The sequence below is a fragment of the Bacillus sp. BS3(2021) genome, assembly GCF_021043345.1.
GTDB classification, from domain to species: Bacteria; Bacillota; Bacilli; order Bacillales; family Bacillaceae; genus Bacillus; species Bacillus paralicheniformis.
Window position 1 is genome coordinate 55715 of the sequence record NZ_JAJNDM010000005.1, and the last position, 56835, is coordinate 112549.

Sequence of the window (56835 nt, forward strand, 5' to 3'; positions counted from 1 at the left end):
CCAGCTTTTGTCCGTCTTTGGACAGCTGAGCTCTTGTCACAATGATTTCCAATCCCTTATCAAGGGCCTGCACTTGAATCCAAAGGGGGCCTTCAACGGCAAACTCTTCTTCTTCGTGCACTTCGTCCATCATTTCCCAAAAAAGCTCTTCACTGCGTTCTCGATTGTACCAAATTTCTTCTCTGTCAAACCCGCGGTCTTCGATATCACCGTAGGAAATATAAAACTTAACCGTATGTTCGTTTATTCTTTCGATTTCCATTTGCCAACCTTCCCTTCTTTGTAAGATGTTGAAGGGATAACTAAGCTCCCAATTAATTGTACTTTACTACACTTTACCCATTACGTCCACTTCTTAACCTTATCCATAATCAATCTTTATTTTCTATTTTATGATAAAAAAGGCGGAAAAGAAATAAAAACGCCTTCAAAGCCAAGCTAACATATTTTCCGGCCTGCTTCATATATTAGTTGTACAAGCAGCAGCTGTAGATGCGGGTGCCTTTTAGGCAAGTCCCGATGCAAAGGCAAAGCGAGGTGCCAGTTGATGGAACACGATGTACTGATGTCGTTCCTTGTGATCATCGGAATCGATCTCATACTTGGCGGCGACAACGCTGTTGTGATTGCAATGGCAAGCCGTCATTTGCCTCCACGGCAAAGACAAAAAGCGATCATCATCGGCACATTGATCGCCATCATGATGAGAATCGCGCTAACAATGGCAGCAGTGTACCTGCTCGCGGTTCCTTATCTGCAATTTATCGGAGGAATCTTCCTGTTGTACTTAGGATATCAGCTTTTGATTGAGAAAAAAGATGCCCAGCATGTCAAAGGCGGGACATCTTTATTTAAGGCGATCCGTATCATCGTGATTGCCGATTTGTTCATGTCGCTCGATAATGTGATTGCGGTCGCTGGAGCTTCGCACGGACGCCTGATGCTAGTCGTTGTCGGCTTGATGGTCTCCGTCCCGGTCATCATTTGGGGCAGCAGGCTGATTCAAGCGGCCCTTGCAAAGTTTCCGCTCTTCATATACGCGGGAAGCGGACTGCTCGCTTATACCGGCGGCGAAATGATCGTCAGGGAGCAGGAATTGTCTTCCTTTATGGCGCAGCACAGCACCCTCGAAATGCTGCTGCCCGTCCTGACGGTGATTTTTGTGATTTTAGCCAGTATTTATTATGAACAGGCGAGTGAAAAGCATTAAAAAAAGAAGGCTGAAAAATTCAGCCTTCTTTTAGTTTGCGAGACGCTGCGCTTCACGAAGCTGGAATGTGCGCACTTTGCGCGGCAGGAAGCGGCGGATTTCGTCTTCGTTGTATCCAACCTGCAGGCGCTTTTCGTCAATGATGATCGGACGGCGCAAAAGGCCCGGATGTTCATTGATGAGCTGGTACAGCTCTTGAAGCGGCATTGTTTCAAGGTTGACGTTCAGTTTTTGGAACACTTTGGAACGAGTTGAAATAATTTCGTCTGTTCCGTCCTCCGTCATTCGTAAAATCTCTTTTATTTCATCAATTGATAAAGGCTCTGAAAAAATATTTCTTTCCGTATACGGAATATCATGTTCTTCTAACCATGCGCGCGCCTTTCTGCAAGACGTGCAGCTTGGGGATGTATATAATGTAACCATATTGCTTCACTCCTTAAAAAGTAGAATGAAATTAGCGTATTCTTAAATTGAAATAAATCTAAAAAAGTAATCTTTATTGAGTATTATACTATAAAAAAGTAAGTGTGAACAGTCTGTAACAGAAATTTTTTGACAATCCAGCGACTTTTGCTTTTTTATGCCATCTGTTATTCTCATTTAGCTCAATTCATCGAAAATGTTCTTTTGTTTATGATCGTCAACAATCGTAAGGACGTCATTCACATCTTCATAAGATTCTCCATACCACTTCTCATCTTTGTATGTATGGATTTTTTCGTACGTTTCTTTCATCGCGTCAAACACTTCTTTCTCTGTGTTTGATTTTGGAGACCAATACAAAATCTCCATTTTGTTCACTTTGCCGGTTGCGAGTGACCGGCGACGGTAACCAATCGACTCAGCGTGTTTAAAGTTTTCCTTTTGATAAAATTTAAGACGTTTCGCCGTATCGGCATCATCTTCATCCACGGGCTCGACTTCGAGGAGGATCGGTTTGTTTTTCTTTTTCAGCTTCTCAATCAGCTTGGAACCAAGTCCCTGTCCTCGCGCGTCTTTAGAAACGAATAAATAGTCGATGAAAATAAAAGAGTCGAATTCGGCGTACATCAACACATGATGACGGCCTTCTTCTTTATGGTAAATATCGTTTTGTTCCTTTAACAATGCTTCCATGTGCTCTTTTGATTTCATTTCTTCAATTGGGAAATACTCGCTAAGCTTCTCATACCAGTTCATTGATTTGCTCCTTATGGATGTTCTAATTTCACACTTTAGATATACCCGCTTTCTTTTTAGTTTAAACAAAATCTTTTTAGAAAGGAGCTTCAGTGAAGCTGAGCATGTTACCTACATATACTAAGACGGTTGTCTCCCGCGAAGGTTTCAAATTTTTTCTCAAAAAATTGCCGGCGGTTGTTCAGCATAAAAAAAAGACAGCCTTGTGACGGCTGTCTTCCTGCTTCGTTTATTTGGATTGATAGGCTTTAAATTCTTCCTCTGTACACATGACGAAATGGCCGGGCTTTACTTCACGAAGCTCCATCTGTTCGTCGCCTTTCAGCTGGTGGACGCTTGGATCATACGTCTTCCGCACGCGCGTGCGCTCATAATCCGGATCAGGGAGCGGAATGGCGGAAAGCAATGATTTCGTATACGGATGAAGCGGATTTTCATACAGTTCATCTGCCGGCGCCAATTCAACAAGCTTCCCAAAATACATGACGCCGATCCTGTCGCTGATATATTTGACCATCGACAGATCGTGAGCGATGAAAAGGTATGTAAGCCCTCTTTCCTTTTGCAAATCCTTCATTAAATTGACGACTTGCGCCTGAATGGACACGTCCAGAGCGGAGATCGGTTCATCGGCAATGATGAATTCCGGCTCGACAGCAAGCGCCCTTGCGATTCCGATCCGCTGGCGCTGTCCGCCGGAGAATTCGTGCGGATAGCGGTTCGCGTGCTCTTTATTTAAGCCGACGAGTTTGAGGAGTTCATGAACGCGCTCAAGCCGCTCTTTTTTCGTTTTGGCCAAACCGTGGATGTCAATTCCTTCTGCGATGATGTCGGCAACCGTCATCCGCGGGTTCAAGGAAGCATACGGGTCCTGAAAAATCATCTGCATCTTCCGGTTGAATTCGAGAAGGTCCTTGGCAGACTTTTTGTCGTGGACATTCTTTCCCTTAAACAAGACTTCTCCGGAAGTCGCTTGATACAAACGAATGATCGAACGGCCGGTCGTCGACTTTCCGCAGCCGGATTCACCGACAAGACCGAGCGTCTCTCCTTTGAAAATGTCAAAAGAGATTCCGTCAACAGCTTTCACAATCCCTTTCGGCGTTGAAAAGTGCTGTTTTAAATTCTTGATTTCGAGCAGTTTTTCTGCCACATCATTCACCTTCTTTCACTTCAACCGGTTTTTCATACTGATTTTTAAACTCCTTCATCTTGCTTTTGACAGCCGCCGGCGGCTCGACTTTTGGAGCGTCCGGGTGCAAAAGCCATGACTTCACATAGTGTGTATCAGATATTTTAAACATCGGCGGTTCTTGTTCAAAATCGATTTTCATTGCGTAAGGGCTTCTTAATGCAAAAGCATCGCCCTTCGGCGGATTGGTCAAATCAGGCGGAGACCCCGGTATCGCCATTAATTCTTCATCACCGTCGTTGTCAAGGCTCGGCATTGATGCCAACAGCCCCCATGTATACGGATGCTTCGGGTTGTAGAAAATCTCGTCGACCGTACCGATCTCCACAATTTGTCCCGCGTACATGACGGCGACTCTGTCTGCGACATTCGCGACAACGCCGAGATCGTGCGTAATAAAAATGATGGATGTCTCGATCTTTTTCTGCAATTCTTTCATCAGCTCTAAAATCTGCGCCTGAATCGTCACATCAAGAGCTGTCGTCGGTTCGTCCGCGATTAAAAGCTTTGGATTGGCCGCAAGCGCCATCGCGATAACGACGCGCTGCCGCATCCCGCCGCTGAATTCGTGCGGATACTGGTTGACGCGGCGTTCAGGCATCGGAATTCCGACCAGGCTGAGAAGCTCTACCGCCCGCTTATTGGCCTCTTCTTTTGAGATCTTTTCATGCTTAAACAGCACTTCTGTGATTTGACGGCCGACTTTCATCGTCGGGTTCAAAGAAGTCATCGGATCCTGAAAGATCATGCCGATCTCTTTTCCCCTGATTGACTGCATTTGTTTTTCCGTTTTCGGAACCAGATCTTGTCCGTCAAATAAAATTTGTCCGTTTTTAAAATAGCCCGGCGGCATCGGAATCAGTTTCATAATCGCCTGCGAAGTGACGCTTTTGCCTGATCCGGATTCTCCGACGATCGCAAGCGTCTCTCCTTTGTCAACATGAAAGTTGACGCCGCGGATCGCCTGTACTTCTCCGGCGTATGTTTTAAAAGAAATGGCTAAATCTTTCACTTCAAGTAAGTGTTTCATCTTTCTCACTCCTTTATTTACGCAGCTTCGGATCTAAAGCGTCGCGCAGTCCGTCGCCGATAACGTTGAATGCAAACATGGTCAGACAGATAAAAGTAGCCGGGAAGAACAGGCGCCATGGGTAATATTCCAATCCCTGCACACCGTCTGTAGCCATCGTTCCCCAGCTTGCAAGCGGCTGCGGAACCCCGAGGCCGAGGTAGCTTAAAAACGCTTCATAGAAAATAGCCGTAGGCACGGTTAATGTCATGGTGACCAAGATCGGGCTCATGATGTTGGGCAGCAAGTGCTTTCTGATGATGCGCGAGTTTTTCGCTCCCAAAGTTCTTGAGGCGAGCACAAACTCCTGATTTTTGAGCTGGAGTACTTGTCCACGGACGATTCTCGCCATGTTGATCCATCCCGTAATAACCATCGCGACGATCATCGTGACCAAGCCTTTTCCCATCACTACGAGCAGCAGGATCGTCATTAATAAGGAAGGAATCGCCCATAAAACATCTGCAATTCTCATCATAATTTCGTCAGTACGTCCGCCTCTGATGCCTGATATCGCACCCCATATCACACCGATCAAAACGTCGATCAGCGCGGCAGCCAGTCCGATTGTCAGCGAGATGCGTGCGCCGACCCATGTACGGACGAATACGTCCCTTCCAAGGTCATCTGTTCCAAACCAGTGCTCGCCGCTCGGCGGCTGGTTCGCATTCGTTAAATCCGTTTCTTCATATTGAAAGCTTGAGAATACCGGCGCGAAGATAGCCATCAGAGCGATCAGGATCAGAACCACCAGTCCAAACAGCGCCAGCTTGTTTTCTTTAAATCTCAAGAATACGTCTGTCCAAAATGAAAGGTTTTTCTTTGAGATCTTTTCGGCTTCGCTATGGTCAACAGCTGCAGGTTCAAACATGTCTTTTGGTATTTGCTGCATCCTATTACTCCCCTTTCTTAGCGCCAAACAGTTTAATGCGCGGATCAATTAAGCCGTATAAAAGATCGACAATCAAGACGCAAAGCAGCAAGATTGCCCCGAAGAAGACGGTAACACCCATGATCACCGTGTAGTCTCGGTTCGTAATGCTGGTGACAAAGTGCATGCCGAGTCCCGGTATACCGAATACTTTTTCGACGACAAACGTTCCTGTCAAAATGGACGCCGCCATTGGCCCCATATATGTAACAACCGGCATGATGGCATTTCGTATCGCATGCTTAAACGTAACGGCCGGTGTGCTCAAACCTTTTGCACGTGCCGTGCGGATATAGTCGCTGCTCAGCACTTCAAGCATGCTCGAACGCGTCAAACGGGCGATAAACGCCATCGGCATCGAGGCGACTGCGATGGCAGGAAGCACAGTATGTCCCCATGACTCCCATTGTGCGACAGGGAACATGCCCAGCTTCATTGCCAGCACGTATTGAAGAAGTGCAGCCATGATGAAGTTCGGAACAGAGATCCCGACAACCGCAATGATCATCGCTGTGTAGTCCTGCCACTTGTTTCGCTTCAGCGCGGCGATCACGCCGAACAATACGCCGAAAGCGAGCGCAAGGCAAATCGCTTCCAATCCAAGTGTAAAAGAAATCGGAAAACCTGAGCTGATCAAGTCGTTCACAGTTTGTCCCTTATATTTAAATGACGGCCCGAAATCCCACTTTGCTACCGATACTAAATAATCGAGATATTGTTTAAAAAGAGGCTGGTCTAAACCATAGTAGGAATTGAGACTGGCTTCAATTGCAGGGGGAAGTTTCCTCTCGCCTGAAAAGGGTCCGCCCGGTATCGCTCTCATCAGGAAGAAGGTAGCTGTGACGATAACCCAGAGAGAAATTAACATATAAACAAGACGACGGCCTAAAAATTTAATCAATTTTACACACCTCCGAATATTCAGTCTATTAACTTCTTTTCATAAATAAAAGTATATGGGGGGAAGTCTAAACCCCATATACTTTCATGCAATTTTATTCAAAATGCGCGGTTTTGAAATAGATCTCACCAGTACCAGTTAGAACAAAGTCTTTTAAGCTTTCATCATGAAGATACGGCATTGTGTAGAAGTAGATCGGTGCAACCGGCAGCTCATCCATGATGATGCTTTCTGCTTCTTTCATCAGCTCGATGCGTTTCGCTGAATCAGTTTCTCTCGATGCTTTATTCAGCAGCTCTTTATACTTTGCGTTTTCCCAGTTCGTATCATTGTTTCCGCCTTCTTTGTCGCGGTATGTTTCAAGGAAGTTCATTCCGTCGTTAAAGTCGGCGGTCCAGCCTAAACGGCCGATTTGATAGTTTCCTGCATGGAGCTTATCGATGTATACGTTCCATTCTTCATTGCCTAATTCGACATCTAAGCCCAGTTCCTTGTTCCACATTTCCTGAACGGCTTGAGCGATTTTTTGGTGTGCTTCATCCGTGTTGAAGGAAAGCGTGATTTTCGGAAGGTCTGACGCTTTTTTCAAACCGAGCTCTTTCAAGCCTTTTTCCAAGTATTCTTTCGCCTTATCAACATCATGGTCTTTGAAATAGCCTTTATTTGACTCAAAGCCGTGGACTGCCGGCGGCACTAATCCCATCGCAGGCAGCTGTTCCGCTTGCGTGATGTTTTTGACGATCGCTTCGCGGTTGATCGCGTATGTCAGCGCCTTACGGATGTTGACATTGTTCAGCGGAGCCGCTTCAGTGTTGAATTTGTACAGGTAAACCGATGCGAACGGATCAATGTTCAGGCCTTCTTTTTTCAGGCTTGGAATCGCATCCGTTGAAATCTGGTCAAGCGGCTGTCCTACAAAGTCTAGCTCGCCTTTTTTGTACATGTTCAGACCAGTGTTCGGATCGTTGACCATCGCCATATTGATTTTCTTCAGCTTAACAGCGTCTTTATCCCAGTACTGGTCGTTTTTCTCCAGTACGATGTTTCCGCTGTGCTTCCATTTCGCCATTTTGAAAGGTCCGTTAGATACGTAGTTCTCATCTGCGTTTGTGTACCATTTCGCATTCTTCTCTGCTACCTTTTTATTGACTGGCATATATGTGTAGAATGCTGTCAGTTCAGTAAAATACGGTGTCGGTTTTTCAAGCTCGACTTTTAAAGTCTTATCATTAACAGCTTTAACGCCGACATCTTCAATTTTCCCTTTGCCGGTGTTCGCTGCTTCTCCGCCTTTTAAGTAGTAAAGCTGATACGCATATTGCGATTCGTTTTTAGGGTCGAGCGCCCATTTCCATGCGTATTCAAAATCCTCTGCTGTTACAGGATCTCCATTTGACCATTTCGCGTCGCGGAGCGTGAATGTGTATGTTTTCTGGTCGTCGCTGACTTCGATTTTTTCGGCTGCCGCTTCAACCGGCTTTCCATCTTTACCGATTGTCGTCAATCCTTCAAAAGTCTGACGAAGCACGTTTGCAGACACCGAATCGTTTGCGAGTCCCGGATGTAGTGAAAACGGTTCTGTTTTAATGTTGACATTTAATGTGTCTTTCCCTTTGCTGTCTTTTTTACCGCCGTCACCGGAGCTTGAGCCGAAGCCGCAGGCGCTGAGGACGAGTGTGAAAATGAGCATTAAACTGATAAATGACAAACGCTTCTTCAAAGAGAAACCCCCCCAATTTCTTGTTTTTTTAGTTCCTTACTCCTGAACATTCAGATTTATCATAAAAAAGTAATAGGCCCACTTGCCATACTTTTTCCTCTGTTTCGTCTTTTCTGAATATTTGTTATGTAAGAAACCTGTAACACCGAGGTGAACAAATTCATTATAATTAATAGAATAATTTATTGCAATATTAATTTTCAATTATTTTTTTATTCAAACTATTTATGATTGTCAGGTTTTCTGCCAAATGTACAAATACACTTCTCTGTTTTAAAGCGTAACCACATTAAAAGGAAAGTTTATGTTTTACAGGTTAAAACGTTTTACACGTATAACATTAACCATTCTTTATATCGAACCAGATGCCGCCGCGCCAACTTTATTCAGCCCGGTATTCGTTTTCTTTTCCCCAAGGCTGTCGACTTTCATTTAAAATTTATATATAATAAAATTATGAATAACATGCGATGAAGAAGAAGAGTACACATTTCTTCCCATTTAAAGAGAGTCCGCGGTGCTGGGAGCGGATAATGGCGAATGTGGAATGGGCTTCGGAGCAGCTGACCGAACACGGATAAGTAGGCTCAGCCGGAGAAGACTCCGTTACAAACGTCTAGAGCGATTTCATTTTGACCATAATGAAATAATCAGGGTGGCACCACGGTTCATTCGTCCCTTTTCTTTTAAGGGAAGAATGGGCCTTTTTATTTTGAAATGGAAAGAGGGATTCACATGAAAAAAACGATTTTTTCCGGTATCCAGCCGAGCGGCTCTGTCACCCTCGGCAACTATATCGGAGCGATGAAGCAGTTTGTCGACTTGCAGGATGACTACAACTGTTACTTCTGCATCGTCGATCAGCACGCGATCACAGTCCCGCAGGACCGGCTCGCGCTGAGAAAGAACATCCGGAACCTTGCCGCGCTGTATTTGGCGATCGGCCTCGATCCGAAAAAAGCGACGCTGTTTATCCAATCGGAAGTGCCTGCACACGCCCAGGCGGGATGGATGCTCCAGTGTGTCGCCTACATCGGCGAGCTTGAGCGCATGACGCAGTACAAAGATAAATCAGCCGGAAAAGAAGCCGTCGTCTCCGGGCTTTTGACATATCCTCCATTAATGGCGGCGGACATTCTGCTTTATGGAACAGACGTCGTCCCTGTCGGAGAAGATCAGAAGCAGCATCTTGAATTAACCCGGAACTTGGCGGAGCGTTTCAATAAGAAATACAATGACATTTTTACGGTTCCGGAGGTTAAAATACCGAAGGTCGGCGCCCGCATTATGTCGCTTGCCGACCCGCTCAAAAAGATGAGCAAATCCGATCCGAACCAAAAAGCGTTCATCACCCTGCTCGACGAACCAAAACAGCTTGAGAAAAAAATCAAAAGCGCTGTCACGGATTCCGACGGAATCGTCAAATATGATAAAGAAAACAAACCCGGTGTATCCAACCTTCTGACGATCTATTCAATTCTCGGACAAGTCTCAATCGAAGAGCTTGAAGCGAAATACGAAGGCAAAGGCTACGGCGAATTTAAATCAGACCTTGCCGAAGTCGTTATCGGCGCGCTGAAACCGATTCAAGACCGTTACCACGAATTGATCGAATCTGAAGAGCTGGACCGGATTTTAGACGAAGGCGCCGAACGCGCAAATCAAACAGCAAACAAGATGCTGAAAAAAATGGAAAACGCGATGGGACTCGGCCGAAAAAGACGCTGATCCAAAAACACCTTCCGATTGTACGATAATCGGAAGGTGTTTTTCATAGAGAACAGCCGCAGCTCCGCATTCACTTGCCTCCGGATCACGATATTTCTATAATAAATGATTCAAAACACATGTCTCCAGTCCTTCATTGACCGCTTTGTCAGAAAGACAGCTCATATTTTTTATTTTTCAATATAGAATTTTCGCTTTTACAAATAAAAAGACCGCCGCACTTCCGGCAGTCTTGATTCTTAATTTAGTTGACTTTAGACTCATTCTCAATTTCCCAAAGCTTTTCAAAAAACGGCTGTCCTTTAATCAAATTTTCACAAAAGTCCCTGTGTTTGTCTGACCATCCGTCGATCGTCTCATTGAAAAGCATGTCCCAGATTTCTTCAAATGTCATGCGCTTGATCTGTTCATACATATACGGATTCCATTCGGTGTACCAATAAGCGATCTCGGCCCGATTTTGGAGCCCTTTGAGCTGATCGAGCGCCATGAACAGCAGCTGTTTGAGCTGGCGTTCTTTTCTCGTTAATCCTCTGACATGCTCCGGTGATAAAGATAAAATGTGGTATTCTTTGGAAGATTGCAGCTTCTCTGGTGCAAACTCGTAAGTTTCCGCTTCAACGTCCTTCACCATTTCATAAACGAGCTGCTCCTGTCTCGGAATGAGGCGGCTTTTTCTTACCGGTATTGTGTAACCGGCCGTATCGACCGCGAGAATACCAATGCCATCCGTTACGACAAAACAATGATCAAGCTGTGTCCGCTCATGATTTTTACGAATATACGCTTTTTGATGAACCTCGTTCAATAATTCGGCCGGAAGCTCTGACAAATCATTTTCTATGTAGTGAAACAAAACGGACGACACCCTTAACAAAGGCACCTGGTCAAGCAATTCAACACTGTCTTCCTTCCGCCATTCATGAAAGTGGCAGACGTTGTAGCCATTTTCTTCTCCCTCAAACCAATTCACCCACACATCATGAAGAAACAACATTTCTAACCCCTCACTTTTAATAAAAACTGTTGTCCACAGTATAGGCAAGGGGGCAGGAATTTATTCCAAGCGGATGAGATTATGGCAATCGCTATCAAAAAAAGCCAAGGGCTTACATCCCTCAGCTTTTTATTTAATATTCTTCGGATCAAGCGCATCGCGGAGTCCGTCGCCTAAGAAGTTAAAGCACAGCACAGTGAGCAGGATCATCAGGCCCGGGAACAGCGGATACCACCACGCCTGGATCATGATCGTAAAGTTCTGTGCATCCTGAAGCATGTTTCCCCAGCTTGCCATCGGCGGCTGAACCCCGAATCCAAGATAGCTTAATGCCGATTCCGCAAGGATCACGGTACCGACTGAAAGCGTCGCGGCAACGATAATCGGCCCCATCGCATTCGGAAGAATATGGGAAAAGATGATTTTGTAATTTCTTGTGCCGATCGTTTTCGCCGCCAAGACGAACTCCCTCGACCTCAAGGACAAAAACTCGCTCCGGACAAGGCGCGCCGTCGTCGTCCATCTCGTCAAGGCGAATATTAAAATCAGTTTATCTATGCCCGGCTGGAAGATGGTGACCAGCGTGATTAACAGAAAGATGTCGGGTATGGATAAGATAATATCAACAATTCTCATTAAAATGGCATCAATGATTCCGCCGAAATAGCCGGCGATCGCTCCGACAACGGTTCCGATGGTGATCGAACCGAGGACAGACGCGAAACCGACGAGCAGCGAGATTTGTGCGCCGTACAACAGGCGGCTGAAAATATCCCGGCCGAATTTATCCGTTCCCATCAAATGCTCCGCGCTCGGCGCTTTTAATTTGTTCATCAGATTTTGCTGTTCCGGCGGGTATGGAGCAATCAGCGGTGCAAACAAGGCCGACAGTACAATGATAAGCAAGAGAATTCCGCCGATGACAGCGAGCTTGTTTTTGAAAAACTTCTCGAAAAAGATTTTTGTCATCGTTTCCGGTTTTTGCGAAACGTTTTCTTGAAGCCCGATCTCCGCTGAAGGCACTTGTGGATTTGGCTGTGTCATGATTTACTCCCCTCTTTCTTAATACTCAATCCGCGGATCGATGATCGCATACAGAATGTCCGCTATTAGATTGCCGATGACAACCAGTACAGCGGATATGACGGTCATCGCCATAATCACGGGATAGTCTCTTTGAAACGCGGAATCAATAAACAGCTTCCCGAGTCCAGGCCAGCTGAAGATCTGTTCGGTCACCACCGCACCGCCGATAAAGGAAGGAATCATCAGTCCGAAAATCGTCACAACCGGGAGCAGCCCGTTCCGCAGTCCATGCTTGTACACGACCCGATTTTCTTTAAAACCTTTCGCTCTTGCCGTCCGGATAAAATCCTGGCGCAGCACATCCAGCATGCTTGACCTTGTATATCTCGTAAGCCCGGCCATATCTGCGGTGGCGAGTACGAAAGCAGGCAAAATTAAATGATGAATCCGATCCCACAAGCTAAAACCCGAATTCAGCGTCATAACGCCCCCGGTCGGAAACCAGCCTAAATTCACGGATAACACCATAATTAAAATTAAACCGAACCAAAAGTTTGGAACAGCAAGTCCGATAAAAGACGTAAACGTAATACCGTAATCAAGCTTTGAATAGGGCCGCCTCGCCGAGAGCACGCCGAGCGGGATCGAAATCAGAAGCGCCAGAATCGTTGATACAAGCATTAATAAAAGCGTATTCGGAAGCCTGGCAAGAATCAAATCGATAACAGGCGTTCCTTTCCTGACGATCGAAGTGCCAAAGTCCCCTTGCATCATATTGCCGAGCCATTTCAAATATTGAATATGTTCGGGCTCATTCAGTCCGTATTTTTCGATGAACTTCTCGCGGTCAGCCTGTTTAATGGACGGATCGACCATCAGTGACACCGGATCACCGGGAGCCGCTTTCATGATCGCGAAAGAAAGAATGGTAATCCCAAACAGGATCGGAATAGACATCAGCGTTCTCCGAATAATGTATGTAACCATCTTCTATTCCCCTTTTATCATGGATTTTAAAAACCAGGGAGAGGAACATCCCCTCTCCCTTTAGAGAATATTAGATTATTTTTTCAGCCACCATTTGTTCACTTCATAGAAATCGTTTTTCGGATGAAATTCGAAGCCTTTCAGGTTTTTAGGGATCGCCCGGTGGTAGTTATAATAGAACAGGAATGTATACGGCTGATCTTCGGCAATCATTTTGTAAATTTTCTCGTAAGCTTTCGAATATTCTTTCCGATCCTTCAGTTTTTTCGCGTCGACGAGAAGCTTATCGACTTCTTCGTTTTTGTACCATATGTTATTTAAGCCCGCTTTCGACTGGCTGGAGTGGAAGATATCATATTGATCAGGGAAGGTCGCCAAGCTCCAACCGAGCAGGAGTGCGTCATAATTCCAGTTTGGCGCGCTCGTTTGTTCAATTAAAGCACTGAACTCGACGATTTGCGGCTTCGCTTCGATTCCGACTTCTTTCAGCTGCTGCTGGATGACAACCGCGGCATCTTCGCGTACTTTATTTCCCTGGTTCGTTTTAATGGTAAAGGAGAACTTTTTACCGTCTTTGTCTAAAATGCCGTCACCGTCTGTATCTTCCCAACCCGCTTCTTTGAGCATTTTCTTCGCTTTTGCCGGATCGTATTCAAAGACCGGGATATCAATGTCTTTCGGATAGTTCCATGATAAAGGGCTTTCCGGAATATTCGCGACTTCCCCATCGCCGTCCAGCACATTTTGAACGATCGATTCGCGGTCAATCGCATGGGTTAAGGCCTGGCGGACTTTTTTATCTTTAAACAGCTCATTTTTTTCGTTCCAGCCGAGGTATGAATAGTTCAGGCCTAGATCAGACTCAAGCTTGACATGATCGAATTTTTCGACCGTCTTCACATCCGTGCCCGGGACGACGAAATAATTAATGTCTCCCGCCTGAAGCTGGGCGATCGCTGCATTGGCATCCGGAATCACTTTGTATGTCAGCGTGTCAAGGTATGGCCCTTCACCGTAGTAATCCTCAAATGCTTCCACTTTAACGTATTGCCCCTGTTTCCACTCTACGAATTTAAACGGTCCCGTTCCGATCGGTTTTTTCCTGTTAAATTCGTGTTCGCCAAGGTCTTTAATCGGCACGTCCCCTAAAATATGCTCAGGGAGGATTCCGTAGCTTAAAGAGACAGGCAAAAATGAAGGGTCCGGATGCTTGAGCTTGAATTCAACCTCGTAGTCTCCTTTTTTCGTCACTTTATCAATCATTCCAAAATTGGAGCCGCGCTCACCGGCATAGTCTTTGCTTAATGGGATGTTATACGTAAACACGACGTCATCGGCCGTAAACTCCTCGCCGTCATGCCATTTTACGCCTTTTTTCAAAGTCACGTTATACGTTATGCCGTCTTCCGACTGATCTATTTTTTCAGCAAGCTTCATCGTCGGATTCAAATCGGTGTCAGAGCCGACAAGTCCGTCAAAAATAAACCCTTCAATATCAGAGCTTGACACATCGGTTGAATATAAAGCGTTGAACATCGTAGGCTCCCCTGTAGAACCGATGACCAAGTCACCGCCCTTTTGCGGCTTCCCGTCAGATTTGCCTTCTTTTTCGTCCCCTCCGACTTCGCCGCTGTTGCAGGCCGTTAGAAAAATCGATAAGATCAGCAGCAAGCTTAAAATTGAAAATCCTGTTTTGCGTTTATTCATTTTATGAATTCCCCCTTATTAAACTGTTGTCCTTCTTTCCACCCGATTGACCCCCGTTTTTTAAAGAAGACATTCCCCCTCTCAAGGATTTAATATGTGACGGCCTTCCCCTTTATTCGTAAAGGTGGCATGCCACGAAATGGTTTGTTTTCGCTTCCTTGAAAGCGGGTTCGGCTTCCGCGCAAATCGCTTTTGCGGCCGGACACCTCGTATGAAAGACACAGCCTTTCGGAGGGTTGGCGGGACTCGGCAGCTCGCCTTTTAAAACGATTCGCTCCCGCTTTGTTCCGCCTTTCTTCCTAGTGACGGGAACGGCGGACAGAAGCGCCTGCGTGTATGGATGAAGCGGGTTGTCGTACAGCTCATGCTTGTCTGTCAGCTCCATCATTTTGCCGAGATACATGACGCCGACCCTGTCGCTGATATGGCGGACGACGCTCAAGTCATGGGAAATGAACAAATATGTCAGATTGAATTCTTCCTGAAGCTCTTCCATCAGGTTGATCACTTGAGCCTGGATTGACACGTCCAATGCGGATACCGGTTCATCGGCGATAATAAGCTCCGGATTTAAAGCCAGCGCCCGCGCGATTCCGATCCGCTGGCGCTGCCCTCCGGAAAATTCGTGGGGATAGCGGTTCGCAAACGACGGGTGCAGCCCGACCTTAGCCAAAAGCTCTTCGGCTTTTTCGTTGCGCTCTTTGAAATTGTACATATGACGCGTGTTGAAGGGTTCTTTGATGATGGAACGCAGCGTTTTTCTCGGGTTCAGTGAGGCAAACGGATCTTGGAAAACCATCTGGATGTTTTTGCGGACGCTCTTTCTCAACGCTTCTTCCGACAAACTTGAAATGTCGCGACCTTTGTAAAAGATCTGTCCTGCCGTCGGTTTATAAAGGCGGATCATCGTCCGTCCGGCGGTCGACTTTCCGCAGCCCGATTCACCGACAATGCCGAGTGTTTCGCCACGTTTAAGCGAAAAGCTAATGCCGTCCACCGCTTTGACGTCGCCGATTTTTTTCTGAAATATCCCTGAGCGGATCGGAAAGTACTTTTTGACATCTTTCAGCTCCAGAAGGGATTCTTGCGGGTTCATTTCCTGTCCGGGCTGTAATCGTTCAGCTGATGAAGTCATCCCTTATTCTCCCTCCTCATATAAAAAACATCTGACAGACCGGCCGTCCGGACGCGTCTTCAAGTCCGGCTGCGCGCCCCAGCATTTGTCGCCCGCACTCGGACACCTCGGAGCAAACCGGCAGCCGGCCGGAAGGTTGTCAGGCGTCGGCACATTTCCTTTAATGGCTGTTAATTTTTCAATGGAGCCTTCAATAACAGGGATGGAGTTTAACAGTCCTTTTGTGTAGGGATGCAGGGGTTCATCGAATAGTTCGTCTACTGTGGCATTTTCAACAACTTGTCCGCAATACATGACGATCACGCGGTCCGCAATTTCGGACACAACGCCGAGATCGTGGGTAATGAGAAGGATGGAGGTATCGAATTTGTCGCATAGGTCTTTCATCAGTTCCAGCACTTGCGCTTGAATAGTGACGTCAAGCGCTGTAGTCGGTTCATCCGCGATGAGCAGCTTCGGATTGCAGCTTAAGGCAATGGCGATCATCACCCTCTGCCTCATGCCGCCCGACAGGCGGTGCGGATATTCTTTCATCAGCTCGCCTGCCCTCGAAAATCCGACAAGCTTTAATAATTCTACCGCTTTTTTGGCGGCTTCTTTTTTCGATAGCTTTTTGTGATAGATCAGCACCTCTGTGATTTGTTCGCCGATCGTCAAAACCGGATTGAGCGAGGTCATCGGCTCCTGAAAAATCATCGAGATTTCATTTCCGCGGATCTTGCATAAATCTTGTTCTTTGTATGTAACGAGATCCCGTCCTTCGAGCTTGATGGAACCGTTCATGATCTTTCCGCCCGAGCCCTCGACGAGTCCCATGATAGACAGAGACGTGATGCTTTTACCGGATCCCGATTCACCGACCAGCGCCACGGTTTCTCCTTTTTTGATTGAAAAATCGACGCCGTCCACTGCGGGTATCGGCTGTTTTTTTCTGAAAAAATAAGTTTTTAAATCATTGACTTCCAGCAATGCGCTCATCCAGATTCCCCTTCCATAGACCAGAAGTTAAATATTACGAAAAACTAATATATTACTTTTTTAGAATTTTCTTAATATGACTGAATTATCTTAAAATTTTATAGTTGTATATTATTACATAATCATTACAAAAGCAAGGAGTTTTTTGATTTTTTGTAATAATATTAATTTAATCCCATAATTTTAGTATTTTAAAGCGATAGCTTTATAAAGTCTTCTGACGGGAAGGATAAAACGTCGGCAACCTTCAAATTTCGAGCCGATAAATATTTTTTTACAATACTGTAACCGACAGCATATCCGACCATGTCGGGGTAAGGACCTTTTCCAAATAAAATATTGGAGAATAGTCGGTTATCATGTCGGCGCAGCTCGAAATGAGGCTTTACGAACCGGTCCTGGAAATGACAAAGCTGTTTTTCGGAGTAATATGACGTCCATGCAGCTGTTTCGGCTTCCCCCAACCGTTCGAAAACGGCATATTCTGCGATGCCTTCGAGAATGATTGTATCAAGCAGCGTCATCTTTTTTTCTTCTTTCGGCATATTTTCTAACCGGCAAACGTGATTATATTCGTGCGTCATGATCGCAGAAATCGATGACCGGGGAAGATCGGCCGATAAAAACAAAAATAATTTGTCGCTGAACGCAAGGCCTGATTTCGAGCCGAATTCGACGCGGATTTTGCGGTTTCTTTCATCGACCGGCAGGATGAAAATCGGAACATCCGGCCCATTCCATCTTTTGCAGAGCAGCTGTTCTTCCCGTCTGACATGCTGAAATACGCTGTTTTTCTTAAGCTGCTTCATCGTACGCTCGCCGTCCGTCCACGAACGGAACATGCCGTGGGTCTGCAGGTGGCTGACAATCGCCGCCGCATCCGCTTTTGAAGCGCCTTTAAAATACGGCAGGAGAAAGCTTGACAATTCCCGCACGGATGAAGCCTGTTCAAGCCATTCATACGTGCTTGCTATACTCATTTAGATCACACTCCTTTTTCATCTGTATGGTATGCACGCTAAAAAAAACGGCCACCATCTAAAATGGCAGCCGTTTATATTGCGGTTATTCATATTTTTTGAAAATCAGCGTTGCGTTGTGTCCGCCGAAACCGAGCGAGTTGCTGAGCACAACATTTACGTCCTGGCGGCGGGCTTGATCCGGTACATAGTCCAGATCGCAATCTTCATCAGGCGTTTCGATATTGATTGTCGGAGGAATGATGCCTTCCTTAATGGCAAGGACGGAGAAAATCGCTTCGATGCCTCCGGCAGCCCCGAGCAAGTGCCCTGTCATTGATTTTGTCGAGCTGACGGCAAGCTTGTAGGCATGCTCTCCGAACACTTCTTTAATGGCGATCGTTTCAAATTTATCATTGTACGGCGTGCTTGTTCCGTGCGCATTGATATAATCAATGCTATCAGGAGACAGACCCGCATCTTTGATCGCTTCTTTCATGGCTCTGACGCCGCCTTCCCCATTTGGCGCAGGAGCCGTGATATGATAGGCGTCTCCCGTTGATCCGTAGCCGACCACTTCCGCGTAGATTGTCGCTCCGCGGTTTAACGCGTGCTCAAGCTCCTCAAGAACGACGATTCCCGCTCCTTCTCCCATGACGAAGCCGTCGCGGTTTTTGTCAAACGGGCGGCTTGCCGTTTTCGGATCCGGATTAGTGGAGAGCGCTTTATTGGCGGAAAAGCCGGCAAACGACATTCTTGTAAGCGGGGCTTCCGTTCCGCCGGAGATCATGACATCTGCATCGCCGCGCTGAATGACTTTAAAGGCGTCGCCGATTGAGTTCGTACCCGTCGCGCAAGCCGTCACCGTACAAGAGTTGACCCCTTTTGCACCGAGAGAAATCGAAATCTGGCCGGTCGCCATGTCAGGAATCATCATCGGTACAAAGAACGGGCTGACGCGCCGCGGTCCTTTTGTTAAAAATGTTTCGAACTGCTGTTCAAGCGTTTCAAGGCCGCCGATCCCAGAACCGACCCAGACGCCGACCCGGTCTGCGTTGCTCTCGTTAATGTCGAGCCCCGCGTCTTCCACGGCCATTTTCGCCGACACAACGGCATATTGTGTGAAGCGGTCCATTTTTCTCGCGTCTTTTTTATCCATGTAATCTTCTATCTTAAAATCTTTCAGTTCCGCGGCTACTTTAGCTGGATACTCGTCCGCGTTCACCCTTGTAATCGGGCCGATTCCGGAAACCCCGTTAACCGCGTTGTTCCAGCTCGTTTTGACGTCATTACCAAGAGGTGATAAAGCTCCTAATCCGGTAATGACTACTCTTTTACTATTCATAAGTTGCACCTCACCTTTCTTTTATCGGCCCCAGCGCATGGCGATGGCTCCCCATGTCAAACCTCCGCCGAAGCCGACCATCACAATGACGTCACCGTCTTTTATTTTACCAGCTTCAAGCTCTTCCACAAGAGAGATCGGAATAGAAGCAGCTGATGTGTTTCCGTATTTATGAACCGTTTTAGACATTTTTTCGACTGGAAGCTCCAAACGTTCGCGCGCCGCTTCCATGATCCGGATGTTGGCTTGATGCGGCACCAAAAAGTCGACATCCTCTTTGGATAATCCGGCTTTTTCAATGACATTCACACTGGATTCACCCATTTGGCGGACGGCAAACTTGAACACTTCTCTGCCATTCATGATTGTATGATCTTTTTCATCCAAGTACAAGTGCTTTCCGCCTCTGCCGTCTGCACCGAGCTCAAAAGACAAAATCCCTTTATCGTCGCTGACAGGCCCGACAACTGCGGCGCCCGCTCCGTCTCCGAACAGAACAGCGGTATTGCGGTCATCCCAGTCCGTAATGCCTGAAAGCTTTTCAACTCCGATGACAAGCACATGCTTATACGTCCCGGCTTCGATAAACTGTTTTCCAGTGACTAAACCGTACATAAAACCGGCGCACGCTGCGCTGATATCCATTGCACAGGCATTGAATGCACCGAGCTTTTCTTGAATCATGCAGGACACTGTCGGGAATGCCTGGTCAGGAGTAACGGTGGCGACGAGAATCATATCAAGATCTTCCGCCTCGATGTTTGCGTCTTCCATCGCTCTTCTAGCGGCGGCCACAGCCATGTCGGATGTTTTCTCATCTTCAGCTGCGATTCTTCTTTCTTCTATGCCTGTTCTTGTACGAATCCACTCGTCAGAAGTTTCAACCATTTTTTCCAAGTCGAAATTGGTCAGCACCTTTTCAGGGATGTACCGGCCGATTCCAATAATTCCAGCTTTCATAGGAAAGACTCCTTTATTCATGATTTTTTCCAACTAATGTTATGAGTTATTATTAGTATCTGGTACTAATCCTACCCTATTTTTTTTTAGTTGGCAATATATTCGTCTAAGCTAGCAGATCAAAACATTCATATAGTAGTGATATATATGAAAAAGGAGGGATGAAGAGTGGCGAACGACGATTTTTTCACAAAAATGATGTTTGGCGCAAACGCACCCGGCAGGCATGAAGAGACGGAGACGGATGCGGAAGCGGAAACCGCCGAAGACGCTGAAGTATCCCAGGAAGCCGATTATATGCACGTTTTGAATCAGGTTGGAGAAATTATGGATTCGCTCGATGAGCTGAAGCCTGTGTTTAAAGAAATCGGCTCAATGGTCAGCGCTTTGAAAAATAAGATTTCCATATAAAAAAGCCACTTCTTCTGAAAAGTGGCTTTTTAAGCGTTTGCGGGCGTTTAAGTCAGGCGTCTGAACCGGCTTCCGCTTTACCGAGCTCGTAAGCCTCGGCCATCACTTTCGTAAACAAGTTCATGAATGGCTCAAGCATTTCCGGGGAAAGTTCGATTCCCGCTTTTTCCATCTCTGCTTTCGCTTCCGGAACGTATTTCATGGCAATTTGCAAAAATTCCATTGATTTTTCGTGCATCTTGATCACCTCAATGTTCGTTTGGCAGTTTGTTTGTTTTTTTGTATTCGTCAATCAGCCGATTCATCTTTTCTTGAAATGACTGATCGACAACAGGGCTGAATTCTCCCATTTCGATGACGCCGTCTTGAATGTCAAATGAGCGCTTGCCGCCTTTAAGCGTTCCTTTATTAAACTCGTCGGCGGTGAGTTCATAAGCGTCATCTACATGCTGTATAGTGCTTGTCAAAACGACATTCTCACCCAATTCCGACTGGTCGCTTACATAGCCGATAGCGTACAGCCCGTCCTTTTTGATTTGTTCAATGACAGGGACATTATACCCGTCTCCGGCCGGATACACAACATCCGCGCCTGCCTTCTTCATTTTTTCATACAGTTTGACGGCATTTTCGCTGTCGTCCCACTGGCCGACATATTCTGTCATCACCTCAATGTCCGGATCGAGGTATTTAGCCCCTTCGGAAAATCCTTCTACTTCAGGCTGCCATTTATACGTTGCGAGCACGCCGATTTTCTTTGTTTTTGACTGATGGGCCGCCGTCATTCCGCCGAAGAACCCCATCGCTTCTCCTTCAAGCGATATGCTTGTCACATTTGAGTAATCGGCTTTCGAGTTCATTAAAACAAAATGAATATCAGGATAATCTTTGCATATCTCATTAAAGGCTTTTTCATATTCGCTTCCGTGCCCGTAAATGAGGTTGACGCCTTTTTTGTGAAAATCTTCTACAGCCATTTTAATGGCAGCGTCATTATCGATTCCCTCTTTATAATAGACGTCGACATTGTAGACGGATTGTATTCTTAATAATCCTTTATATCCTTTGGTTCCCCATACTTGGTCATTTATCGTATCAGGGACAAGCAAACCGACTTTTTCAATTTTCCCTTTCAGCGGCGATTGTCCGCAGCCGCTTAGCGCCAGGAGAATGAAAAAAATCGCGACAAGCCTGTACACCATGCCATGTTCAACTCCCTTTCGAAAAAACAGCAATTCAAATCTATCTTTATTGTATCCTTTCAAGTGTAAATTAGGAAGATCTTTCTTATTTTTTGTCGAAAATTGTAGACATTTGTCTGCTCCATTCTTCAATGATCTCATCGGCTTTATCGTATGGCGTCTTCTGTACAAACTGCAAATCTGAAAAATCTTTTTCAACAGCACAGGCAGCGGCTTGTGCGGCCGCGTCGTTCACAAAAAGCGCTCCGTCCCTGTTTTGTTTATCCTCTGCCCTGACGTCCCACGGACCGAACAGATCCGGAAGCACGATCAGTTCAACACCCTTTTCCTCCATGCCGGCGCGTAAATCCTCTTCGAATTGTTCCTGGTAGACAAACAGAATAACAGGCTTGTTTTCAACGCCTGCAGCCAGCGCTTCTTCCGGCACTGAGCCTGTGTATTGGATGAAGACTTGTTCGTACGGGGCTTCAAGCTCTTTTTCGATGAGACGGAAATGCTCGTTTCTTCCCAGCCACATCAGCCGCTCTTCGAGATACATCAGCTTTTTTTCGTCGCTTGTCTGTTCCAGCTTTACATCTATGTCAACACCCTCTTCAAGTAGATGTTCACAAAATGAAAGGCCGAAGAACTCATCTGCTCCATATACAAGTGCCGGCTTCATTCGATGGACCACCTTTCGTTTCAGCTTTTTTAACCAAGCAAAAAACAGCCCTTTTCATCATTTTCGGGCTGCTATTATTCTATTCTCTATAAGACTTTTTCATGCGTTTTGAAAAAGTTCGCGATTGCTGAATGAATGCGCTGAGGATGTTCGGACAGGTGCAAGGTAAGCCCCACGCTGTGACGGCCTTTAAGCTGGCGCTCCTCAAACGTTTTGGCATGGATCATATACGGATACGGTGAGCCGTTCAGTCTTTGCCAAATATGAACGGGTACGAGATTGTGGTAAGGGGATATGCTTTTGAACGGATAATCGGCTGCCTCCCGCTCCGTAATTCCGTAGCTTTCGGCAATTTCTTTAATAAACTGTTTGTAGAAAAACTTGTTTTCTTTTTCTCGTTTATGATGAGCCTGAAGATCGAGGCAAGGATTAACCATCGCTGCAGAACGTATTTGGTTCGGGATCGAGCGAAGGAGCTCATCTGCAATGAGGGCCCCTGTGCCTTCCGCCAATAGATGAATTTTTTCATTTAAAATCTCTTGTTTGAACACGTAATGAATCAGCTGTTTGGCGTATGCAACCGCTTTTTCGGAGCCCCAGTGCCTGCCGAACAAATTGCTGTTTACCAGGGTATAGCCTTTGTTTCTCAGGCTCGTTAGAAGCTGATTTCTTCCGTAATGCTGAAGCCAGAAGCTCGAATCTTCCCCGACAAAATGGTTCCGGTCGCCGAAAATGAACACCAGAAAACCGTTCGGCCTGTACGGAAGATGAACCACGTTCCATTCTGAATCCATTTGAAAAAAACGTTCGGTTATTTTCATCACTTGCCTGCCTCCTTCCTGCCGTAATCTGCTCATTATTTTATGTCGTACGTGCAGCAAACGAATAAGGAAAAGTCCCAGTCTTCATGATGAAAAGTAAACTTTAATGAAATACCCTTTCTGATATTTCTGAAAACAGAGTTGAAAGCCCTGTCTTGTTCACTAAAATGTCTTTTCCAGCTGGCTATGTATATGGTATGATAAGTTTTAGAATTGAATGAGAAGGACGAGGTGGGAAACGTGCGATTTGTGGTCGCTTTTTTCTGGACATTTCTTTTGACGCAGATGGCCTGCTATATTGTCGGCGCCATGAACGGTGCTGGGTATGACCTTCAAACCAGTGTCATTATGGGCTTTATCATCACCGCAGCCGTTATTGTTCTTGGAGAAATTATGCCTGTTAAACAGGATGCAAGTCAACATTAAAACCCCGGCTTTTGAAAGCGGGGTTTTTTGCTTTAGACAGACAGCCGTCCGACGGCTGTTTTTTAAGGCTTTCTTTTATATGTCCAGAGCCGGTTATGGTTGGAGGTTTCAGGGAAGAACTCGCCGGCGCTCAATTTGATTTGTTGAGGGTTCTGAACCATGCTTCCCGTTTCGCCGATCTCCACATACACTCCATTATTGGGCGCTTTTTGGCCCGGCCGGAATTGACGCTGCTGTCCCATTTGCTTCACTCCCTTTTATTATTAGATTGCCCCACTCTCCCAAAAAACATGTCGATTTTATCTTTACATCTGTTTGCTTTGTATAGTTTAATGAGAAAAGTGTTCCGAAAATTAAAACGAACCGCCCGTTCATTCCGTCTTTTAAAAGGGCGTCACAACTTGTGGGAAACGGAGGAGTATCATGGATTTTTTAATGTTGATCAAGTATATCCTTTTAGGGTTGCTTCAGGGACTCACAGAGCCGATTCCTGTTTCTTCAAGCGGCCACTTGGTGCTGGCACAGCACTTTTTAGGCTTGAACATTGAAGGCTTCAGTTTTGAGCTTTTGATGAATGCCGGTTCTTTAATTGCCGTATTGCTCGTTTATAAAAACGATATTTTCAGGCTGGCGGTAAACGGACTGTCTTATGTCACATCAAAAAATGAAAAAGGAAAAGCGGACTTCAGGTTTATCATCTATCTGATCATCGCCACGATTCCTGCCGGTGTCATCGGTGTTTTATTTGATGATGAGATTTCGGCTTTCTTTAAAGACGGCGTCCGGATCACCGCGGTTACTTTGCTGATCACGGGTCTGGCATTGTTTCTCATTCGCAATTTGCGCGGCCGCAAAAACGACGGCGAAATCAGACTGAGAGACGCCGTGATCATCGGCTTGTCGCAAATGGTTGCACTTGTTCCCGGCATCAGCCGTTCGGGAGCGACGATCGTCCCTGCGATGGCGCTCGGCCTCAAATCTGAAACCGCGCTCAGGTTTTCATTTTTACTGTACATACCGGTCAGTCTTGGCGGGACCATTTTAAGCATTACCGATATTTTTCATGATCCGCGTTTAGGGGAGCTTTTCCTTCCTTATTTGTTTGCGTTCATCGCATCGATTATCGCTACATACTTTTCATTGCGCTGGTTCATGAATATTATGGCGAAAGGAAACTTGGTTTATTTCTCGATTTACTGCTTTGTCATCGGCATCGCCGTTTTGATATTCGCCTAAAAAAACAGCTGATCAATTGTGATCAGCTGTTTTTTATTTAAGATAACAGTGCTTTTAATAAAGCTTTTTGGACGTGCAGGCGGTTTTCAGCCTGCTGGAATACCGCTGAATTCGGGCCGTCGATGATCTCTGCGGTGACCTCTTCTTCCCTGTGGGCAGGAAGGCAGTGCAGAAAGACGTAATCCGGTTTGGCATGGGAGACAAGCGCTCTGTTGACCTGATAAGGAGCAAAGATATTCATCCGTTCTTCGGCTTCTTTCTCCTGGCCCATGCTTGTAAACACATCAGAATAGATGACATCCGCTTGTTGAACGGCTGACACGGGGTCATTTGAGATTGTGACGGCCGCTCCGGACTCTTCGGCGAATCCCTCGGCCAGTCTTACCACTTCCTGATTCGGCTCATACCCTTCAGGCGAAGCGACCGTGATGTCGCATCCCACTTTCGCACAGCCGATTAACAGCGAATGCGCGACATTGTTTCCGTCTCCAACATAAACGGCTTTCAGCCCTTTTAATGTTCCTTTCGTCTCTTGAATCGTCAAGAGGTCACTAAGCGCCTGACACGGATGGAAAAGATCGGTCAATCCGTTGATCACGGGAATCTCGGCGTGCTTGGCAAGCTCTTCGACTTTTTCGTGTTCGAATGTGCGGATCATAATCGCGTCGACATAACCCGAAAGCACTTTCGCGGTATCTGCGATCGTTTCCCCTCTGCCCAGCTGCATGTCTTTACTGCTTAAAAACAGGGCGTTTCCGCCGAGCTGCGCCATTCCGGCTTCAAACGATACGCGCGTTCTCGTCGACGACTTTTCAAAGATCATCGCCAATGTTTTTCCTTTAAAGATGTCTTGAATTTTATTTTGCTTCATCGCTGCTGCCTCTTTCAGCAAATAAACGATCTCTTCTTTTGAAAAGTCTTTCAGGCTTAAAAAATCCTTACCCGTCAGATTGATTTCCCGGGTCGCCCCGATGTTTACAGTAGACATGTCTCCACTTCCTTTTTATATAAATCTTTAAGCGACACGGCTTTAGTCGTTCCATGCCCGCTCGTCAAAAATGCCCGCACCGTCTCTTCCTCTGTCATCACCGCCACACCGTGGGTGACGGCTTCCATTCGCTGCTTGCTCGCCTCTTTTGATTCGGCTAAATGGATGTGCAGCGCTTTGTCTTTCCGTTTGATCCAGCCTGGAAAATCGTCCGACTGTACGGTGAAACCCGCCTGTTCTGCGAGAGAACGAAGCTCGCCGGCCCCTTCCATGTAAATGCAGCCTTTCGTTTGCCAGATTCCCGCAAAGATTTTCTTCAGGGCGCTTTCCGGATTGAAGCCGACATACATGCCTTCTCCGGTCGATTTCATTTCCGGTCCAAGCTTCAAATCGACATCCTGAATAGCGTGCGATGAAAAGACCGGAAACTTCACGGCAACGCCGCGTGAGTTTTTGGCGGCGGGCTTCAACTCTTTGAGTGACGAACCGGCCAACAGCTGCGCCGCAAGCGGGATCATCGGAACCCCCATCACCTTGCTGACAACCGGAACCGTCCGGCTCGCCCTCGGATTGACTTCAAGGATGAGCAGTTCATCCGCGTCCGCTATAAATTGAATGTTCATAATACCTTTAAATCCGAGCTTGCGGACGATTTTTGCGGCAGCATCCCGCGCGGCGCTTTTCATCTCCGGAGTGACCGAAGGCCCCGGCAAAATCGCGTAGCTGTCACCTGAATGCACGCCCGCTTTTTCAATATGCTCGATATAAGTCGGGATGTAGAGATCGTCGCCATCGCTGACAAGGTCGATTTCAAACTCTTTTCCCGATACGTATTGATCGATCAGAATCGGGTAAGGCATTTGCGACGCTCCGCCCAGCAGCTCTCTGAGCTCTGCTTCGGAGTGAACGATCATCATGCCCATGCCGCCGATCACATATGACGGCCTGATCAGCACAGGATAGCCGATTTCGTTTGCTTTCTGCACCGCTTCCGCTTTTGATGAAGCCGTTTCTCCTTTAGCATGAGAAATGCCGAGCTCGTCAAGAAGCTGATAAAATTGATCACGGTCTTCAAGTATGTCAAGGGTTTCCGATGATGTCCCAAGCAGGGTGATGCCCGCTTTTTCAATCGCTTCAGCCACATTGATGGCGGATTGGCCGCCGAATTGAACAATCGCAAAATCGATATCTTCCGCTTCAGCGACATTGAGAATATGCTCGGGTGTAATCGGTTCAAAGTACAGGCGGTCTGCCATTTCATAATCCGTGCTGACGGTTTCCGGGTTGTTGTTCAGCATGATCGTTTCAAACCCGAGGTTTTTCAGCGTCATGACGCCGTGCACGGCGCTGTAGTCAAACTCGACTCCCTGGCCGATCCGTATCGGGCCGGAACCGATGATCAGGGCGCGCTTTTTCGTTTTTTGAGAGATGTCTCCGTCGCTTTTCCCAAAATACGTCGAGTAAAAATAGTTTGTCTTCGCATCAAATTCAGCTGCGCATGTATCGACGATTTTAAAGGATGCGGCTATGCCCATTTTCTTGCGGAGCGCGCGCACTTCTTCTTCCGTCTTTCCGGTGAGGGAAGCGATCGTAAAGTCGGTAAATCCCTTTTCTTTTACCTTTTTCAAAAGGCTGACGGACAGCGCGTCTCCCTGTTCCATCAACATGTTTTCCAGCTGAATGATGTTAGAAAACACATGAAGGAAATAGTTATCGATTTTCGTTTTCTCGTGTATCTCGCTGATGGAAGCCCCCCTGCTCAGCAGCTCCATGACCGCAAAGAAACGGCGGTCATCAGGAGTCTCAAGCAGCTTCCACAACACTTCTGAAGATGCGCCGCCAAGTTCGGGCAAATGGGTTCCTGACGTTTTCAGCTCAAGGGATGCGACCGCTTTTTGCAGGGCCGCTTCAAGATTGCGGTCAATCGCCATGACTTCTCCCGTCGCTTTCATTTTCGTGCCGAGCTTACGGTCGGCTTGTTTGAATTTGTCGAACGGCCAGCGCGGAAATTTGACGACGACATAGTCAAGAGCAGGCTCGAAGCTGGCGTATGTCGAATCTGTGAGCGGATTTTTCAGCTCGGCAAGCGTGTAGCCGACAGCCAGTTTAGCCGCCATTTTTGCGATCGGATAGCCGGTCGCTTTTGAGGCGAGCGCCGATGAACGGCTTACTCTCGGATTCACCTCGATGACATAATAATTTTTGCTTTCCGGGTCCAGGGCGAATTGAATGTTGCAGCCGCCGACGACATCGAGCGCGGAAATGATCTTTAAGCTGGCAGAACGAAGCATTTGATAATCCGCATCCGTTAATGTCTGCGACGGGGCGACAACGATCGAATCCCCCGTATGGACGCCGACCGGATCGATGTTTTCCATATTGCAGACGGTAATGCATGTATTGTTTCTGTCACGCATGACTTCGTATTCGATTTCTTTAAAACCGGCAATGCTTTTTTCGACAAGACATTGGTGAATCGGGCTTGCGAGGAGGGCGCTTTCGATTAAAGGCAGGAACTCCTCTTTCGTCGCCGCGATGCCGCCTCCTTTTCCGCCCAATGTATAGGCCGGCCGCACGATAATCGGAAAACCGATTGAGAGCGCAAAACGAAGCGCATCATCTTGATTGTCAACAATTTCTGAATCCGGCACAGGTTCGTTCAGCTCCTTCATCAAGGCGCGGAACTTTTCCCTGTCTTCGCCCTTTTCGATCGTATCAACAGATGTTCCAAGCAGCTTTACCCCGTATGTTTTAAGAATGCCGGCCTTTTCGAGCTCGACGGCCAAATTCAGCGCTGTCTGTCCGCCCAGATTGGCGAGCAGTCCGTCCGGTTTTTCGCGCTTGATGATTTGTGTGAGGCTTTCCACTGTCAAGGGCTCAAAATAGATTTCATCTGCAAAAGATTCATCGGTCATGATGGTCGCCGGGTTGCTGTTGACAAGAATCACCCGGTAGCCTTCGCTTTTCAGCGCCATGCAGCCCTGGGTTCCGGAGTAGTCGAATTCAGCGGCCTGCCCGATGATAATCGGCCCCGACCCGATAACGAGAATGCTTTTGATGGTTTGATCTTTAGGCATGGGCGATCTCTCTCCTTGCTTCGTTCAATTTCTGCAAATATTCGCCGAATATCCACTCGCTTTCAGCCGGTCCCGGATGGGCTTCCGGATGAAACTGAACGGATATGACAGGCAGTGTTTTATGCATCAGCCCTTCTACTGAACCGTCGTTGACATGATAAAATCTGACGGAAAATTCATTTTCGCTGATGGTGTCCCGATCGACGACATAGCTGTGGTTTTGGCTTGTCATGAACACGCGTCCGGTCTCTTTGTCCATGACCGGATGATTGGCTCCCCTGTGGCCGAACGGAAGCTTATACGTGTCGCTTCCGAATGCGAGCGCGATCAGCTGGTGCCCGAGACAGATGCCGAGAGTCGGATAGGAAGAGATGATATCCCGGAGTGCATCCATATATGGAAGGATCGCTTTCGGATCGCCCGGCCCGTTTGAAAGGACGATCCCGTCCGGATTCAGCTTTGAAATGCCGTCCATCTCTTGATAGGGAACGACCGTTACTTTGCAGCCCCGGTTTGCAAGCGATGAAGCGATCGACTTTTTATAGCCGAAATCGATCACCGCAATATGCGTATTGCCTTCCCTAAAGGCGCCGTTTTCGTTTTGTCCGGCAACCTGTGCCGCATAGTTTTCCAGCTGGCGCGGAGCCGGAATGCCGTCCTTTTGTTTCGTCAGTCTGGCATTCAGCGTCCCCTTTGCCCTGATATGCTGAACAACCGCTCTTGTGTCCACGTGCGATAAAAGCGGAACATCCCACTTCGCCAAGTATTCCCGAAGGCTTTCTGTCGCCTGATGATGGGAAAACCTGTCGCACGCTTCATAGACGACAACCCCTTTCACCTGAGGCCGTTTGCTTTCATCATCGCTTTCGTTTATTCCGTAGTTGCCAATCAGCGGGTACGTAAAGACAATAATCTGGCCTTTATAAGAAGGGTCTGTCAAAACCTCCTGATAGCCGGTCATGCCCGTAAAAAAGACGACTTCACCGGTGCAGCCGTCAAGACCGTCCAGTTCACCGCTGAAGGATGTACCATCTTCAAGAACTAAATATCCTTCCATCTTATGCCCACCTTTGATGAATAAATAATGATATTCATGAATTTTTATACTTACATATCAAAAAAAAATTACTGTTTTACAGCTGAATAATCTGCCATGACAGCTTTCAGTTTTTCCACGGCCGCTTTGATTTCACTTTTCGCAACCGTCAATGGCGGCAGAAGTCTGATGACGTTCGGACCCGCGGGAAGAACGAGCAAACCTTCCTTTTGAAGCGCTTCGATCAGCGGCTGTACAGGTTCCTTGCACTCGATTCCGGCGATCAGCCCTTTCCCGCGGATATCTTTTACAAGCGGAAATTGAAGCTTTTCTTTCAGCTGTTGATGCAAAAATGCTCCTTTGGCGCTCACTTCTTCAAGAAAGCTGCTTTCAAAAATGGTCTCCAACGTGGCGTTTGCCGCAGCCATCGCCAGCATGTTCCCTCCGAATGTCGAGCCGTGGGAACCCGGAGAGAACGCTTCTGAAAGCTCTTTTTTCCCGATCACGGCTCCGACCGGAAAACCGCTGCCCAGTCCTTTCGCGACGGTGATGATATCAGGTGACAGCCCTTCGTATTCATATCCGAAAGCTTTACCGGTGCGTCCAATTCCGGTTTGAACTTCGTCGACGATAAGGAGAGCCTGCTTATCGCGGCAAAAATCTTGAACGCTCTGCAGAAATTCCCTGCTCGCAGGGATGACGCCGCCTTCGCCTTGAATCGGCTCGAGCATCACTGCCGCGATATCTTTTTCATCCTGCAATTCGGCAAATGCTTTCGGCTCGTTGTAAGGTAAGTAGTGGAATCCTTCAAGCATCGGTCCGAATCCGAGCTTGATCTTTTCCTGTCCGGTTGCGGCCATTCCCGCATACGTGCGTCCGTGGAACGATTGCTGAAACGTTATGATTTTTGTTTTTTGCGTATGTTTTCGTGCGAGCTTCACCGCCCCTTCATTCGCTTCCGCCCCGCTGTTGCAAAAGAAGACGAGATCGCCTGCACTGTTTTTGGCAAGAAGCTGTGCAACCTTTTCTTGAAGCTCATTTTGAAACAGATTGGAAACATGCCAGACATCATCAAGCTGTTTTTTGACAGCAGCTGTCACTGAATCGGGGCAATGCCCGAGATTGCAGACCGCGATTCCCTGGACGAAATCAAGATAAGCGTTCCCCTTCTCATCCTGAACGATCGTGCCTTTCGCTTTTTTAATATTGATATTCCAGCGGCTGTACGTCTGAAATAAATGACTCACGATACGGCCTCCTTTTGTTTAATGATTTTCGTGCCGATGAAATCGTCTTTCGTGAGGAAAGATCCTTTTCCGCTCACGATCATCACTTCATCCACTTCATCTGTGAGGGCTTCTTTTGCAGAATGCACTTTTGGTATCATGCCTCCCGAGATCACGCCTTCAGCAATCAGGCTTTCGATGTCTGCCGGCGTCAGCTCTTTCAGCATTTCTTCGTTTTTCATAATCCCTTTAACGTCTGTCACAAACATTAATTTGTCAGCGTGCAAGGCTGCCGCAACAGCCGACGCCGCCAAATCGGCGTTCACATTCAAAGTCTCACAGCCATCCGTCATCGAGAGGGGGGCGATAACCGGAATAAAGCCTTTTTCCATGAGCGCTTCGGCCATTCGGCCGTTTACTTTTTTAATGCGCCCGACCTGACCGTATTCTTTTTCATTTAAATAGTCGGCAAGGAGCAGTCCCCCGTCTTTTCCTGATACTCCGACAGCCGGAAGGCCGTGCTTTGTCAGCTCGGCAACGAAAAATTTGTTGATCGAACCGGATAAGACCATTTCAGCGACTTCAAGAACCGCTTTTGTCGTCTTGCGCTGTCCGTTGACGAATTCGCTTCGAATATTGAGTTTCTTCAGCATCTTTGTAATATCGGGCCCGCCCCCGTGGACGAGTGCGATTTTCCAGCCGCTTTCGGTCAGCTCTTTCAGATTTTGAAAAAATTCGTCCGATAGTTCGCGGATGACGCTTCCGCCGCATTTAAAAACGATTGTTTTATCCATTGTGATCCCCTTTTTACGTCCGATAGCTCGCATTGATTTTGACGTATTCATAAGTTAAATCGCAGCCCCAAGCCGTACCCTTTCCGTCACCTTCCTGCAAGCGAACCTCGATTTTCACTTCGCTGTTTTCTAAATATGTTTTGGCCAGCTCTTCTGAAAACGGCTGCGGTTCGTTATTTTTAAAAAGGCATTGGCCGCCCAGGTAGATTTCTACCTTCTCCGGTGTCACAGCAGCCATGCTGTCTCCGATCGCGACAATGATTCTGCCCCAGTTCGCATCCGTTCCGTAAACCGCGGTTTTTACAAGGTTTGAGCCGACGATTTTTTTGGCGATGATTTGCGCTTCAAGATTGCTTTTCGCACCGTTCACTTCAACCTCGATCAGCTTTGTCGCCCCTTCCCCGTCTCTCGCGATTTGTTTGGCGAGGTCTGTGCAGGCAAGCTGCAGGCCTTTTTTGAAAACCGGCCAATCTTCGTGTTCTTCATGGAGGCGCTCATTTCCGGCGCATCCGTTCGCCATGACGAGCACCATATCGTTAGTCGATGTGTCGCCGTCGACTGTGATCTGGTTGAATGAAACGTCCGTAATTTCCCTTAATGCCCTTTGCAGCGCGCTTTCTTCGATGCATGCATCTGTTGTGACAAAGCCGAGCATCGTCGCCATATTCGGGTGGATCATCCCCGACCCTTTGGCTGCTCCGCCAATCGTCACTCTTTGACCGCCGATCATCAGTTCATAGCACGTTTGTTTGATCACCGTGTCTGTCGTTAAGATCGCTTCTTCGAAATCGCCTTCGGCAGGCTCAGTCTCGGCGAGAAGGCTGATGCCTTTTGTAATGCTCTCCATATTGAGGTATTCGCCGATGACGCCGGTTGAGGACACGGCCACCAGTTCCGGCTCGATCCCAAGCATATCAGCGCTTTGGCGGCGCATCTCATATGCATCTTTTAAGCCCTGCTCTCCCGTACATGCGTTGGCATTTGCGCTGTTGACGATGACGGCTTGCAGATGCGCGCTTTTTTTGAGACTTTCCTGCGTCACCTTGATCGGCGCAGCCTGAAAGTGGCTTTGCGTATAAACGGCGGCGCTCACCGCCGGTCTTGAGCTGATGATAATTCCAAGATCCTTTTTTGAATAGCGGAGGCCGCAGTGAACCCCTTTTGCCAAATAGCCTTTAGGCGAAGCGACATTTCCGTCTGTTTTTTTTATGCTGTCTTGACTCACCTGAATCATATGTTTGTTCTCTCCCGTCTTATGGATAAATTGGCGTAAATTCAAGCCCGGCGGTTTCGCTCCAGCCATTCATAATGTTGAAGTTTTGAACAGCCTGACCCGCGGCTCCCTTCATCAAGTTATCGATCACTGACACAATTGTCACTCTGTTCGTCCGTTCATCAACGGTAACGCCGATATCGCAAAAATTGCTGCCGTACACCTCTTTAGTTGCAGGGAACGAACCGGGTTCTCTCACTCTGACAAAGTATGAATCTTTATAAAATTTCGAAAAAATAAGTTGGAGCTGTTCGGCATCCATGCTGTCTTTCAGTTCTGTGTAGATGGTCGCCATAATGCCCCTTGTCATCGGAACTAAATGCGTGCTGAATGTGATCGGTTTAAATGCGGAGTCCCATTGTTTAACAATCTGCTCGATTTCAGGCGTATGCTGGTGTTCGTTTACCTTATATATTTTGAAATTGTCATTGATCTCTGAAAAGTGAGTGCCCATCGACGCCTTTCTGCCTGCTCCCGATACCCCTGTTTTCGCATCGATGATGACAAAAGATTCGTTGATGCTGCCGCTTTTGACGAGCGGCGCCAAGCCGAGAAGAACCGCTGTCGGGAAACAACCTGGATTGGCTATGTACTGCGCCGTTTTAATGTCTTCCCGATTCAGCTCAGACAGTCCGTATACCGCTTTTTGAAGCACGTGTTCAGGCGCGGCTTCCCTTTTATACCATTTTTCATAGACGCTCGGGTTCTGCAGCCTGAGATCGCCGGACAGGTCAATGATCGGTATGTCATATGCATCAAACTGTGGCGTCAGCCGGCTGGATACCCCCGGAGGCGCAGCCATAAATAAAAAATCGATTTCGTTCGCAATTTTCTTTACTTCGATCGGTTGCAGGTGTTGATCTGTCAGTTTCATAAGGTGCGGGTATGCGGCATCATAGCGGGCTCCCTCATCACTCGATGAATACAATATGCATTCATCTGCATAAGGGTGCAACTTCATAATCCTCATAATCTCTGCCCCTCCATAGCCAGTAGCACCTATAATACCTATTTTCAAAACAAGTTCACCTTCTTGGTCTTTGTGAAATTATTTAACATTATAACATGAATAAAAATTAATTCAATTGTATATTTAATATTTTTTGTTCATCTTTCATATTGGTTCTTTCCTCCCGCCGGCGGTCCTTTTTCAGCGGCTTGGTCGTGCTCCGTTCCCATCTTCCCGGATTCTCCGCTTTTCAAACCGGAGAATGTGCCGGCTGGCGTTTTTGCAATAAAAAAAGAACGCTTGTACAAGCGTTCTTTTTATAACGGGAGTAGCGATCTGCCTGGATACGCCCGCGTTATCTATTACGGCGGCTCCCTTTTCAAAACAGAAAGAGCCTGTCAACGGTTGAGCAGGCTCTGGAAACGTTTATTGGATGCCAAGTGCGATTTTCGCATATCGCGACATTTTGTCCCGTGTCCAAGGCGGATTCCAGACGATATGAACGTCAACTTCCTTGACTTCGGGAATATCTGCGAGCGCTTTTTTGACTTCATCCACAATGATCGGCGCCAGCGGACAGCCCATTGAAGTCAAAGTCATAGTCACGTCAGTTTTGCCGTTTTCATCCATATCCACGTCATATACAAGGCCGAGATTGACGATATCGACGCCCAGTTCAGGGTCAACGACCTGTTCAAGGGCGCCCATGATGTTCTCTTTTAATGCTTCATCCACTCTTCCTCACTCCTTTTTTCATCAGTATAACGCACTTCTTTCATTTTCTAAACCGATAGCACTTAAAGGTGCGCATCAAACCATTCGACTGTTTTCAAAAGGCCTTCCCTTGATACTTTATGCCCAGCCCGCTCATCTTCGATAAAATGCAGCAAATCAGGCCGAGTTTCATACAGCGGAATCGTCGATTCATAGAAGCGGCGCGCCAAAGCAAACGGAACGGTGCCATCCTGTTTGCCGTGCCAAAATAAAAGCGGCCTCATCTTCAATTTGTCCGGCTGCAGACTCAAGTCAAAACGCTTCAGTTTATCGCGCTGCTGTTCGATTTGTCCTTCTGTGAAAGGAAGTTCAATTTTCTTTTCACGCATAAAAGCGAGCTGTTGATCAAAAAATTCTACATAGGCGGGACTGCCCATTAAACTGACGGCAGTTGTAATCCATTCGTATTGTGTCAAAGCGCCGAGCGTGACAATACCGCCCATCGAAGTTCCGGCGGCGCCGATACGGCCCTTTTCAATCAGGTTTTCCTGTTCAAAGTGGTTTTTCAGCACTTCGAGCTCTTTGATTTCATTCGTGACGATCTCCCAAAACCTCGGGGCGAGCTCTTCCTGAGTGAGCTGTTCTTCCCTCTCCCCGTGATAAAGAGCCTCAGGCAGGACCACGCGCATTCCTTTTTCGGCAAGCAGATATGCGAAGTGAAGGTTATGCTCTTTTGCGCTTGTAAAACCATGTATGAAGAAAACAAGAGGAAGAGCTTTCTCTTTTTCCTCCTCTTTTACAATATGCAAAAGAGGAATGTTTGAAATATGTTGCTTCTCGATTATGATCACGTCTGTTTCTTCCTCCTTTTAGGATGTCCATCATCATAAGTTTAACATGTAGACAATAAAGAAGGTAAAAAGATACACTATAGGTAAGTCAGAACTTTCAAATTCACAACAAAGGAGCATTTATGGAGACAAAACCATATTTAATTGCATTGGACTTAGACGGTACATTATTAAAAGACGACAAGACCATCTCGGAAAGCTCCAGCGACGTCATCCGCAAGCTGCGGGAAGATGGACATTACGTGTGCATTTCTACGGGAAGACCGTTCCGAGCAAGCTCCGTGTATTATGATCAGCTCCAGCTCGATACGCCGATCGTCAATTTCAACGGGGCGTTTGTCCATCATCCTAAAGATCAAAGCTGGGGACGCTTCCATACATCTCTTGATCTCGAGGTGGTCAAACAGATCATTGAAGTCAGCGAGACATACAACGTACATAATATCCTTGCTGAAATTGTCGATGATGTTTATTTTCATTATCATGACGAAAAACTGATTGATGTCTTTACGATGGGCAGCCCGAATATTACGGTCGGAGATTTAAGGACAAACCTCGGCCAGGATGTGACAAGCGTACTGATCCACGCAAAAGAAGAGGATGTTCCGGCGATCCGCTCCTACCTGTCAGACGTTCACGCGGAGATGGTCGATCATCGAAGATGGGCGGCTCCGTGGCATGTGATCGAACTGATTAAAAGCGGCATCAATAAAGCGGTCGGCTTAGAGAAAATCACGGACTATTACGGGATACCGCCTGAGCGGGTCATTGCCTTCGGCGATGAAGACAACGACCTTGAAATGCTTGAGTTCGCGGGCTGCGGCGTGGCGATGGGCAACGGCATCGAAGGGGTAAAAAGCGTTGCAAACAAGGTTACAAAATCAAACGAAGAAGACGGAATCGCAGTCTTTTTGAAGGACTACTTCGCTTTATAATATTATAATTTGCCATTCATAAACGGCTTTTCAAAACGGCAATACTATGAGAAGACGGCCGCACCGGACCGTCACTCGTGTTAAGGGGGAATTTCAAGATGGGTAAACGCAGCAAATCAAAACGGTTTATTCAGCAAGGCAAGGATTCGCTTAAACAGCATGCCGCCAGGTTCCCTTACCGCTCCACATTAGAAGAGGCTGAACAAAAGAGCGGCCCGACGGAATGCGGAGGGCTGTAACATGAGAAACGAACTGTTTCAAATGGCCAAAGCAGCCGTTCATGAAGCTGAAGCTTCGACGGATTCAGGCGAAAAGGCGAAAGCCGTTGCAAGAGCCAAAAACGCCCTTTCCTCGGCATACGCCAATTCAACTGATGCCGAACGGCGCCAGCTTCACGATCTTCAGGAGCAGCTAGATCAACGATCATAACAACACGCCGGCTTTTTGACAGCCGGAGAGGAGTCTGTGCCATCGGCACGGCTCCTTTTTTATGTTCAAATTTCAAAACATAAAAATTTGACATCGGAAGCAAAAGGAAGTACATTATAAAAGGCGAACATTTTATATAACAAACAAATAAATATTCGTTTTTGGGGGTTTTTATATTGGAAAACGTGTTTGATTATGAAGATATTCAACTAATTCCTGCAAAGTGCATCGTCAAGAGCCGCTCTGAATGTGATCCGTCCGTGCAGTTCGGCGGAAGAACATTTAAACTGCCTGTGGTGCCCGCCAATATGCAGACCATTATAGATGAAAAGCTGGCTGTTTCATTAGCGGAAAACGGTTACTTTTATGTGATGCACCGCTTTGAGCCGGAAACACGGATCGATTTTGTAAAAGACATGAAGGCGCGCGGTTTGTTTTCTTCAATCAGCGTCGGAGTCAAAGATGACGAATACGCGTTTATCGAAGAGCTGGTGAAAGAGAATCTCACGCCTGATTACATCACGATCGATATCGCTCACGGTCACTCGAACGCCGTCATCAATATGATTCAGCACATTAAAAAACATCTTCCGGACAGCTTCGTGATCGCAGGAAATGTCGGAACGCCCGAAGCTGTGAGAGAACTTGAAAACGCCGGCGCCGACGCTACAAAAGTCGGCATCGGTCCCGGAAAAGTCTGCATTACAAAAATTAAAACCGGTTTTGGAACGGGCGGCTGGCAGCTGGCTGCGCTGCGCTGGTGTGCAAAAGCGGCGAGCAAGCCGATCATTGCAGACGGCGGCATCCGCACTCACGGGGACATCGCCAAATCGGTCAGATTCGGGGCGACAATGGTCATGATCGGTTCGCTGTTTGCCGGACACGAAGAATCGCCGGGGGCAACGATCGAAAAAGACGGCAAGCTTTACAAAGAATATTTCGGTTCGGCTTCTGAGTACCAAAAAGGTGAAAAGAAAAATGTCGAAGGCAAAAAAATGTACGTGGAGCATAAAGGCGCGATCATGGATACGCTGACAGAAATGGAACAGGATCTGCAGTCATCCATTTCTTACGCGGGAGGAAACAAGCTCGATGCGATCCGCAACGTAGACTACGTTATCGTTAAAAATTCTATTTTCAATGGGGATCAATATTAACGGTCACAGGCGTGTTCAGGCAGCCGCCTTCCCTTCTGCCTGACAGCATACAAAAAGGCATCCTTCCCGGGATGCCTTTTTTGACGGCTATTTCACTTCAAACGATTTGCCGGCCCTCAAAGTTGCAAACTGTTCCGATCTTCCCAAAAATGTCACGTTTACTTCATATGTGCCGGGTTCAGGCACCTCTTTCCATACATCAGTAAAATCGTAAGACTCTTTCGGTTTGAGCGTCATCGTCTGGAACGCCTGCGTAAACATTTTTCCTTTCGAATAGCGGTACCTTTCATTCCCTTCTTTGTCGCTGACGATCAGTTCAAATTTCTGTCCGCTGCTGAATTCAAACTCTGCCACATCATCCGTATGGTTGACAACCGACATCCGAAATTCGATTTCTCCCTGCTTCTGAACGGGTTCAACCGTTAATGTTACACTCCCGTTATTCACTTCCCCTGATACCTCCTTATCGGGGACTTGATCCCCGTTTTGCCCGCATCCACCGACAAACAGCAACATTACAATCATGGAAATCAGCCGCATTCATTCACCCTTTCATTAATCTTTGCGGAAAAACCCTAAAACCTGCGTTGTCTGCACGACGTTTGTGAAAGCATTTGGATCCACTTCATTAATGATTTTTTCCAAGTCGTATAATTCGTATCTTGTAATCACAATGATCATCATTTCTTTCTGTTCATTCGTAAAGGCGCCTTTCGCCGGAACGGTTGTAATGCCGCGGACCATCTTTCCGTAAATCGCTTCTTTGATCTCCTCCGCTTTCTTTGTGACAATCATAACGGTGAGCTTGGCGTGACGGGTGTGGATGGCATCGATCACCCTGGTTGTCACATATAGTGTAACGAGCGTATATAATGCTTTCTCCCACCCGTTCAATAATCCTGCTGTTAAAATGATCGCACCGTTTAAAATAAAGAAATAGGTGCCGACCGGTTTGTCTTTCCACTTCGCCAGGATCATCGCGATAATATCCAAACCGCCCGTTGAAGCCCCGTATTTAAGGGTCAGGCCGATTCCGACCGCGGCGATCACCCCGCCGAACACGGCGTTCAGCAAAATATCGTTTGACAGGCTCGCCTCAGGGAGCATTCCTAAAAAGACCGTCGTCAAGGCTACGCTCAAAATGCTGTAAACCGTAAATGAGCGCCCGACCTTCAGCCAGCCCAGAATCCCGACGGGAATGTTTAAAATAAACAATAGCGTCCCCGTTGAAAAGTAAATCGGGCTGTACTGGTCAAGCGCACTCGATAAAAGCTGCGCCACCCCCGTAAAGCCGCTGGCGTAAACATCGGCGGGAATCAGAAACAGATTCAATCCGATGGCATTTAACAAGGCGCCGATGATGACAATGAACAATTTTTTTGCTTCAGCTATGACCATATTTAGTTCCTCCGCTACTTTCGTATATATTTGGTTTACCCTTAAAACAATATTTTGAAAACGTCAATGTAAAAATATATGATATAGTTGACCTAAAAAACGAAATATACCGAAGGACAGTTTGGCGTCCTTTTCCACCATTTTTTAGAAAGAAGGGGTTCAAATGAACGTTCACCTTTTAGCAGACAGTGCGGCAGATTTGCCGAAATCTTTTTATGATGAACATCACATCTCATTTATTCCGTTAAAGGTGCTGCTTGATGAAAAAGAGTACGATGACCTTCTGACGATTCAGCCTCTGGACGTTTATGAGGCGATGCGCGAAGGCAAAGCGCCGAAAACGTCCCAGCCGTCCATGATGCGGTTCAAGAATGCATTCAGGGAGCTGGCCGGCGAAAACAAACCCGCTCTCTATATTGCCTTTTCTTCAGAGCTTTCCGGAACATACCAGACGGCTGTGATGGCAGCAAACGAAGTCAAGGAAGAGTTCCCTGATTTCGATCTGCGGATCATCGACTCAAAATGCGCTTCATTAGGCTATGGGCTCGCGGTTAAGCACGCCCTTAAACTCGCAACTAACGGCAATACAATACAAGAAATTGAATCGTCTGTAAAGGACTTTTGCGAACATCTTGAACATATTTTTACCGTAGATGACCTGACTTATTTGGCAAGAGGCGGAAGAATCAGCAAAGCATCGGCTTTTGTCGGCGGTTTGCTGAATATTAAACCGCTCCTGCATGTTGAAGACGGCAAGCTTGTCCCCTTGGAAAAAATCCGGGGCAAAAAAAAGCTGCTCAAACGGATGATCGAATTGATGAAAGAAAGAAGCGTCGATTTGAGCGGACAGACGGTCGGCATCAGCCACGGAGATGACGAAGAGACGGCCGAAGAGGTCAAACGGATGATCGAAGCCGAATTTCAGCCTGGGGAAATCGTCGTCAACATGGTCGGTTCAGCGGTCGGCGCCCATTCCGGCCCCGGAACATTGGCGGTCTTTTTTCCGGGGAAAGACAAAAGATAAGGTAAAACAGAGGCCTGCTTGATAAAAGCAGGCCTTCTTCGTCAGCTGTCTTCGGTGACTGTTCCTTCAGCGGCGGCCGGTGTAAGCGCTCCATCAAGAAAACCGGCAGCCGCTGTCGCGACATCAGGACCTCCAGACCCCTCGACCACTTTTTCCATTGTGATCGGACAAATTTTGAACGCACCGCCAAAATTGACGACTCCTCCTGCCGAAACACTTTGAATGTAAACTGAGCAGCAATGTTTCATACCAAGTCTCCTTTTTTTGGGTCTTATGATATGTGTATGCTGGCGGTACAAGGAGGCATAAACTTCCCGGCAAAAAACATCGCGGTTGGGAGAGTACATAGTTTCGCCGGCAGTGTGCAAGCTAAAAGCGACATTTTGACAGGAGGTGCTTCCTCATGAAAGATGATGATAAAAAGCCAGTTGACAACAACGCCGTCAACCAGCAGAAAAACCGGCTCGCTGAAAAGAACAGACAAGCCGGTAAACACCAGGAATCAAAGAAGCCTGATCACTTGTAAAAAACCGGCGGCGTCCTCATCGGACGCCGCCTCATATTTATTTTTTCTCGTATGTCCAGCCCTCTTCCTGATAGATTTTATCCTGTTTCATCAGATGGCCGAGCGCCCTTTTAAATGCTGCTTTGCTCATGTTGAAGCGCTCTTTGATATCCTCAGGGTCGCTTTTATCCCAGAACGGCATCGCGCCGTTTCTCGTTCTCATATAAGTCAAAATTTGTTCTGCATCAACCGATAAGGCATCCTGCTTTCTTGGCAGAAGCGACAGATTAACAGAACCGTCTTCTTTTACTTTGATCACCCTTGCGGTCAGCTTTTCCCCAAGCCTCGGCTCTTCCTTTCGCTCAGAAGAATGGATAAAGCCTCTGATGCCGGTTTCGGAAATCATAAAAGAGCCTGATGCGATCAAGCGGTAGATCGTTCCGGTGAGCTCTTTATTCATCAGACCGGGTGAAGCTTCACTAAACAGCTCGCTGATCTTATCCTCCGGCGCCGGTTTGGCAAACATCCTTCCGTGCCCCGTGATTTTCAGCATACAGTACAGCCTGTCCCCTTTTTGCGGCCATACTGATTCATACGGCGGGAGATGCTCTGTCGCAACGAGGGCGTCCTTCGAGAGCCCGACATCGACGAAAACCCCCATGCCGCTGACGGCATCAACGACTTCCACCCAGCCGTACTGTTCAGCGCTGATCATCGGCTTTCTCATCGTAGCCGCCAAGCGATCTTCATGATCGACATATAAAAAGACATCGACCTCTTCTCTGTCTTCAATATCCTCCGTGATCTCGCTCTGATGCAGAAGGACCGCCGTTTCGCCGTCCGTCAAAAAGTAACCGTAATCGGCTTTATGATCTATTTTCAATGTTAGCTGCTGTCCTGGTTTCATACTGTTTCTTCCTTTCTTATCCGCCTGTTTTTCTTTTTCTTATTATTCCTCCAATGTTAAAATTATTGCCGGATCGCGGCCAGGCAAACCGCTCGATATTGGAAGTTTCACCTTATTCTACTATAATTGACTCATAAGTAAAATGGATGGAGGTTTTCACATGGCGAAAGAAAGCTCATTTGATATCGTCTCAAAGGTTGAACTGCCTGAAGTTCAAAACGCAATTCAGACCGCTCTCAAGGAAATCGGCACACGCTATGATTTCAAAGGGTCAAAAAGCAGCATCACACTCGAAGGAGACGAGCTCGTTCTCGTATCGGACGACGAATTTAAAATGAACCAGCTGAAAGACGTGCTTGTCGGCAAACTGATCAAGCGGAACGTCCCGACGAAAAACATCGAATACTCAAAGCTTGAGAACGCTTCAGGCGGCACGGTCAGACAGCGCGGAAAACTAGTTCAGGGCATCGACAAAGAAAACGCGAAAAAAATCAATAACCTGATAAAAAAATCGGGTCTGAAAGTTAAATCGCAAGTGCAGGATGATCAAGTCCGCGTAACCGGAAAAAATAAAGACGACCTTCAGCAAATCATCGCGATGGTGAGGGAAGCCGACCTGCCGATTGATGTCCAATTTATAAATTTTCGATAAATTCTTAATTTACTGTTGATTATTCTCCCGATTTTCGGTAAATTGAGTAAAAGTAATCAATAGAAACTAAATAGCTGTTCTTATCAAGAGAGGCAGAGGGACTGGCCCGATGAAGCCTCAGCAACCGGTGAATGAATATTCATGACCAAGGTGCTAAATCCAGCAAGCAGTCTGCTTGGAAGATAAGAAGACGGACAAATGTCGATGAAAAGTCTTCTGCTTCACAGAAGACTTTTTTGTTTATCAAAAATGCTTAAGGGGGAAAACGATGGGTTTTTTGGAGGATATAAAAAGCAAAACGTTAATCGCGGACGGCGCAATGGGCACACTTCTGTATTCCTACGGGATCGACAGGTGTTTTGAGGAACTGAACATCTCCAAGCCCGAAGAAGTGAGACGCGTCCACGAAGCATATGTACAGGCCGGCGCCGATATCATTCAAACGAACACGTACGGCGCAAACTTCATCAAGCTGTCCAGATACGGGCTCGAAGACGAAACAAAACAAATCAACGAAAAAGCGGTCCGTCTCGCCCGCTCCGCCGCCGGTTCTGCTTATGTTCTCGGTACGCTCGGCGGAATCCGGACGTTCAACAAAAACTCGTATTCTCTCGAGGACATTAAAAGAAGCTTCCGCGAACAGCTCTATCTTCTGTTAAATGAGCAGCCGGACGGACTTCTGCTCGAAACCTATTATGATTTAGAAGAAGCGCGCGAAGTTTTAAAGATTGCCAGAAAGGAAACAGAGCTGCCGATCATTTTGAATGTCTCAATGCACGAAGAGGGCGTTCTTCAGGACGGAACCCCGCTTGCGGACGGCCTGAAGCAGCTGGCATCCCTCGGCGCAGACGTCGTTGGCATCAACTGCCGCCTCGGCCCTTATCATATGATCAGAGCCCTTGAAGAAGTCCCGCTTTTAGAAGACGCCTATCTTTCCGTCTATCCGAACAGCAGCCTCCCGTCCCTTGTCGAAGGCAGGCTTGTTTATGAGACAGATGATGAATATTTCAGGGAAAGCGCGGAGGAATTCCGCAATCAAGGCGCACGGATCATCGGCGGCTGCTGCGGAACCACGCCGAACCACATCAGGGCGATGGCTGAGGCGGTCAAAGGGCTTCCTCCAGTCACCGAAAAGCACGTGAAAATCAGAAAGAAAGCGGCGCTTGCTGTTCAAAACGAAAGGACAGAGCCCGTTCTCGACGATCTGGCCAAGCAAAAACGGTCCATTATCGTCGAACTCGATCCTCCAAAACAATTAAACTTTGAGAAATTTTTGCACGCCGCTAAAGAGCTTCAATCAGCCGGAATCGATGCACTGACATTGGCGGACAACTCGCTTGCCACACCGAGGATCAGCAATGTCGCCTGCGGCGCGCTCTTAAAACAGCGCCTCGATATGAGGTCGCTGATCCATATTACATGCAGAGACCGCAACCTGATCGGCCTGCAGTCCCATCTAATGGGGCTCGATACACTGGGGCTGTCAGACGTGCTGGCAATTACCGGCGATCCGTCGAAAATCGGCGACTTTCCGGGAGCGACTTCCGTCTATGACCTGACATCGTTCGATTTGATCAGCCTGATCAAACAGTTTAACGAAGGCTTGTCATATTCAGGTAAACCGCTCGGCAAGAAAACAAATTTCTCAGTGGCGGCCGCCTTCAATCCGAATGTCAGACACATTGACAAAGCGGTGAAACGGCTTGAGAAAAAAATCGCCTGCGGCGCAGACTATTTCATTTCCCAGCCTGTCTATTCAGAGGAGCAGCTCATCAAAATCCACGAAGAAACAAAGCATCTTGAAACACCGATCTATATCGGCGTCATGCCGCTGACCAGCAGCCGCAACGCGGAATTCATCCACAACGAAATCCCCGGCATCAAACTGTCCGATTCAATCCGCGAAAAGATGGCGCTGGCGGGAAATGACAAACAAAAACAGGCCGAGGAAGGGCTCGCGGTCGCCCGCTCCCTGCTTGATGCGGCGTGCGACCTGTTCAACGGCATTTATCTGATCACACCGTTTTTGCGGTCTGATTTAACCGCCGAACTGACGGCATATATCCACCAGAAAGAAAAGGAGAAAACAAATGTCTAACATCAATGACCAGCTGAAGAAAAAAATCCTCGTCCTTGACGGTGCGATGGGAACGATGATCCAGAATGCCGGTTTGTCCGCCGCTGACTTCGGCGGCGAGGCCTATGAAGGGTGCAATGAATTTCTAAGCATCACGGCACCTCATATCATTCAGGGCATCCACGAAGCCTATCTGGCCGCTAAAGCCGATATCATCGAAACCAATACATTCGGAGCCACACGGCTCGTTCTGGACGAGTACGACCTCGGGCAGCGCGCCTATGAAGTCAACCTCGCTTCAGTCAAACTCGCCAAAGCGGCCGCCGAAAAGTTTTCCACACCTGAATGGCCAAGGTTTGTCGCCGGCGCGATGGGTCCGACGACAAAAACCCTTTCCGTCACCGGCGGCACGACCTTTGACGAGCTGATCGATAATTACGAGGAACAGGCAAGAGCGCTGATCACAGGGGGAGCCGACCTCTTGCTGCTCGAAACGAGCCAGGATATGCTGAACGTTAAAGCGGGCTTTATCGGCATCAGGCAAGCCTTCGAAAAAACCGGCAAAACCCTTCCCCTCATGGTATCAGGCACGATCGAACCGATGGGCACGACACTGGCCGGCCAGGATATCGAATCGTTCTATATCTCACTCGAGCATATGAAGCCGGTCAGCGTCGGTTTAAATTGCGCGACGGGCCCGGAATTTATGACAGATCACATCAGAACCCTTTCTTCCCTTGCGAGGACGGCCGTCAGCTGCTATCCGAATGCCGGCCTCCCCGATGAGGAGGGACAATACCATGAATCACCGCAATCGCTCGCGAAAAAAATCAAGGCGTTTGCAGAAGAAGGCTGGCTGAACATTGTCGGCGGCTGCTGCGGAACGACGCCCGCCCATATTGAAGCGCTGGCCGATGAAGTAGCCTCGCTGCCGCCGCGGACGGTCCCTTCGGAAAAAAAGCCGCACACCGTCTCAGGGATCGACGGACTAATTTATGAAGAAACGATGCGTCCCCTTTTTGTCGGGGAGCGGACAAATGTCATCGGATCGAGAAAATTCAAGCGGCTGATCGCCGAACAGAAATTTGAGGAAGCATCCGAAATCGCGAGAGCCCAAGTGAAAAACGGCGCCCATGTCATCGACATCTGCCTTGCAGACCCGGACCGCGATGAAGCGGAAGATATGGAAGGCTTCTTAAAAGAAGCGATGAAAAAAGTAAAAGCCCCGTTTGTCATCGACTCGACGGACAAAACGGTGATTGAAAAGGCGCTGAAATACTCACAGGGAAAAGCGATCATCAATTCAATCAACCTTGAAGACGGCGAAGAACGGTTCGCTGACATCCTTCCGCTCGTCAAACAGTTCGGAGGGGCACTCGTCGTCGGCACGATCGATGAAGAGGGAATGGCGGTCACCGCGGAAAAGAAGCTGGCCGTCGCCGTCAGGTCGCATCAGCTGCTCACCGAAAAGTACGGAATACCGGCCAGCGATATCATCTTCGATCCGCTCGTCTTCCCTGTCGGAACAGGTGATGAACAATACATCGGCTCAGCTAAAGAAACGATCGAAGGCATCCGCCTCATCAAAGAGCGGCTCCCTGAATGTTTAACGATTCTCGGCGTCAGCAACGTCTCATTCGGTCTTCCGCCCGTCGGCCGGGAAATCTTAAATGCTGTATTCTTGTACCACGCAACACAGGCCGGGCTTGATTACGCGATCGTCAACACGGAAAAGCTTGAGCGGTTCGCTTCCATTCCTAAAGAAGAAGTCGAAATGGCTGAAAAACTTCTGTTTCACACTGATGACAAAACGCTCGCATCCTTCACTGACTTCTACCGCGGAAAGAAAAAAACGGACAAACAGCCGAAAACATCTCTTTCCCTGGAAGAGCGCTTGGCTGAGTACGTCATCGAGGGTACAAAAGAAGGCTTGATTCCCGATCTCGAACAAGCGTTGAAAAAATTTGCCGCCCCGCTCGACGTGATCAACGGTCCGCTTATGGACGGCATGGCGGAGGTCGGACGGCTGTTTAACAACAATGAGCTGATTGTCGCTGAAGTGCTGCAGTCGGCAGAAGTCATGAAAGCTGCCGTTTCCTTTCTCGAACAGTATATGGAAAAGAAAGACGACAGCGGCAAAGGAAAGATCGTTTTGGCAACCGTTAAAGGCGATGTCCATGATATCGGCAAAAACTTAGTCGACATCATTTTAAGCAACAACGGCTACAAGGTTGTCGATCTTGGGATTAAAGTGACACCGCAGGAATTAATTGAAGCGGTCCGCAAAGAGAATCCCGATATCATCGGTCTGTCCGGCCTGCTCGTCAAATCGGCGCAGCAAATGGTCGTTACAGCGCAGGACCTCGACAAAGCGGATATTTCCATCCCGATTATGGTCGGCGGAGCCGCGCTTTCAAGAAAGTTCACGAACATGAAAATTTCGCCTGAATATAAAGGGCCGGTTTTATACGCGAAGGACGCCATGGACGGCTTATCGCTCGCCAATCAGCTGCGGACGGACCCGTCGCAGTTTCTCGAGAAAAAAGAAGCCGCTGCACCCGCCGCCGTCGCGGAGAAAAAGCAGACGAAAGCTGTGATTGAAATGCTTGAAAAACGGGCGCACGTTCCGCAGGCGCCGGTCTTTCAGCCGGAAGACTTGAAGCGGCACTATTTGAAAAATATCGACCTTTCCTATATCGTGCCGTATGTCAATGAACAAATGCTGCTCGGCCATCACCTCGGCTTGAAAGGAAAAGTCAAAAAACTCCTGGCTGAACAGCATCCGAAAGCACTGGAGCTGAAAGAGCTGATTGACGAGTTGCTGAGAGACGGGAAAGAGCACGGCTGGTTCGACCCCGCCGTCGTCTATCAATTTTTCCCCGCGTACAGCGACGGGGATTCGCTCCATATTTTAGACCCCGGGAACAAAGACAGCATCCTTGAAACGTTTGTTTTTCCTAGGCAGGAAAAGCTTCCGTACCGCTGTATTTCCGATTATGTCCGACCGAAAGGAGAGCTTGATTATGTCTCGTTCTTTGCCGTGACAGCGGGCAGACATGTAAGAGCAGCCGCCAACCGCTTTAAGGAGGAAGGCGACTACTTGAAAAGTCATGCGGTACAAGCGCTTGCTCTTGAGCTGGCCGAAGGACTCGCCGAACGGACGCACCAAGTTATCCGCGACCGCTGGGGCTTCCCTGATGCACCAGACTTCACGATGGAACAGCGTTTTCAGGCGAAATACCAGGGACAGCGCTACTCCTTCGGATATCCGGCCTGTCCGAATCTCGAAGATCAGGAAAAACTCTTCAGACTCATCCAGCCCGAAGGAATCGGCGTTCATTTAACAGACGGCTTTATGATGGAGCCCGAAGCTTCCGTATCAGCGATCGTTGTCTCCCATCCGGAAGCCAGATATTTCAATGTTCATTAACCCGAAGACCCTGCTTGCCGTTTGCGGCCTGCAGGGTTCATTTTGTATGTTCGTAACATATGCCGCGAATACTTCAGGATTTATAATGAGCAACAATGGATTCAGCCATGTTGAGTATCTTCCCGTGCAGTTCTTTAGGTTCAATAATCCTTATGTGCTCTGCGAACCCGAGTATATACCTTTTCGCTTCTTCTTCCGTATCAAAAGATAATGTAACGGGGATCCACCCCTCCTGATCGACCTCATTTGTTTCGATGATCCGCACAAAATAATTGGTAAACGACAGCCTCGGCAAGATGTCCTGCGCCGCCTTCACCCGCACTTCATACGTCGGCAGCCTTTCGATAAATTCCTTTGTTGAAGACTGCCATACGTGAGCAATATCAAAGTTTTCGGGCCTTTCAAATGTTTCGCGGACAGGAGTGGCAGAATGAATCCGTGAAGCCCTGTAATTTCGAATCTCCCCATTTTCTTTAGATGCAATCAGATACCAGTTTGACCCTTTAGCTACCAGTCCAAGCGGTGCTACAATTCGATCAGCTGTTTGTCCATCTGCCCGCTGATAAACGATTTTTAATTTTTGATCTTTCCATATGGCATCTTTCAGCACTTCAAAGGATGCTGCTTTTTCTTTCTTATGGCGCCATGCACGGGTATCAATATATATTCGGTTCCACACGTCTTTTGCGTTTTGACGATATACCGAAGGCAGCGAGGCTATCAGTTTATTTCGGGCTTCTTCGGATATGCGGGTTAATCCGAGATCGTCCAGCAATTGTTCAGAAAGCGGGACAAATAATGCGCGTATTTCAGATTCTTTTAAACCGGTTAAAGTGGTTTGGTAATCATCAAGCAATGACCAGCCTCCGTTAATCCCGCGCTCGGCCATAACGGGAATTCCAGCTCCGCTTAACGCTTCCATATCTCTGTAAATCGTCCGCTCCGAGACTTCCAGCCTTTCCGCTAATTCTTTCGCCGTCATTTGTCCCTGCGCCTGAAGCATTAAAAGAATAGATATCAGTCGATCTCCTCTCATATGACCACCTTTTTTTATCAATGGATGAACTTATTTAATAAAATATGACAATGGTTGTCAAGATTCAGCTTTTATAATGAGCATATCTTTTATAATGAAAGGAATGGGATGAATGAAACCGCTGAAAGGAAAAATCGCTCTCGTAACAGGTGGCAGCAGAGGCGCCGGCCGCGCCATCGCTGTCGAACTTGGAAAAGCCGGTGCAACCGTGTATATGACAGGCCGCAGCATCAGGGGGGCTTCCACGAATCAATGGCCCGGTACAATTGATGACACCGTGTCACAAATTGAAGCTTCCGGCGGAAAGGGTATTGCTGTAAGATGTGATCATACGAACGATTCAGAAACAGAGGCTGTCATCGCTAAAATTCGCGAAGAACAAGGAAAACTGGATATCTTGATCAACAATGTATGGGGTGCGCACGATCTGGGTGTCGAGGCAAAGCCTTTTTGGGAATTGTCATTAAAAAATTGGGATACGATGTTCACCGCAGGGGTGCGCGCCCAGCTGGCGACGAACCACTTCGCCGTGCCGCTCCTTCGCGAAAATAAACAAGCTCTTATCATTCATACGACCTTTTGGGATGAGAACAAATACACCGGACAGTTTTATTACGATTTGGCCAAGAACGCCATCGTCCGCATGGCGTACGGTCTTTCATTGGAATTAAAACGGGACAACATTGCCGTTCTTGCCGTTTCGCCGGGATTTATGAGAACCGAACTTGTGCTGAAGTACCATGAATCAGATGAGGCGGATTGGCAGGAGTCAGAAGATTTAAGGAAAACCGAAACGCCTTATTATGTCGGACGCGGAATCACAGCATTGGCCAAAGATCCGGATGTGATGGAGAAAAGCGGACGTGCGTTAAGAGTTGGTGATTTAGCCAAAGAATATCAGTTTACAGATGTGGACGGACGGTATATTCCACCATTTACGATATAGGGATTAGGGATCGCCTCTCGGGGGAAATGATTCTTTAAAGGCAGATCAGGTGAAGGTGTTTATCCTGCTTTGATCGTTTCCGCCAACGTTATATAATGGAATGACAGTCATGATTTCAACAGCACGCGGAATTTCGTTCGCCCAATCTGAACTGCAACTGAAGGAGGAATCATATGATTGAAGTCAAACCTATAAACGCGGAAGATACGTATGAGATCAGGCACCGCATTCTCCGGCCGAATCAGCCGCTGGAAGCATGCAAGTATGAAACCGATTTGCTCGGGGGCACGTTTCACCTCGGCGGATATTATCGGGACAGGCTGATCAGCATCGCCTCCTTTCATAAAGCCGAACATTCAGAGCTTGAAGGCCAAAAACAGTATCAGCTGAGAGGGATGGCGACACTTGAAGGGTACCGCGAGCAAAAAGCGGGCAGTACGCTTATCCGCCATGCCGAAGAGCTTCTTCGGAAAAAAGGCGCAGACCTTTTATGGTGCAACGCCAGGACATCTGTGAGCGGGTACTATAAAAAGCTCGGCTTCAGCGAACAAGGCGGGGTCTACGATATACCGCCGATCGGACCTCATATTTTGATGTATAAGAAATTGACATAAAAAACCCCCGCCGGAAGCGGGGCATTCTCTGCCGCATGAGCATTAAAGCTTTGCGGCCTCTTTTTTAAATTGCGCAAGCGCGTTTGTCACTTTTCCGAATTCGGAGGCATGCGGGCGGTCATCTCCGTCCTTATAGCCGTAGTCGACCATCCGGTTTCTGTTGAGGCAGAGCTTCGTCAATTCCGGCTTGAATAAGTCGAACAATTCGAAGCGCTCATGCAGTTCAGGGAATCTCTGCTGATATTCCAAAATCGCATCAGCCAAAGCTTTCCACAGGCGCTTTTCAGGAAGCAGACCGTCATTTTCCAAAATGTTGGCCACATAGCGCAAATGGCAAATGAAAAGCCCTGTAAAGATAAACTGCACAAGCCCTTCCGGAGGCTCGCTTCTGAGAACGACTTTTAAATCTTCTGTCAAACCGCTCAGTTCAGGCAGCGGCTGGTCGCTGATATTGACGTCATCTACAAAATCTTTAATCGCCAGCCTGTTCGGCTGATAATCTTTTAAGACGAGAATCGTATTTTGTCCGTGCGGCGAAAATACGGTTCCGTAGCGGTACATGAAATGCAGAAGCGGCGGCATCACGGTGTTAAACAGCTTTCCGATCCACTCCTCCGCTGACAGCTCCGACTTTTCGATCAGACGCCTGATAAACGGCACGCCGCCTTGATCAATGTATGTTAAAGAAGCGAGCGTAACAGGCTGCTCTCCATCTTCCAAATACGTATAAATGCTTTCTCTGAAAATAGCGCCGAGCATTTCCAAATATTGATACGGGGCTTTTTCAAGAGCATGATAGTATTGGTGATCAACGTTCAGACTGGCATTTTCGCCCGGCAGGATCACCCTGCATTCATCTTTTAGAAATGCGTCGTTTTCGGCGATCCCTTTAATATGCTCAGTAATTCTCGGCGCGATCACCGTCCGCTCCGACGGCAGTCCTCTGTATACAAGCGTATTTAAAATGCTCATCGGCAGTTTAATATGATGCTTGTGTTTGTTTGTGATGTTTGTAAAGGTCCTGATCGACTGCTGCGGCAGGTACTCGTCTCCGCCTTCCCCTAAAGGAATGATCGCTTTTGAAGCAATTTCTTCCGGAAACTGCTGAATGATCGTATTTGTCCACTGCCATTTGTGGACGGGCAGATAATAATAGTCTTCACTGGCTGCGTCCTGCTTTTCTATCACTTTAGCGAACTGCCTTAAAGTCAGCTCATCAAGCTCTTTATGAATCAGCGTTTCATAATCGCGTCCTTCAACTGAGTGGAATGACGCGGTCTCTTTGTGTACAGCGATCCACAGCAGCCGTTCGGCTCTCTGATTTTCCGGTGCAAACCGGAGGTAGTCATCATAGCCAAAACCGATTCTTCCTTTGTTGTAGACGATCCACGGATGGCCTGTCATCTCGCCTTCAATGACGGCATAATCGGCTTCGGTCAGCTCGTCAGCCGTAAGCGCATCCTTTGCCAAAAGATGAGCATCCGCCAGCATCGTATGGTTGAACTCTTTGATCAAATGCCCCGCTGTTTCCGGACTCATCGGGATATGCGGCTGGATATCGAGGAGAAATTCAATCGCGCTCACTTGTTTTGTCCATTGTCCGCTCTTGAAGACTTCAATCGTCTCCGGCATCGCGTCAAAACTGTCAAACATGCGGGGTTTGGCGGCAAACCGGTACACCTTATCCTCCGCCGTTCTCAGCTCATACCGGTTGATGCCGTCTTCAGTTTCAATGAAATCGGGCTTGATGATATCCTCATACATATACTCAGAAAGCATCTTCGCCAGTAATCGCCGATTGACTTCTGTCCACCTGTCCGGATTGAGGACCCTCTTTAATTCATCTTGAAACAACATGAAAATGCCTCCTTTATTAGCCGTTTGGCACCGCGGTTTTTTCGGTGATTCCTGTTCCGAATGTCTGGAAAACCGTTTTGTGGCTGACGTTGTATACTTCTCTCCCGGCTAGCTGATTGATGATCACCGAGTTCCGGTAAGCGCCGAGTCCCAGGTCAGGCGCTCCGACGCCGTGCGTGTGCAGCTCTCCGTTTTGAACGAAAATATGGTTTTTTGATGTTGCAGCTGTCACCAGTCTATAGTCGCGCGTAATGACATAGCGGCCGCCCGCGTCCTTTTCAATCAGGCTGTCAACAGGTGCCAGACACTCCGGCAGCCTCTCTTTATAGCCCGTCGCCAGGACGACCACATCTGCCTGCCGCTCAAACCGTTCTTCATTCACCCGGTTTGCGCACTGCAGAATCAGCGTTTCTCCATGCTGTTCGATCTGCTTGACTTCTGTCATGGACTGAAGATCAAAAGCCGCTTCCCGCCCTCCGCAGGTCCGCTCATACAGAAGATGATAAATATCGCTGATCGTCTTCGCGCTGATTCCTTTATAAAGGAGATCCTGCTGCGTTAGCAATTCATCTTTTTTCCACTGTGGAAGCTGATAGAAAAAATCGATATAATCAGGCGAAAAATATTCGAGCCCGAGGTTCGAATATTCCATCGGGAAGAAGCCTTTTGAGCGGGTGAGCCAGCTGACATGCTCCGCTTCATCTTCACCGACGAGGTCATAAAACACCTCGGCTGCGCTTTGACCGGAGCCGACGACGGCCACCCTTTTCCCTTTAAATCCGTCGGGCTTTCTCATTAAATACTCAGCTGAATGGAACACCGAGCCTCCCAAAGCGTCTGAGAGCGTTTCGGGAACGTGCGGGCCCGTCCCAATGCCAAGCGCAACATGCCTCGTGTAATAAACGGCTTCCCCGCCGTTTTCCCGATTCACGACCCGCACTTTAAAAAGCGCCTCCGGATTCGATTCAATGAGCGATATGCTTTCAACATTCATCCCGAAGCGGCACGAGTCAAGCTGTTCTGCCACCCAGCGGCAGTAGTGGTTGTATTCCTTTCTCGGAATATGAAAGTCTTCCAGAAAATAAAAAGAATACAGACGGTTATGCTGCTGGAGATAGTTTAAAAAGCTGTATTCGCTTGTCACATCGGCCATGCTCACCAAGTCGGCCAAAAACGGCACCTGCAGTGTCGTCCCTTCAATCAGCATGCCGGGATGCCAGTTAAAGCTTTCATTTCGTTCAAAAAACAGCGCATTAATCTCAGGCACGGAATCGGCTAATGCGGCAAGACCGAGGTTAAACGGCCCGATGCCGACGCCGATGACATCATATACATCAGTGGCTCTCTTTGTAGAGTTCATCTTTTTTCCCCTTTTCAAAAAAACGTTCTCGTTCGCAAAACATCAATAATCCGGTTTTATCAGGGAGATTCACAGGTTTAATCGGGCGAAACCCGCATTTTTCAAAAACATGAATCATTTTTTTGTTGCGGATATCCGGCTCTGCGATGACCTTTTTTGTGTTAGGCTCGGCAAATTGCATACAGACCATCGCTTTTAAAAGCGGAAGGGCCAGCCCTTTTCCCAAGTACTCTTTTTCTCCGATCAACAGGTGGATGCCCTGGTCAAAAGGTTCATTATCATAGTGGTGTTCAATGACGTCCCCCTTGACCCAGTACGACTCCCAGTAGCTCATGGGCACACCGTCGATAGAGCCGATGTACAGCGTTTGGTGGGGGTCTGTGATGGCCTTGTGAAAATGGTCTTCAAATTTTGCAAACGGCATGTTTAAATGCCAAAACGGGATGACGTGCTCCTCCTGCATCCAGCGATAGACGAGCGATACGTCTCTTGCATAGTCCGCTTTTTGAAATGTGATCCGGTCATTCATTGGACGGCCGCCGCCTCCTTTAACAGCGGATTGCCGACAGACGTATAACGAGACTGGGTTTCAAGCGAGCCCGTCAGCTCATCCATGTCGTAAAATCTCGTCAGCAGATTGGCCTTGCACGGAAGCTCCGAAAACCGAAGCAGGCTGTCCGTCAACTCAGTGATGCCGTAAATGTGTTCCGCTTTTTCAAGCCGCTCTCTGATCATGGACAGGAGCGTTTCTTCCCGGATCAGCCCTTCGCAGCCAAAGCCGTTCACCAGCCCAAACAGATGGTTGAAGAAGAAATAATAGCGCAGTCTCTCAACAGCCACGCCGTCCGTGCAGATCGTCTCGCTCCTTTCGCTCAAGTCTTCGATCAGCTTGGAAAGAATCCCGGCTTTTGATTCGCTGTAGTAATAGCCTTGATTATCCCTGTAGTAAAACGTCTCCGGATAGCCGTTTTTTAAGCGGATAACGGCGTTTTGCTGGTGCGCTTCAATCGCCAGCCCGTATGTTTCAAACAGCCATAAAACAGGCTCTAGCGAAATGGATAAATATTTGTCAAACCAATCAATGCTCACTTCTTCCGTTGTCCGCCCTTCTTCTAAAGCGAGCCCGCGGATGACAGAGGACAGCCGCGACTCTTTCCCGTAGGCGTGATCTTGGCAAAGCCCGGCGATCAGACATGCTGAATGGTCATCTTCATAAAACGGATTCTCCCTGATCACGACTTCAAAGCCGGACTCCCCGTTCTCCCCCCGAATCGAGATGTAGGCAGGATCTGTGATAACGCGAAAGCCCGGAAACTCCTGTTTTAACCTTTGACCGAGTTCTGTCTGAAGCAGCCGGGCCATTTCAACACCTCTGTCCAATTCTTTCTGCTTGTTCACACGAAGCGAATTCGTGATTTTGATTGGGATCGAGAATTTGTACATATAGCGCGAGTGCTTGCTGTAAACCGTGCGAACGGAGGATGTCGCCGTGAACGTCCTGCCCTTTGCACCGAGATATGTAAGGAGACCTTGATCGATCAATTTTTGCACATACGGCTCCTCCAGCAAAGCTCTCGCCTGGAGCGGGTGTGCGGGAAGAAGCGCAAAATCCGGATCGGCCGTTTGCTCGTCTAGCCACGCATTATCAATCATCGGGTCGTTTCTCAATTCCTCTTGTATGACTAGCGGCGCTTTTGTTCCAGTACTTGAATCGTGCAGTACGAGCGAGGCATGCGCCTTAAAGTAATGAAGCTGAAACTCCCCTTTCAATTCAGGTGAGAAAATGTTTTCCTCTTCAGGTTTCATGCCCTGCCTGCTTTTTGGCGTCGGGTGCATCAGATGACCGAGCAAGAGCGACTGCTCCGCTTCGATAAACGTAAAATCAGCGCGGCTAAGCTCATTTTGATCACCGGCCCGTTCTTCCACATAACGGCTGATATTGCGGCAGCTCAAAATGACTCTGAGCAAGAATTCATCCTCGGCACCCCCGCGGTTTTGCTGAAGAAGCAGTTCTTTTGAAGCGAGGGAGACGAGCGTGACATAGTCGAGCGGAAGCGGCTTGTTTTGGGTTGTTTGATAGTAAAGCGGAAATGAGAAAAGGTGCCTTCCCGTCTTCGACCAGTACTTGATCGGAACGATCAGCTCGATTTGCTGGCGTTTTAGCGGAACAATCAGCGTTTTTTGAGAGCCGTCCGCGATCTCACGGGTTTTGATGCCGGTTTCACGCAAATAGCAATTTAAAAAACTTTGAATCGTAGCGTTTTCTGCTATTTCTTTAAATGAACTCATCTTGTTACCCTCCTGCTATTCGTATAAAGACTTGCCAGCTCTTGAATCCTGCCGAGAATGTCGTCAAGATCCGAAAGCGTCGTCCGCGGATTCAGCAGCGTGAATTTTAAATACGTTTTCCCGGCTGCTGCCGTCTTGGCGATCACCGCCTGTCCCGTTCTGAACAATTCTCTGTGGATACATTTATTCAAACGGTCGTTCTCTGCGTCGTCTTCTGAGGCGAGGTAGCGGAAGACGACAGCGTTCAGTTCAGGGTGCGGATTCAGCAGTTCGAACCGATCGCTTGCTGAGATTTTTTCCGCTGTCGCTTCGGCCAATGCGAATGTCCAGTCAATCATCTCTGCGAATGTATCTTCTCCAAGCACACGCAGCGAGACAAACAGCTTTAAAGCGTCAAAGCGCCTCGTCGTCTGAATCGATTTATTGACGAGATGAACGATTCCCTCCGCTTCATCCTCTTCAGGATTTAAATAATCGGCATGATAACCAATCAAGCGGAAATGCCTTCTGTCTTTGACAAGAAAAGC

At 47.6% G+C, this 56835-nt stretch carries 56 protein-coding genes, 2 pseudogenes, 1 riboswitch and 1 other annotated feature (2 of these 60 only partly in view); of the genes and pseudogenes, 16 read left to right on the forward strand and 42 right to left on the reverse strand.

Translation table 11 applies throughout. From position 1 onward, the window contains the following. A protein-coding gene (gene mecA / locus LQ247_RS12360; RefSeq protein ID WP_003180627.1) for an adaptor protein MecA crosses the window boundary here: on the reverse strand, positions 1 to 262 show its beginning. Its footprint begins 377 nt before the window's first position; the window shows 262 of its 639 coding nt (coding positions 1–262); it begins with the start codon at positions 260 to 262; its stop codon lies beyond the left edge, outside the window. Then, positions 244 to 369 (reverse strand): annotated as a pseudogene (locus LQ247_RS12365) (hypothetical protein). Before LQ247_RS12365 ends, mecA begins: the two are co-directional and overlap by 19 nt. Positions 370 to 547: 178 nt before the next feature. On the opposite strand from LQ247_RS12365, the gene LQ247_RS12370 reads away from it, so the two are divergent. Continuing rightward, positions 548 to 1210, forward strand: a complete 663-nt coding sequence (locus LQ247_RS12370; protein ID WP_144497777.1) for a TerC family protein — start codon at positions 548 to 550, stop codon at positions 1208 to 1210. Between the two features lie 30 nt (positions 1211 to 1240). Here the strand turns inward: LQ247_RS12370 and spxA are convergent, their stop codons facing one another. The 7 genes from spxA to LQ247_RS12405 all read right to left on the reverse strand — a co-directional run bounded on the left by spxA (position 1241) and on the right by LQ247_RS12405 (position 8205). Then, positions 1241 to 1636, reverse strand: coding sequence for a transcriptional regulator SpxA (gene spxA / locus LQ247_RS12375; protein WP_003180621.1), 396 nt, complete (start codon positions 1634 to 1636; stop codon positions 1241 to 1243). Between the two features lie 177 nt (positions 1637 to 1813). Continuing rightward, a complete protein-coding gene (locus LQ247_RS12380) occupies positions 1814 to 2392 on the reverse strand; it encodes a GNAT family N-acetyltransferase (protein ID WP_231006121.1) in 579 nt (192 codons plus the stop codon). 229 nt (positions 2393 to 2621) lie between these two features. Continuing rightward, entirely contained in the window at positions 2622 to 3545 is a 924-nt protein-coding gene (locus tag LQ247_RS12385; protein WP_231006122.1) for an ABC transporter ATP-binding protein, read from the reverse strand. 1 nt (position 3546) lies between these two features. Beyond that, complete coding sequence (locus LQ247_RS12390) at positions 3547 to 4614, reverse strand: ABC transporter ATP-binding protein (protein WP_020450934.1); 1068 nt, start codon at positions 4612 to 4614, stop codon at positions 3547 to 3549. Positions 4615 to 4627: 13 nt separating this feature from the next. Beyond that, positions 4628 to 5545 (reverse strand): ABC transporter permease, encoded by a 918-nt coding sequence (locus LQ247_RS12395; RefSeq protein ID WP_023856653.1) that lies wholly within the window; start codon positions 5543 to 5545, stop codon positions 4628 to 4630. A 4-nt stretch (positions 5546 to 5549) separates the two neighbouring features. After that, positions 5550 to 6485 carry an ABC transporter permease gene (locus LQ247_RS12400; protein ID WP_020450932.1) on the reverse strand — a complete coding sequence of 312 codons (936 nt, stop codon included), beginning with the start codon at positions 6483 to 6485 and terminating at the stop codon, positions 5550 to 5552. Positions 6486 to 6579: 94 nt separating this feature from the next. Then, positions 6580 to 8205: a peptide ABC transporter substrate-binding protein gene (locus LQ247_RS12405; RefSeq protein ID WP_020450931.1), complete on the reverse strand. Its 1626-nt coding sequence runs from the start codon at positions 8203 to 8205 to the stop codon at positions 6580 to 6582. A 461-nt stretch (positions 8206 to 8666) separates the two neighbouring features. Further along, positions 8667 to 8888, forward strand: a binding site (T-box leader). A 52-nt stretch (positions 8889 to 8940) separates the two neighbouring features. Here LQ247_RS12405 and trpS point away from each other — a divergent pair. Beyond that, positions 8941 to 9933: a tryptophan--tRNA ligase gene (trpS, locus tag LQ247_RS12410; protein WP_023856651.1), complete on the forward strand. Its 993-nt coding sequence runs from the start codon at positions 8941 to 8943 to the stop codon at positions 9931 to 9933. A gap of 244 nt (positions 9934 to 10177) precedes the next feature. Here trpS and LQ247_RS12415 read toward each other — a convergent pair whose 3' ends face one another. The 9 genes from LQ247_RS12415 to LQ247_RS12455 form a co-directional block, all read right to left on the reverse strand. After that, on the reverse strand, positions 10178 to 10930 hold the full coding sequence (locus LQ247_RS12415) for a YjbA family protein (RefSeq protein WP_003180605.1): 753 nt from the start codon (positions 10928 to 10930) through the stop codon (positions 10178 to 10180). 129 nt (positions 10931 to 11059) lie between these two features. After that, positions 11060 to 11974: an oligopeptide ABC transporter permease gene (gene opp4C, locus LQ247_RS12420; RefSeq protein ID WP_023856649.1), complete on the reverse strand. Its 915-nt coding sequence runs from the start codon at positions 11972 to 11974 to the stop codon at positions 11060 to 11062. 18 nt (positions 11975 to 11992) lie between these two features. Next, entirely contained in the window at positions 11993 to 12943 is a 951-nt protein-coding gene (locus LQ247_RS12425) for an ABC transporter permease (protein WP_023856648.1), read from the reverse strand. Positions 12944 to 13018: 75 nt separating this feature from the next. After that, a complete protein-coding gene (locus LQ247_RS12430; protein WP_023856647.1) occupies positions 13019 to 14650 on the reverse strand; it encodes a peptide-binding protein in 1632 nt (543 codons plus the stop codon). A gap of 112 nt (positions 14651 to 14762) precedes the next feature. Next, positions 14763 to 15746 carry an ABC transporter ATP-binding protein gene (locus LQ247_RS12435; protein ID WP_231006174.1) on the reverse strand — a complete coding sequence of 328 codons (984 nt, stop codon included), beginning with the start codon at positions 15744 to 15746 and terminating at the stop codon, positions 14763 to 14765. A gap of 42 nt (positions 15747 to 15788) precedes the next feature. Next, entirely contained in the window at positions 15789 to 16763 is a 975-nt protein-coding gene (locus LQ247_RS12440; RefSeq protein WP_003180594.1) for an ABC transporter ATP-binding protein, read from the reverse strand. 191 nt (positions 16764 to 16954) lie between these two features. Next, a complete protein-coding gene (locus LQ247_RS12445) occupies positions 16955 to 17743 on the reverse strand; it encodes a DUF2268 domain-containing protein (protein WP_023856645.1) in 789 nt (262 codons plus the stop codon). Between the two features lie 85 nt (positions 17744 to 17828). Continuing rightward, positions 17829 to 19067: a beta-ketoacyl-ACP synthase II gene (fabF, locus tag LQ247_RS12450; RefSeq protein WP_003180590.1), complete on the reverse strand. Its 1239-nt coding sequence runs from the start codon at positions 19065 to 19067 to the stop codon at positions 17829 to 17831. 21 nt (positions 19068 to 19088) lie between these two features. After that, positions 19089 to 20027 carry a beta-ketoacyl-ACP synthase III gene (locus LQ247_RS12455; RefSeq protein ID WP_003180588.1) on the reverse strand — a complete coding sequence of 313 codons (939 nt, stop codon included), beginning with the start codon at positions 20025 to 20027 and terminating at the stop codon, positions 19089 to 19091. Between the two features lie 168 nt (positions 20028 to 20195). Between LQ247_RS12455 and LQ247_RS12460 the strand changes: the two genes are divergently transcribed. Continuing rightward, positions 20196 to 20438, forward strand: coding sequence for a hypothetical protein (locus LQ247_RS12460; RefSeq protein ID WP_003180586.1), 243 nt, complete (start codon positions 20196 to 20198; stop codon positions 20436 to 20438). Positions 20439 to 20490: 52 nt separating this feature from the next. On the opposite strand, the gene LQ247_RS12465 is transcribed toward LQ247_RS12460, so the two are convergent. The 4 genes from LQ247_RS12465 to LQ247_RS12480 all read right to left on the reverse strand — a co-directional run bounded on the left by LQ247_RS12465 (position 20491) and on the right by LQ247_RS12480 (position 23122). Continuing rightward, the gene (locus LQ247_RS12465; protein WP_011197761.1) at positions 20491 to 20676 is read right to left on the reverse strand and encodes a ComZ family protein; all 186 of its coding nucleotides are present in this window, start codon (positions 20674 to 20676) and stop codon (positions 20491 to 20493) included. 10 nt (positions 20677 to 20686) lie between these two features. Next, positions 20687 to 21640, reverse strand: a complete 954-nt coding sequence (locus tag LQ247_RS12470; protein ID WP_101560715.1) for a BMP family ABC transporter substrate-binding protein — start codon at positions 21638 to 21640, stop codon at positions 20687 to 20689. An 85-nt stretch (positions 21641 to 21725) separates the two neighbouring features. Then, the gene (locus LQ247_RS12475; RefSeq protein ID WP_101560714.1) at positions 21726 to 22301 is read right to left on the reverse strand and encodes a hypothetical protein; all 576 of its coding nucleotides are present in this window, start codon (positions 22299 to 22301) and stop codon (positions 21726 to 21728) included. An 86-nt stretch (positions 22302 to 22387) separates the two neighbouring features. Then, on the reverse strand, positions 22388 to 23122 hold the full coding sequence (locus LQ247_RS12480; RefSeq protein ID WP_039072677.1) for a hypothetical protein: 735 nt from the start codon (positions 23120 to 23122) through the stop codon (positions 22388 to 22390). Between the two features lie 231 nt (positions 23123 to 23353). Between LQ247_RS12480 and LQ247_RS12485 the strand changes: the two genes are divergently transcribed. After that, a complete protein-coding gene (locus LQ247_RS12485) occupies positions 23354 to 23548 on the forward strand; it encodes a YjzD family protein (RefSeq protein ID WP_009328851.1) in 195 nt (64 codons plus the stop codon). A 62-nt stretch (positions 23549 to 23610) separates the two neighbouring features. Here LQ247_RS12485 and LQ247_RS12490 read toward each other — a convergent pair whose 3' ends face one another. Then, a complete protein-coding gene (locus LQ247_RS12490; RefSeq protein WP_003180573.1) occupies positions 23611 to 23790 on the reverse strand; it encodes a YjzC family protein in 180 nt (59 codons plus the stop codon). A 181-nt stretch (positions 23791 to 23971) separates the two neighbouring features. On the opposite strand from LQ247_RS12490, the gene LQ247_RS12495 reads away from it, so the two are divergent. Further along, a complete protein-coding gene (locus LQ247_RS12495) occupies positions 23972 to 24784 on the forward strand; it encodes an undecaprenyl-diphosphate phosphatase (RefSeq protein ID WP_020450925.1) in 813 nt (270 codons plus the stop codon). Positions 24785 to 24821: 37 nt separating this feature from the next. Here the strand turns inward: LQ247_RS12495 and argF are convergent, their stop codons facing one another. From argF to LQ247_RS12540, 9 genes are all read right to left on the reverse strand, one after another. Then, a complete protein-coding gene (gene argF / locus LQ247_RS12500) occupies positions 24822 to 25772 on the reverse strand; it encodes an ornithine carbamoyltransferase (protein WP_035338970.1) in 951 nt (316 codons plus the stop codon). Further along, a complete protein-coding gene (locus LQ247_RS12505; protein WP_020450923.1) occupies positions 25760 to 28849 on the reverse strand; it encodes a carbamoyl phosphate synthase large subunit in 3090 nt (1029 codons plus the stop codon). The genes argF and LQ247_RS12505 overlap by 13 nt, the downstream gene beginning before the upstream one ends. Further along, positions 28842 to 29906 (reverse strand): carbamoyl phosphate synthase small subunit, encoded by a 1065-nt coding sequence (locus tag LQ247_RS12510; protein ID WP_020450922.1) that lies wholly within the window; start codon positions 29904 to 29906, stop codon positions 28842 to 28844. Before LQ247_RS12510 ends, LQ247_RS12505 begins: the two co-directional genes overlap by 8 nt. Before the next feature lie 68 nt (positions 29907 to 29974). Continuing rightward, positions 29975 to 31132: an acetylornithine transaminase gene (locus LQ247_RS12515; protein WP_231006123.1), complete on the reverse strand. Its 1158-nt coding sequence runs from the start codon at positions 31130 to 31132 to the stop codon at positions 29975 to 29977. Then, positions 31129 to 31905: an acetylglutamate kinase gene (gene argB / locus LQ247_RS12520; protein WP_020450920.1), complete on the reverse strand. Its 777-nt coding sequence runs from the start codon at positions 31903 to 31905 to the stop codon at positions 31129 to 31131. The genes LQ247_RS12515 and argB overlap by 4 nt, the downstream gene beginning before the upstream one ends. A 13-nt stretch (positions 31906 to 31918) precedes the next feature. Further along, positions 31919 to 33139 carry a bifunctional ornithine acetyltransferase/N-acetylglutamate synthase gene (gene argJ, locus LQ247_RS12525; protein WP_023856641.1) on the reverse strand — a complete coding sequence of 407 codons (1221 nt, stop codon included), beginning with the start codon at positions 33137 to 33139 and terminating at the stop codon, positions 31919 to 31921. A 19-nt stretch (positions 33140 to 33158) separates the two neighbouring features. Continuing rightward, complete coding sequence (gene argC, locus LQ247_RS12530) at positions 33159 to 34196, reverse strand: N-acetyl-gamma-glutamyl-phosphate reductase (protein ID WP_023856640.1); 1038 nt, start codon at positions 34194 to 34196, stop codon at positions 33159 to 33161. 357 nt (positions 34197 to 34553) lie between these two features. Beyond that, on the reverse strand, positions 34554 to 34862 hold the full coding sequence (locus LQ247_RS12535) for a metal-sulfur cluster assembly factor (RefSeq protein ID WP_003180552.1): 309 nt from the start codon (positions 34860 to 34862) through the stop codon (positions 34554 to 34556). Positions 34863 to 34924: 62 nt separating this feature from the next. Then, positions 34925 to 35692, reverse strand: coding sequence for a prolyl oligopeptidase family serine peptidase (locus tag LQ247_RS12540; protein ID WP_035338977.1), 768 nt, complete (start codon positions 35690 to 35692; stop codon positions 34925 to 34927). A 122-nt stretch (positions 35693 to 35814) separates the two neighbouring features. Between LQ247_RS12540 and LQ247_RS12545 the strand changes: the two genes are divergently transcribed. The 4 genes from LQ247_RS12545 (at position 35815) to guaC (ending at position 38213) form a co-directional block, all read left to right on the forward strand. Further along, positions 35815 to 36627 carry a Cof-type HAD-IIB family hydrolase gene (locus LQ247_RS12545; protein WP_020450916.1) on the forward strand — a complete coding sequence of 271 codons (813 nt, stop codon included), beginning with the start codon at positions 35815 to 35817 and terminating at the stop codon, positions 36625 to 36627. Positions 36628 to 36725: 98 nt separating this feature from the next. Beyond that, positions 36726 to 36866 (forward strand): hypothetical protein, encoded by a 141-nt coding sequence (locus LQ247_RS12550; RefSeq protein WP_003180548.1) that lies wholly within the window; start codon positions 36726 to 36728, stop codon positions 36864 to 36866. A gap of 1 nt (position 36867) precedes the next feature. Then, on the forward strand, positions 36868 to 37056 hold the full coding sequence (locus tag LQ247_RS12555) for a DUF3813 domain-containing protein (RefSeq protein WP_020450915.1): 189 nt from the start codon (positions 36868 to 36870) through the stop codon (positions 37054 to 37056). Positions 37057 to 37232: 176 nt separating this feature from the next. Next, positions 37233 to 38213 (forward strand): GMP reductase, encoded by a 981-nt coding sequence (guaC, locus tag LQ247_RS12560; RefSeq protein ID WP_020450914.1) that lies wholly within the window; start codon positions 37233 to 37235, stop codon positions 38211 to 38213. A gap of 87 nt (positions 38214 to 38300) precedes the next feature. Here guaC and LQ247_RS12565 read toward each other — a convergent pair whose 3' ends face one another. Together LQ247_RS12565 and LQ247_RS12570 are read right to left on the reverse strand one after the other, a co-directional pair. Then, complete coding sequence (locus LQ247_RS12565; RefSeq protein ID WP_020450913.1) at positions 38301 to 38753, reverse strand: BsuPI-related putative proteinase inhibitor; 453 nt, start codon at positions 38751 to 38753, stop codon at positions 38301 to 38303. Positions 38754 to 38768: 15 nt separating this feature from the next. Then, positions 38769 to 39611, reverse strand: a complete 843-nt coding sequence (locus LQ247_RS12570) for a YitT family protein (RefSeq protein WP_020450912.1) — start codon at positions 39609 to 39611, stop codon at positions 38769 to 38771. A gap of 163 nt (positions 39612 to 39774) precedes the next feature. On the opposite strand from LQ247_RS12570, the gene LQ247_RS12575 reads away from it, so the two are divergent. Then, entirely contained in the window at positions 39775 to 40635 is an 861-nt protein-coding gene (locus LQ247_RS12575; protein WP_020450911.1) for a DegV family protein, read from the forward strand. 41 nt (positions 40636 to 40676) lie between these two features. Here LQ247_RS12575 and LQ247_RS12580 read toward each other — a convergent pair whose 3' ends face one another. Next, positions 40677 to 40883 (reverse strand): spore germination protein, encoded by a 207-nt coding sequence (locus LQ247_RS12580; RefSeq protein ID WP_020450910.1) that lies wholly within the window; start codon positions 40881 to 40883, stop codon positions 40677 to 40679. A 155-nt stretch (positions 40884 to 41038) separates the two neighbouring features. On the opposite strand from LQ247_RS12580, the gene LQ247_RS12585 reads away from it, so the two are divergent. Further along, positions 41039 to 41161, forward strand: a complete 123-nt coding sequence (locus LQ247_RS12585) for a DUF3941 domain-containing protein (RefSeq protein ID WP_023856637.1) — start codon at positions 41039 to 41041, stop codon at positions 41159 to 41161. A 37-nt stretch (positions 41162 to 41198) separates the two neighbouring features. Here LQ247_RS12585 and LQ247_RS12590 read toward each other — a convergent pair. Further along, a pseudogene (locus LQ247_RS12590) lies at positions 41199 to 42067 on the reverse strand (CvfB family protein). Between the two features lie 140 nt (positions 42068 to 42207). Between LQ247_RS12590 and LQ247_RS12595 the strand changes: the two are divergent. The 3 genes from LQ247_RS12595 to metH all read left to right on the forward strand — a co-directional run bounded on the left by LQ247_RS12595 (position 42208) and on the right by metH (position 48206). After that, positions 42208 to 42699: a YajQ family cyclic di-GMP-binding protein gene (locus LQ247_RS12595; protein WP_003180528.1), complete on the forward strand. Its 492-nt coding sequence runs from the start codon at positions 42208 to 42210 to the stop codon at positions 42697 to 42699. A gap of 77 nt (positions 42700 to 42776) precedes the next feature. Continuing rightward, positions 42777 to 42888: riboswitch (SAM riboswitch) on the forward strand. Positions 42889 to 42967: 79 nt separating this feature from the next. Next, complete coding sequence (locus LQ247_RS12600) at positions 42968 to 44797, forward strand: bifunctional homocysteine S-methyltransferase/methylenetetrahydrofolate reductase (RefSeq protein ID WP_231006124.1); 1830 nt, start codon at positions 42968 to 42970, stop codon at positions 44795 to 44797. Then, positions 44790 to 48206 carry a methionine synthase gene (gene metH, locus LQ247_RS12605; RefSeq protein ID WP_231006125.1) on the forward strand — a complete coding sequence of 1139 codons (3417 nt, stop codon included), beginning with the start codon at positions 44790 to 44792 and terminating at the stop codon, positions 48204 to 48206. Before LQ247_RS12600 ends, metH begins: the two co-directional genes overlap by 8 nt. Positions 48207 to 48279: 73 nt before the next feature. Here the strand turns inward: metH and LQ247_RS12610 are convergent, their stop codons facing one another. Continuing rightward, a complete protein-coding gene (locus LQ247_RS12610; RefSeq protein ID WP_195201954.1) occupies positions 48280 to 49242 on the reverse strand; it encodes a helix-turn-helix transcriptional regulator in 963 nt (320 codons plus the stop codon). A 112-nt stretch (positions 49243 to 49354) separates the two neighbouring features. Here LQ247_RS12610 and LQ247_RS12615 point away from each other — a divergent pair, with 112 nt between their 5' ends. Beyond that, the gene (locus LQ247_RS12615; protein WP_025811665.1) at positions 49355 to 50188 is read left to right on the forward strand and encodes a dehydrogenase/reductase SDR family member 1; all 834 of its coding nucleotides are present in this window, start codon (positions 49355 to 49357) and stop codon (positions 50186 to 50188) included. A 173-nt stretch (positions 50189 to 50361) separates the two neighbouring features. After that, positions 50362 to 50802: a GNAT family N-acetyltransferase gene (locus tag LQ247_RS12620; protein ID WP_023856633.1), complete on the forward strand. Its 441-nt coding sequence runs from the start codon at positions 50362 to 50364 to the stop codon at positions 50800 to 50802. A gap of 42 nt (positions 50803 to 50844) precedes the next feature. Here the strand turns inward: LQ247_RS12620 and LQ247_RS12625 are convergent, their stop codons facing one another. The 5 genes in view from LQ247_RS12625 to LQ247_RS12645 are tightly spaced (at most 16 nt apart) and all read right to left on the reverse strand, a layout consistent with a single transcriptional unit that may run on beyond the window. Next, entirely contained in the window at positions 50845 to 52659 is a 1815-nt protein-coding gene (locus LQ247_RS12625) for an IucA/IucC family protein (protein ID WP_195201953.1), read from the reverse strand. 16 nt (positions 52660 to 52675) lie between these two features. Further along, complete coding sequence (locus LQ247_RS12630) at positions 52676 to 54019, reverse strand: lysine N(6)-hydroxylase/L-ornithine N(5)-oxygenase family protein (RefSeq protein WP_195201952.1); 1344 nt, start codon at positions 54017 to 54019, stop codon at positions 52676 to 52678. Further along, on the reverse strand, positions 53994 to 54548 hold the full coding sequence (locus tag LQ247_RS12635; protein ID WP_020450900.1) for a GNAT family N-acetyltransferase: 555 nt from the start codon (positions 54546 to 54548) through the stop codon (positions 53994 to 53996). Before LQ247_RS12635 ends, LQ247_RS12630 begins: the two co-directional genes overlap by 26 nt. Next, positions 54545 to 56308: an IucA/IucC family protein gene (locus LQ247_RS12640; protein ID WP_035338987.1), complete on the reverse strand. Its 1764-nt coding sequence runs from the start codon at positions 56306 to 56308 to the stop codon at positions 54545 to 54547. The genes LQ247_RS12635 and LQ247_RS12640 overlap by 4 nt, the downstream gene beginning before the upstream one ends. Next, positions 56305 to 56835, reverse strand: partial view of a pyridoxal phosphate-dependent decarboxylase family protein gene (locus tag LQ247_RS12645; RefSeq protein ID WP_035338989.1) — the final stretch only. It continues 981 nt past the right edge of the window; 531 of the gene's 1512 nt are visible here — the last part of the coding sequence; its start codon lies beyond the right edge, outside the window; the stop codon is at positions 56305 to 56307. The genes LQ247_RS12640 and LQ247_RS12645 overlap by 4 nt, the downstream gene beginning before the upstream one ends.

What these genes read in the sequence shown, in the direction of transcription:
- LQ247_RS12370 (WP_144497777.1), top strand. Translation starts at nt 548, where the DNA reads ATGGAACACGATGTACTGATGTCGTTCCTTGTGATCATCGGAATCGAT.
- spxA (WP_003180621.1), bottom strand. Translation starts at nt 1,636, where the DNA reads ATGGTTACATTATATACATCCCCAAGCTGCACGTCTTGCAGAAAGGCG.
- LQ247_RS12380 (WP_231006121.1), bottom strand. Translation starts at nt 2,392, where the DNA reads ATGAACTGGTATGAGAAGCTTAGCGAGTATTTCCCAATTGAAGAAATG.
- LQ247_RS12390 (WP_020450934.1), bottom strand. Translation starts at nt 4,614, where the DNA reads ATGAAACACTTACTTGAAGTGAAAGATTTAGCCATTTCTTTTAAAACA.
- LQ247_RS12395 (WP_023856653.1), bottom strand. Translation starts at nt 5,545, where the DNA reads ATGCAGCAAATACCAAAAGACATGTTTGAACCTGCAGCTGTTGACCAT.
- trpS (WP_023856651.1), top strand. Translation starts at nt 8,941, where the DNA reads ATGAAAAAAACGATTTTTTCCGGTATCCAGCCGAGCGGCTCTGTCACC.
- LQ247_RS12415 (WP_003180605.1), bottom strand. Translation starts at nt 10,930, where the DNA reads ATGTTGTTTCTTCATGATGTGTGGGTGAATTGGTTTGAGGGAGAAGAA.
- opp4C (WP_023856649.1), bottom strand. Translation starts at nt 11,974, where the DNA reads ATGACACAGCCAAATCCACAAGTGCCTTCAGCGGAGATCGGGCTTCAA.
- LQ247_RS12425 (WP_023856648.1), bottom strand. Translation starts at nt 12,943, where the DNA reads ATGGTTACATACATTATTCGGAGAACGCTGATGTCTATTCCGATCCTG.
- LQ247_RS12430 (WP_023856647.1), bottom strand. Translation starts at nt 14,650, where the DNA reads ATGAATAAACGCAAAACAGGATTTTCAATTTTAAGCTTGCTGCTGATC.
- LQ247_RS12435 (WP_231006174.1), bottom strand. Translation starts at nt 15,746, where the DNA reads ATGAACCCGCAAGAATCCCTTCTGGAGCTGAAAGATGTCAAAAAGTAC.
- LQ247_RS12440 (WP_003180594.1), bottom strand. Translation starts at nt 16,763, where the DNA reads ATGAGCGCATTGCTGGAAGTCAATGATTTAAAAACTTATTTTTTCAGA.
- LQ247_RS12445 (WP_023856645.1), bottom strand. Translation starts at nt 17,743, where the DNA reads ATGAGTATAGCAAGCACGTATGAATGGCTTGAACAGGCTTCATCCGTG.
- fabF (WP_003180590.1), bottom strand. Translation starts at nt 19,067, where the DNA reads ATGAATAGTAAAAGAGTAGTCATTACCGGATTAGGAGCTTTATCACCT.
- LQ247_RS12455 (WP_003180588.1), bottom strand. Translation starts at nt 20,027, where the DNA reads ATGAAAGCTGGAATTATTGGAATCGGCCGGTACATCCCTGAAAAGGTG.
- LQ247_RS12465 (WP_011197761.1), bottom strand. Translation starts at nt 20,676, where the DNA reads ATGCACGAAAAATCAATGGAATTTTTGCAAATTGCCATGAAATACGTT.
- LQ247_RS12470 (WP_101560715.1), bottom strand. Translation starts at nt 21,640, where the DNA reads ATGGTGTACAGGCTTGTCGCGATTTTTTTCATTCTCCTGGCGCTAAGC.
- LQ247_RS12475 (WP_101560714.1), bottom strand. Translation starts at nt 22,301, where the DNA reads ATGAAGCCGGCACTTGTATATGGAGCAGATGAGTTCTTCGGCCTTTCA.
- LQ247_RS12480 (WP_039072677.1), bottom strand. Translation starts at nt 23,122, where the DNA reads ATGAAAATAACCGAACGTTTTTTTCAAATGGATTCAGAATGGAACGTG.
- LQ247_RS12490 (WP_003180573.1), bottom strand. Translation starts at nt 23,790, where the DNA reads ATGGGACAGCAGCGTCAATTCCGGCCGGGCCAAAAAGCGCCCAATAAT.
- LQ247_RS12495 (WP_020450925.1), top strand. Translation starts at nt 23,972, where the DNA reads ATGGATTTTTTAATGTTGATCAAGTATATCCTTTTAGGGTTGCTTCAG.
- argF (WP_035338970.1), bottom strand. Translation starts at nt 25,772, where the DNA reads ATGTCTACTGTAAACATCGGGGCGACCCGGGAAATCAATCTGACGGGT.
- LQ247_RS12505 (WP_020450923.1), bottom strand. Translation starts at nt 28,849, where the DNA reads ATGCCTAAAGATCAAACCATCAAAAGCATTCTCGTTATCGGGTCGGGG.
- LQ247_RS12510 (WP_020450922.1), bottom strand. Translation starts at nt 29,906, where the DNA reads ATGGAAGGATATTTAGTTCTTGAAGATGGTACATCCTTCAGCGGTGAA.
- argB (WP_020450920.1), bottom strand. Translation starts at nt 31,905, where the DNA reads ATGGATAAAACAATCGTTTTTAAATGCGGCGGAAGCGTCATCCGCGAA.
- argJ (WP_023856641.1), bottom strand. Translation starts at nt 33,139, where the DNA reads ATGATTCAGGTGAGTCAAGACAGCATAAAAAAAACAGACGGAAATGTC.
- LQ247_RS12545 (WP_020450916.1), top strand. Translation starts at nt 35,815, where the DNA reads ATGGAGACAAAACCATATTTAATTGCATTGGACTTAGACGGTACATTA.
- LQ247_RS12550 (WP_003180548.1), top strand. Translation starts at nt 36,726, where the DNA reads ATGGGTAAACGCAGCAAATCAAAACGGTTTATTCAGCAAGGCAAGGAT.
- LQ247_RS12555 (WP_020450915.1), top strand. Translation starts at nt 36,868, where the DNA reads ATGAGAAACGAACTGTTTCAAATGGCCAAAGCAGCCGTTCATGAAGCT.
- LQ247_RS12565 (WP_020450913.1), bottom strand. Translation starts at nt 38,753, where the DNA reads ATGCGGCTGATTTCCATGATTGTAATGTTGCTGTTTGTCGGTGGATGC.
- LQ247_RS12570 (WP_020450912.1), bottom strand. Translation starts at nt 39,611, where the DNA reads ATGGTCATAGCTGAAGCAAAAAAATTGTTCATTGTCATCATCGGCGCC.
- LQ247_RS12575 (WP_020450911.1), top strand. Translation starts at nt 39,775, where the DNA reads ATGAACGTTCACCTTTTAGCAGACAGTGCGGCAGATTTGCCGAAATCT.
- LQ247_RS12580 (WP_020450910.1), bottom strand. Translation starts at nt 40,883, where the DNA reads ATGAAACATTGCTGCTCAGTTTACATTCAAAGTGTTTCGGCAGGAGGA.
- LQ247_RS12585 (WP_023856637.1), top strand. Translation starts at nt 41,039, where the DNA reads ATGAAAGATGATGATAAAAAGCCAGTTGACAACAACGCCGTCAACCAG.
- LQ247_RS12595 (WP_003180528.1), top strand. Translation starts at nt 42,208, where the DNA reads ATGGCGAAAGAAAGCTCATTTGATATCGTCTCAAAGGTTGAACTGCCT.
- LQ247_RS12600 (WP_231006124.1), top strand. Translation starts at nt 42,968, where the DNA reads ATGGGTTTTTTGGAGGATATAAAAAGCAAAACGTTAATCGCGGACGGC.
- metH (WP_231006125.1), top strand. Translation starts at nt 44,790, where the DNA reads ATGTCTAACATCAATGACCAGCTGAAGAAAAAAATCCTCGTCCTTGAC.
- LQ247_RS12610 (WP_195201954.1), bottom strand. Translation starts at nt 49,242, where the DNA reads ATGAGAGGAGATCGACTGATATCTATTCTTTTAATGCTTCAGGCGCAG.
- LQ247_RS12615 (WP_025811665.1), top strand. Translation starts at nt 49,355, where the DNA reads ATGAAACCGCTGAAAGGAAAAATCGCTCTCGTAACAGGTGGCAGCAGA.
- LQ247_RS12620 (WP_023856633.1), top strand. Translation starts at nt 50,362, where the DNA reads ATGATTGAAGTCAAACCTATAAACGCGGAAGATACGTATGAGATCAGG.
- LQ247_RS12625 (WP_195201953.1), bottom strand. Translation starts at nt 52,659, where the DNA reads ATGTTGTTTCAAGATGAATTAAAGAGGGTCCTCAATCCGGACAGGTGG.
- LQ247_RS12630 (WP_195201952.1), bottom strand. Translation starts at nt 54,019, where the DNA reads ATGAACTCTACAAAGAGAGCCACTGATGTATATGATGTCATCGGCGTC.
- LQ247_RS12635 (WP_020450900.1), bottom strand. Translation starts at nt 54,548, where the DNA reads ATGAATGACCGGATCACATTTCAAAAAGCGGACTATGCAAGAGACGTA.
- LQ247_RS12640 (WP_035338987.1), bottom strand. Translation starts at nt 56,308, where the DNA reads ATGAGTTCATTTAAAGAAATAGCAGAAAACGCTACGATTCAAAGTTTT.